The sequence below is a fragment of the Fodinibius sediminis genome, assembly GCF_900182555.1.
Taxonomy (GTDB): domain Bacteria; phylum Bacteroidota; class Rhodothermia; order Balneolales; family Balneolaceae; genus Fodinibius; species Fodinibius sediminis.
Genome location: NZ_FXTH01000019.1, coordinates 1 through 57,671, shown reverse-complemented (window position 1 = coordinate 57,671; position 57,671 = coordinate 1). Strand labels below are relative to the sequence as shown.

Below are 57,671 nucleotides of genomic sequence, written 5' to 3'. Positions count from 1 at the left end.
CTGGTGGGAGGGGCCCTTCTACGGCATCGGACTCAAGATCTATGACAAGCTGGCCGGCGACCTGGGGCTGGGTCCCTCCGAGCACCTGTCCAAGGAGGAGACGCTCAAGCATATTCCCACCCTGGAGCCGGCCGACCTGGACGGGGGCGTGATCTACCATGATGCCCAGTTTGACGATTCGCGGCTGGCGGTCAACCTCCTGCAGACCCTCTTTGACCAGGGCGGGGTGGGCATCAACTACATGGAGGTCACCGGGCTGCTGAAGGCCAACAACCTGGTGTCGGGCGTGAAGGTGGAAGACCGCGAAGGCATCCACAGCTTCGAGTTGCAAGCGCGGGCCGTCATCAATGCCACCGGCGCTTTTACCGACCGCATTCGACAGATGGACGACCCGGATACCAAAGAGATTATCCGTCCCAGCCAGGGGGTACATATCGTGCTGGACGAATCCTTCCAGCCGGGCGAAAGCGCGATCATGGTCCCCAAGACCGACGACGGACGCGTACTGTTTGCGGTCCCCTGGCATAACCGCATCATCGTGGGCACCACCGACACCCCCATCGAATCGCCCACCCTCGAGCCCCGGGCGCAGGAGGAGGAGATCGAATTTCTGCTGACGCATGCAGCGCGCTACCTGACCAAGGATCCGGAACCGGACGATGTGCTCAGCGTTTTTGCCGGCATCCGTCCCCTGGTGGCGCCCGGTGGAGGCGACGACACCTCCTCCATCTCGCGCGATCATACGCTTATCATCGACCCCTCCGGACTGGTCACCATTGCAGGGGGGAAGTGGACCACCTACCGCAAGATGGCTGAGGATACCATTGATGAGGCCGCCGTGGTAGCCGGACTGGATGAGCGCGAGTCGGTCACTGAGAACCTGCGCCTGCACGGCTGGCTCAAAAATGCCGAAGCGGCCGACCCCTTCGAGCTGTACGGCTCCGATGCCCTGTCGCTCAAGAAGATCGCTTCCGAGCGCGACGATGGCAACCCGCCGCTCCATCCCAACCTTCCCTATACCGCGGCCGAGGTGATCTGGGCCGTCCGCAGCGAGATGGCCCGTACCGTCGAAGACGTCCTGGCCCGCCGTACCCGTTCCCTTCTGCTGGATGCCCGGGCCAGCATAGCGATCGCCGAGCCGGTGGCCCGGATCATGGCCGCCGAACTGGGGCGTGATCAGCAGTGGGTCAAACAGCAGGTGGAGGCCTATACCCAACTGGCTAAAGGGTATTATCTTGGGGATTAAGGGTTGTGGGTGGTTGCCTTTTTTTTAAATTATGCCATGTATCTATTACTTCATGGTTTCTTATTTAGAAATAATGCTTTATTCTTGTCCATTTTTTATCGCTAAACCCCGTACAAGCCGGGGCCAGCAAGCTGGGACGAAAAAAGCGTTGGGGAAGAGCAAGATGTTGTGATGGCTAAAACTTTTCGGTCGGGGATAGCTCTTCCACATGAGTACTTAAGCTGCATAGTTTTTCCCGGCTCTTCCCCAAACCCCTGGTTACTCCTTAATGAACGTGACAAGCCCCATCTAGATAAAGATCTGTTTTTAAAGGTTAAAGGTTATGGTTTAGGCTTCCCTAAACATCCGGCCTTGGCTGGTGAGGCGTGAAAAGGGAGCGGGAGCTGCGAAGAAGAAATAAATGGGGAAAGCGGGGATAAAAGCGGCCAGCGGGCCAGAGCAACAGGTGCGTTGGAGCTGCAGAAAAAACAACATCTACATTTATTTCCGCAGCGAGCAATCCCGGACGCCGAAGCAGGTTCGCCGGTGGTTTTTGCACCACTTTTGGCCACCCAAAAGTGGTTAATTAAAAAAGAGTTGGTTTAGATTAGAAATCAGGGCAAAGAAGAATGTTCTTATTCGTTCATTTTTTGTCACCAAACCCCGTACAAGCCGGGACCAGCAAGCTGGGCCGAAAAAGTGTTGGGGAAGAGCAAGATGGTGTGATGGCTAAAACTTTTCGGTCGGGGATTGCTCTTCCACATGAGTACTTAAGCTGCATAGTTTTTCCCGGCTCTTCCCCAAACCCCTGGTTACTCCTTAATGAACGTGACAAGCCCCATCTAGATAAAGATCTGTTTTAAAGGTTAAAGGTTATGGTTTAAGCTTCCCTAAACATCCGGCCTTGGCTGGTGAGGTGTGAAAAGGATGCGGGAGTTTCAATAACGAAACAACAGTTGGATACTCAAGTTATGTAGATTTAGATATAGAAGATCAATCCTCCTGTCCTCCTTCTCCAAGGAGGAACTCTTGGATTACGTTCCCAGCCGGGATGCCTAAAGTCCCTTTTGGAGAAGAGGGATTTAGGGAGATTGATATACCGTACGTATTTAGGCATCCATTCTCCGATGTGGACGTTACAGGCAGGGGATCGATACCAGGTATTAGATGCCAGAATGTGGGTCTGCCAGTGTAAGGGTATAGACATCATTTCAGCACTCTCGTCATTTCGAACGAAACGGAGTGGAGTGAGAAATCTTCTACTGTGAGGGCACATTTTCATGAGAACAAAATGTGGTGAATCCAATTTCCCCAAACAGCCGGCTATGTAGTTAAGGCATTTAGTCTCTTATTTAAAAATAATGCTTTATTCTTGTCCATTTTTTATCGCTAAAAAATAGACGAAAAAAGCGTTGGGGAAGAGCAAGATGTTGTGATGGCTAAAACTTTTCGGTCGGGGATAGCTCTTCCACATGAGTACTTGTGCTACATAGTTTTTCCCGGCTCTTCCCCAAACCCCCGGTACCTCCTTAATGAGAGCGACAAAGCCCACCGGAAGAATTTCTGTTTGACGAGGGGCTGGCGCCAGGTCTTTATCAGCGTTGCTGATAGTAATCAGCACCGAGGAGTTAAATTCTTCTTGAGTTTTTACGAGCCCAGCTTGCTGGTTCCGAGACTTCGGAAGGGTCAAGCCAAAAGGCGGAATCAATTCATAATGGTTTTATATTGTAAAATAGGATTCCGATTTTATACATACCTTTGGCCATCCAAAAGTGGTTAAATAAAAAAGGATGGATTTAAATTAAAGGAGAGGGCAACAGGTAGATTATATTAGTTGATACTTTTAATTTCCTCGCCTAAAGGCGGAATTAATTTATAACGATCTCGTAAGATGAAACAGGGTTCCGATGTTTTCGCATCCCCTTTGGCCATCCAAAAGTGGTTAAATAAAAAAGGATGGTTTTAAATTAAAGGAGAGGGCAACAGGCAAGGGTTACAGGCTACTTTCATTCTATTTGATGATTCAAAAGGGACTACATAAACGATATAACATAAGAAGACAGCAAAATTGAAAGTAGACGTTGTATTATAGCTGTTATTTTATATTTTCCGAGGTCATAAAAATTCACAGATCCCAGTTGCATGTCCGAAATCAACGCCCAGGAACAGCAGACCACCTCAGAAGAAACCAGCGACCGCAAGCCCGATATCATCAGCCGGCACCGCCCGGGGCGCGTCATCAGCCACGAACGGCGCGACCAGCAGTTCATCTTTACCACAGAAAACAAGGTGGAGCTGCAGATCAGCGTCCACACCCCCGACATCATCCAGCTGAAATATTTCATGGTGGGCGATGTCCGCTCCGACTTTTCCTACGCCGTCGATCCCGGCTTCGAAGCAGAGGAAGTAGCCGTCCAGTTTGAAGAGGACGAAGGCTATTTCAAGTTTACCACCCCCTCCCTGAGCGGCATCATCACCAAGAAGAACCTGCGGGTCCACTTCTTTGATTCCGAAGGCAACATGCTGTGCGAAGATCAGCATGGCTTTTACCGGCGCGAGAGCCTGATGAAAGGGATCTCCGAGATCAAGGTGACCAAGCAGGCCCCGGCCGGCGACCACTTTTACGGGCTGGGCGACAAGGCCTTCAAACAGGATCTGCGGGGACGCGCTTTTGAAAACTGGAACACCGATGCCTATGCCTACACCCGGGGCAAGGACCCCCTCTACCGCAGCGTTCCCTTCTATGCCGCCGTGCACAACGGGCGCGCCTACGGCATCTTCTTCGACAACACCTACCGCACCCGCTTCAGTTTCGACCGCAAGGGCAACAACATCAGCAGCTTCTCCTCCGAAGGCGGAGTCATGAACTACTACTTTATCAACGGACCGGCGCTGACCGAGGTCACCGAGCGCTATACCCGGCTTACCGGCACGCCCGAGATGCCCCCGCTGTGGGCGCTGGGCTACCACCAGTGCCGGTGGAGCTACTATCCCGACTCGCGGGTCCGGGAGCTGGCCGCGGCCTTCCGGGAGAAACAGATCCCCTGCGATGCGCTCTACCTGGATATCGACTATATGGACGACTACCGGGTGTTTACCTGGGATGAGGAGCTCTTCCCCGACCCTGAAGGGCTCATCCGGGACTTGAAAGAGCAGGGCTTTGAGACCATCGTGATGATCAACCCCGGCGTCAAAGTGGATAACGACTACGAGCTATACCGGCAGGGGCGGGACAAGGGCTACTTCTGCACGCGTCCCGACGGGGAGATGGTCATCGCCCCCGTGTGGCCGCCGGAGTGTGCCTTTCCCGACTTTACCAACCCCGAGGTGCGCGCATGGTGGGGCGGCCTCTACGAAGACCTGATGGCGCGCAAGAAGGTGAGCGGCATATGGAACGACATGAACGAGCCGGCCGTCTTTGAGGTGGAATCCAAGACCTTTCCCAACCACGTGCGCCACGATTTTGACGGCCATCCCTGCAGCCACAAGAAAGCGCACAACATCTACGGCATGCAGATGGCCCGCGCCTCCCTGGAGGGCATGAAGAAGCAGAATCCCGACAAGCGCCCCTTCCTGCTCACCCGGGCCAACTTCGCAGGGGGACAGCGCTACGCCGCCCTGTGGACCGGCGACAACATCGCCACCTGGGACCACCTGAGGCTGGCCAGCGAGCAGTCCATACGTCTCAGTATCTCAGGCTACTCCTTTGTGGGCTCCGACGTGGGCGGCTTTGTAGAGAAGCCCAGCGCCGAACTTTTTACCCGCTGGCTGCAGCTGGCCATCTTTCATCCCCTCTTCCGCAACCACACCATGGGCTATAACGTGGACGGGGCGGCTGCCGTCAAGAAAGAGGAGGTGGAGCTGCGGCGGGCCCAGTCGGACACCGACCAGGAGCCCTGGGTATTCGGCGACGACCACACCGCCATCAACCGGTCTATGATCGAGCTTCGCTATCGCCTGCTGCATTATCTGTACACCGCCTTTTACCATTATGTGCAGCAGGGCACGCCCATCCTGCGGCCGCTCAGCTATTATGACCAGTCGGACGAGCAGGCCCTCAGTCAGAAGGGCCCCTTTCTCTTCGGCGATGACATCCTGGTAGCGCCGGTGCTGGAGCCCGGGACCACCGCCCTCGAGGTCTATTTCCCTGAAGGCGGGTGGTACGACTTCCGGACCGGCGAGCGGTATGAGGGCCGGCAGACCCACCAGGTGGAGGCCCCGCTGGAAGCAATTCCCTTTTTCGTCCGGGCCGGGGCCGTGCTGCCGCTTCGTGAAGTCATGCAGCATACGCAGGAGCGGGCGCTTCAGCAGCTGGAGCTCAATGTATATTACGGGGAGGGCGAGACCACCAGCCGGTTGTATGAAGATGCCGGTGAAGGCTACGATTACGAGTCCGGAGCCTACCGGCTGACGACCTTCCGGCAGCAGGGCCAGTCAGACCGCCTGTCGTTGTCTGCCGAGCGCGAAGGCGACTATGAGCTCGCCTATGCGGAGGTTGAGGTAACCATCCTCGGCCTGCCCTTCGAGCCCTCCGCCGTCCATGTCGACGGCCGCCGGGTACCCCTGGAGAAAACCGCCGACGGGGATTACACCCTGTACCTGTCCGATCCGGATTTTAAAGAGGTGGATATAAAGTAAGGGAACCCTTTTTGTGTTTTTAGGTAGAAGGTTAAAGGTTGATTGTTGCCTTATTTTGAAATAATGCCATACTCTTGTCCATTTTTTTATCGCTAAAGGGATGTTCCATTTTTTCAGTCATGAATTCCGAATACTCGGAACCAGCAGAGCTGGAGAACCCAAAAAAATGACCGGCTGAGAAAGCTCTCGCGTCAGGTTCCGCAGTGGCTGCGGAAAATAATTTAAACTCGTCACGGCTGTTCCTCAGACAAGAAATTATTTTTAATCCTCCGCCACTGCTCCACCTACCCAAACACTCGACCTTTCGTTAGGCCGGAGGAGGGTTCCTTAATGAAAGCAATAAAGCCCACCCAGGAATTTTTTGCTTAAAGGTTGAACCGTAAGCGTTCATCGAAAAGGAGCTATGATAGGGTGTACATAGAAGATTAGAGAATAACCATTTGATCAAAAGCTTCCCAAACAGCCGGCCTTGGCTGGTGAGGCGTGAAAAGGGAGCGGGAGCTGCGAAGAAGGAATAAATGGGGAAAGCAGGGGCAAAGGCAGCGAGTGATCCGGAGCAATAAGTATGTTAGGACTATAGAAAAATAAACATCTACATTTATTTCCGCAGCGAACGGTCCCGGACGCCGAAGCAGGTTCAGCCGGTGGTTTTTGCTCCACTTTTGGCCATCCAAAAGTGGTTAAATAAAAGATGGATTTTAATTAGATGATAGGGCAACAGGTAATTTATATAGTTGATACTATCTGCTCTTCTCGCCTAAAGGCGGAATCAATTTTCTAACGATGTCATATAGTGAAACAGGTTTCCAATATATTTCTATCCCCTTTGACCATTCAAAAGGTGCTATATAAATAGAATTAATTAAGATTATAGGAGAGGGCAACAGGTAATGCATCAATTGATGCATTCTACATACGGCCACATGCATTTTATATTAAGGTCATTTTCGGGCTTAGGAAAGAAAGCCTTCTACAATTCGAGCACTTAGCCTTGAGAATAGAAGATCTCTCCCTGCCGGTCGAGATGACGATGCGGGGGGCGGGTAAAAAAGCTCGCCCTTGTAAGGCTACCCGCATTAATCCAGCATCTTCGTCATTTCGAACGAAACGTAGTGGAGTGAGAAATCTTCTACTGTGAGGGCACATTTTCTTGAGAACAAAATGTGGTGAATCCAATTTCCCCCAACAGCCGGCCTTAGCTGGTGAGGCGTGGAAAGGGAGCGGGAGCTGCGAAGAAGAAATAAATGGGGAAAGCAGGGGCAAAGGCAGCGAGTGATCCAGAGCAATAAGTATAGTTGGGACTATAGGAAAAATAACATCTTCATTTATTTCCGCAGCGAGCGATTCCGAGCGCCGAAGCAGGTTCAGGCGGTGGTTTTTGCACCACTTTTGGCCATCCAAAAGTGGTATATATATAAAAAAGAGTTGGTTTAGATTAGAAATCAGGGCAAAGAAGAATATTCTTATTCGTTCATTTTTTGTCACCAAACCCCGTACAAGCCGGGGCCAGCAAGCTGGGACGAAAAAAGTGTTGGGGAAGAGCAAGATGTTGTAATGGCTAAAACCTTTCGGGCAGGAATTGCTCTTCCACATGAATACTTATGCTACATAGTATTTCCCGGCTCTTCCCCAAACCCCTGATTACTCATTACTTGAAGTGATATGCCCGATCTGGAGAAAGTACTGTTGCAGGTTAAATGTTAAAGGTTGAAGGTTGGGAATCAATTTGCCCAAACAGCCGGCCTTAGCTGGTGAGGCTTGGAAAGAGTTCTATCACATTAGTTTTCAGAGTTTCCAGATCATTCTTAAGTGAAAGGGAAAAACCAACAGGAAGAATTTCTGTTTGACGAGGGGCTGGCGCCAAATCTTTATCAGCGTTGAGAAAGTTGTCAGCACCGAGGAGTTAAATTCTTCTTGAGTTTTTACGAGCCTTTTGGGTCAAGCCAAAAGGCGGAATCAATTCATAATGGTTTTATATCGTAAAATAGGATTCCAATTTTACACATACCTTTGGACATCCAAAAGTGGTTAAATAAAAAAGGAATTAGTTTTTAATTAGATGAGAGGGCAAAAGAAAATACACATCATCCCTCCCTATAAAACCTCCCCTAAAAACCCCCATAACAGTTAAAGAACAACACAAAATCCGGGTTTGTAATAAAAAAATGAGTCGAAATAAGAATTTATTACAAAAAAATAAAAAAAGTTTGTAAGGATTGCACTGAAAACCACTCTTACTAATACAAAGAGATAAAAAGGCATCCAGTCAGTCATGTACGTTGGCTGAGGTCACTTATCTCTTAGTATAAACCAGCCGCCGGCCTGTTGATATACCCATCAGTCAGGCTGACGGTTCAACTCTAACTAAATATCATTTGTTATGTTTCTTAATTATTACTTGACTCCAAACAGGATAACGCCAGAAGGAGATGACTATATGGCTGTAGGCGTCAATCGACAACGGTACACCATCGATGACGTGTATGACCATATGACGCGACAGGGATCAACGCTCACCAAAGCGGAAGCACTGGCCGCCTTCGAAGAGGTGACCCAGGGGATTATCAACATCGTAAGGCAGGGCAACACGGTGGTGACGCCGCTGGTAAATATCATGCCGTCTATCAGCGGCGTGTTTGACAGCGAAGAAGACACCTTCGACGCAAGTCGTCACGAGGTGACACTGAGCATATCGCCGGGCATACGCCTGCGCGACGTGCCCCCGGACATTGCCACCCAGAAGGTAAAGGCGCGGGAGCGCAAGCCGGACCTCGCTAACTACTACGACAAGGGGTCGGCTACCAAAGATGATGCCGTGACGCCCGGCAAGGGAGCACGCATCAGCGGATCGCTGCTTAAATTTGACGAGACAGATGCCACGCAGGGCATCTTCTTTGTCAATACCGATGGCAGCGCGGAGGCAAGGGTTGACGATGAGTCCATCCTGCGCAACAAGCCGTCCGAGCTGATCTTTGTGAACCCCTCGCTGCCCGCCGGGACCTACCGGCTGGAAGTGCGGAGCCTCCTGAACGGCAACAGCGATATCCGCACCGGTATCCTTTCCGACAGGGTGACCGTTGCATAACAGCTAAGCGCTTAACCCCTAACCGATAACAACAGGCCCTGCTGCTCACGGCGGCAGGGCTTTTTTATGGTTTGTTCCTACCTCCCCGGCATCTCCCTGCTATTTATAGAACATATCCTGTAAGGATCTTCCAAACATCTAGTAAGGATCTTTCGAATATCCTGTAAGGATGTTTGAAACATCTAGTAAGGATATTTTCTGTAACCCTTATTTCTCTTTCTGTTTCTTTATTTTCAATATTCTGTTGCACGTTGCATGTTGAAGGTTGAAGGTTGAAGGTTGAAGGTTGTGGGTCTATTTCCCCAAACAGCCGGCTTTGGCTGGTGAGGCGTGGAAAGAGTTGTTCCTTTTTTGAACGACGCATCCCGCATGCGCGGGACCAGCAAAGCTGGAGAACTCAAAACGTCGCCGGCTGAGAAAGCTCTCGCGTCAGGTTCCGCAGTGTCTGCGGAAAATAATTTAAACTCGTCACGGCTGTTCCTCAAACAAGAAATTATTTTTAATCCTCCGTCACTGCTCCACCTACCCAAACACTCGACCTTTCGTTAGGCCGGAGGATTATTACTCCTTAATGAAAGTGACAAGCCCCATCTAGAGTTAGTTTTGTTGCAGGTTGTATGTTAAAGGTTGAAAGTCGTGAATCAATTTCCCCGACAGCCGGCCTTGGCTGGTGAGGTGTGGAAAGGGAGCGGGAGCTGCGATAACGAAATAAATGGGGAAAGCAGGGGCAAAAGCAGTGAGTGATCCGGAGCAATAAGTATGTTGGGACTATAGAAAAATCAACATCTACATTTATTTCCGCAGCGAGCGATCCCGTGCGCCGAAGCTGCTTCGCCGGTGGTTTTTACGCCCCTTTTGACCACTCAAAAGGGGCTATATAAAAAAGGAATTAGTTTTAATTAGATGAGAGGACGCTCCTTTTTCTGAATGTGACAAAACCCAACCGGGGAAATTTTTGTTTGACGAGGGGCTGGCGCCCAATCTTTATCAGCGTTGATACAGTTATCAGCACCGAGGAGTTAAATATTTATCCCTTTTTTCAACGACGAAAAAAGGAACCAAAAAAGTCGCCGGCTGAGAAAGCTCTCGCGTCAGGTTCCGCAGTGTCTGCGGAAAATAATTTAAACTCGTCACAGTTGTTCCTCAGACAAGAAATTATTTTTAATCCTCCGCCACTGCTCCACCTACCCAAACACTCGACCTTTCGTTAGGCCGGAGGAGGGTTCCTTAATGGATGCAATAAAGCCCACCCAGGAATTTTTTGCTTTGCTTAAAGATTGAACGGTAAGCGTTCATCGAAAAGGAGCTATGATAGGGTGTATATAGCAGATTAGAGAATAAACATTTGATCAAAGTTCCCCCAAATCAGCCGGCCTTGGCTGGTGAGGCGTGAAAAGGGAGCGGGAGCTGCGATAAAGAAATAAATGGGGAAAGCAGGGGTAAAGGCAGCGAGTGATCCGGAGCAATAGGTATGTTGGGACTATAGGAAAAACGACATCTACATTTATTTCCGCAGCGAGCGATCCCGGACGCCGAAGCTGCTTCGCCGGTGGTTTTTACGCACCTTTTGACCATCCAAAAGGTGCCACATAAAAAAGAATTAATTCATATCCCAAGAGTGGGCAACAGGTAGCTTATATAGTGGATACTTTTTTCCTCGGCTAAAGGCGGAATCAATTTTCTAACGATGTCGTATAGTGAAACAGGTTCCCAATGTATTTCTATCCTCTTTGGATACCCAAAAGTGGTTAAATAAAAAAAGGATAGATTTAAATTAAAGGAGAGGGCTTTATATAGTTGATACTTTTGTTTTCCTCGCCTAAAGGCGGAATAAATCAGAATTAATTTATAACGATCTCATAAAATGAAACAGGGTTCCAATGTACTCCATCCCCTTTGACCACTCAAAAGAGGCTATTAAATAAATGATAGCCATAACTTCCGGGCAGCTACGGCTTCCCTTTCACATAGAAAAAATCCCGACAAGGAAACAAAAAACGCCACACGTACTATATAGATACGTGAAAAGCCTAAAGGTGCAATTCAGCTAATAAAGGAAGTAATCTTCCTGAGGGCACATTGGATTATCCCCAATTATTGAAACCTCTTTCTACCATCTGAAATAATCCGTATAATAAGCGCTTAGTCTTGGATTAAGACTAACATTAAGAGGGTTTACCCTGACTTTAATCTTTTAAACTTTGAGTTAATTCGTTGTAATCGTTTTTGATATAGATAACTAAGTACTTAAAAAAAAGACACTGGATTCAAAAGACCAACATATTGATCCCCATCACAACCCGCACCCGCAGGGGTACTACAGCGTTCCTCCGGATCATCGAAACAACTACCCATCGACAGAAGAAGATGAAATTGACTTAGTTGCACTCGTGCAAATCTTTTGGAACGAACGCATCCTTATTGTCAAGATTACCGGGGCTTTTTTGTTAGTGGGATTATTAGTGGCTCTTTTAAGCCCTGAAGAATATTCGACCAGTGCTACACTCATGCCAGAGAGTCAATCTACCCAGGGAAGGGCAGGAAATTTATTACAACAATACGGAGGCATGCTGGGAATTCGTGGTGGAAACATACCTGGAGAAAATATTCCCACTTCTCTTTATCCTGACATAATAGAAAGTATACCTTATCAGGTAGAGTTGATGAATAAATCGGTTTATTTTTCAAAATTTGATACGACTGTGACTCCACATGTTTTTTTTAGTGAAATCTATACTCCGTTTAATCTAATTGGATTTATTAAAAGTTATACGATTGGGTTACCAGGCAAAATCATAGGATTGTTTAGAAGTTCTGAAAATAGCAATACGGAGCCCATTATAACTGAAGTGAACCGTGACTCTGTATTACAAATAAGTGGAAGCCAGATGGGGACTGTCAGCAAACTCAAGAATAGACTGACTGTTACTACAGAATCAGGAGTTATCACAGTAAAATCTGAATTTCCCGATCCTCAGGCAGCAGCTGAAATAGCTCATAATGGCATTATCCTGCTTAAGGAATATGTACGGGAATATCGTACACAGAAAGCTAAAGAAGATTTAGAATATGTAGAAGAGCAGCTGGCAAGTGCTAAAAAACGGTTCGAGAAAGCACAGCAGATGCTGGCTGAGTTCCGAGACAGTAATATAAGTTTGGCCACGGCCAAGGCACGAACACGTGAGCAAGAGCTGCAGTCTCAGTACGACTTGGCTTTTGAAATATATAACTCCATGAATCAGCGTAGGGAACAGGCTCGGCTGCAGGTACAGGAACAGACACCGGTCTTTTCTATTTTACAGCCAGTGAGTGTCCCCCTCAGTAATAGCGCCCCCAACCGGAAACTGATTTTAATTGCTTCGGGAATATTAGGTGGTATCATTGCTTTGGGATGGGTACTGATACAGAGCTGGTGGAAAAATGAAAAAAACAGTTTCAAAGAAATTAAGATGTAACTTGAGACAAAATATTTATTGTACAGCTAAAGAAACCTCTTTTTTAAACGGTCTTACTAAGTCGTACTTTTAATAGTGGATGGATTTTTATTTTAGTTGCCTGATCCTTTGAGGGCCAGTTTTTTGTTGGCTATTGAAATGTAACCTATAGTTGTTAGTTGCTGTTACTGTTAAAATTATTTAGGCCTTCTAGAACTACTTTTTTTAGTATTACTATCGATAAAAGACGACTAAAGAAACATAAGTTGAAAATATCTATATAAATAATCTCTCCACGTTAAGACTGGCAATAACATATCCTTTATATTAACTAAATAAGCTTTGTTGCCCTTTTATATTCTATGATAGAATCACTAAAAAAGATATATACTTTATTTCCAAGCAGTGACCACTATAAATTGTTAATCCTGCTGGGAATGATGTTATTGGCTTCCCTGCTGGAGGTCTTAGGCATTGGAATGATTCCAGTATTTGTGACTACAGTGGCCGATCCGGAAAAGATATTGAGTTATCCGGTGTTGGGAGACATGCTACAGGGAATAGGGGTAACTAATTCTGAGTCCTTGGTTATATATGGAGCATTGTTATTAATCGTTGTGTATATAGTTAAAAATACCTACTTAGGTTTTTTTCTTTATATAAAGAAAAAGTTTATTGAGAATCGTGGAGTATATCTCCAGGATCGTGTTTTTCGTGCCTATATGACTGCTCCTTATAGTTTTTATATAAATAGAAATTCAGCAGAATTACTTCGTAATGTTACAGCAGAGGTAAATAAGGTTGTTAGCGGTACTTTAATGCCCTTTATGGAAGTTTCTCTTAATTTTACCATGTTTCTCTTTATCATAGGAACGTTGCTCATTTTTGAACCGCTTATTACGGTTGTTTCTATTGTATTACTTGGGGGAGGGGGATACCTTTTTTTATACTATACCAAACAAAAGACACAGGAGTACGGCAGGGATAACCGGGAAGCAAGAAAAGAGAAAAATAAAGCGGTTTTGCAAGGGCTTAATGGATTCAAGGATGCCCGGGTCTTGAACCGCGAAGAAAGTTTTTTGGATCACTATCGTTTTAATGCTGAGCGCAGTAAAAAGGCCAATACATACGAATATGTGGTAGGAAAGTTGCCCAAGCCTATTATTGAAACGCTTGCTGTTGGAGGGATTCTCAGTATTGCACTGCTCATGGTATGGCAAGGCCGTGATGTTGGAGCTATAATACCGGTATTATCACTTTTTGGTGCTGCGACCGTAAAGTTGATGCCTGTGTTAAATCAAGTGATTAACCAGTCTACTAAAATACGATATAATGCCTTTTCAGTTTATGCGATATATGATGACCTGAAAATTTTAGAAAATGATTATCGTACGTTTCGAATGAAGGTTTTAGGCAATCAGAATAAGGTGGCCTTAGATCATGAAATTGTATTGAACTCAGTATCCTACAACTATCCTAATACCAACGAATACGCGGTACAAGATGTATCTATTGGTATACGGGAAGGGAGTGCTATTGCCTTTGTAGGTCCCTCTGGCGCCGGTAAAACCACACTCGTTGATATCATACTGGGGCTTTTAGAACCTAAAAAAGGAACTATTACCGCAGACGAGGTAGATATTTTTGAAAATATCCGCGGTTGGCAGAAAAATGTGGGCTATATTCCTCAGTCTATTTATTTGCTGGATGAAACCATAAAGCGAAATATTGCCTTCGGAATACCTGATAATGAGATCAGTGATCAAAAGTTATGGGATGCCATACGAGCTGCGCAATTAGGTGATCTTATTAATAGACTCTCTGAGGGGATCGAAACTGTTGTTGGGGAGCGTGGGGTACGTCTTTCCGGGGGGCAGCAACAGCGCATTGGTATAGCACGGGCCCTTTATGATAATCCGCAGGTATTAGTAATGGATGAGGCTACGTCCTCTCTGGATAATTTGACGGAGAAATATGTGATTGAAGCTATTGAACGTCTTCGTGGAAACCGTACTATCATAATGATAGCCCATAGACTAAGTACGGTGAAAAATTGTGATGCCATCTATATGATGAAAGAAGGACGTATTGTAGATCAGGGAACCTATGATGAACTTCTGGAAAATAGTGCCGACTTTAGAAAAATGAGCCTGACCGAGTAGGTGGACTACTTCAATAATTCTTTTGTAAACCTTAAGTTATAAAAAAAGCATGCTTAATAATAAGTCTATTTTAATCACCGGTGGTACCGGTTCATTTGGAAAGAAATTTACAGAAACTATTTTAGATCGCTATCCGGATGTAAAGCGTTTGGTGATCTATTCCCGTGGGGAAATGAAGCAGTTTCGCATGGCTCAAAAGTTCTCCAAAGACAGGTATCCGTGTATGCGATATTTTATTGGTAATGTTCGGGATCAAGAACGTCTGAAACGTGCCTGTGAAGGAATCGATGTTATCATTCATGCCGCAGCAATAAAACAGGTTCCAGTTGCCGAATATAATCCCATGGAGGCGATTAAGACTAATGTGATTGGGGCAGAAAATGTGATTAATGCCGCTATGGATTGTGGTGTAAACAAGGTAGTTGCCTTATCTACAGATAAGGCCGCAGCACCGATTAATCTTTACGGGGCAACAAAGCTTTGCTCCGATAAGCTCTTTATTGCCGCTAACAATATGAAAGGCAACCGTGATTTAACATTTAATGTAGTTCGATACGGGAATGTCATGGGATCACGGGGCTCCGTTATGCCGTTTTTTATTAATAAACGGGAAGAGGGAAAGCTGCCCATTACGGATAAGCGGATGACACGCTTTAATATTTCTTTGCAGGACGGAGTTGATTTGGTAATGTATGCTATTAAGAACAGTTGGGGAGGAGAACTGTTTGTACCAAAGATACCCTCTTATAAAATCACCGATTTAGCTGAAGCGATAGGACCAAATTGTGATCATCCTGAAGTCGGAATTCGTCCCGGCGAGAAGATACACGAAGAGATGATTACTGCTTCAGACTCATTCAATACCGTTGATTTGGGGAAATACTATGCGATTCTGCCTCAGCAACCTATCTGGAATAAAAAAGAATATATGGCACATTTTAATGCTGAATATGTAGAGCCCGGATTTACCTATAATTCCGGTGAAAATGAGGAATGGGAGACCGTTGAATCCTTACGACATAAAATAAAAAAGTATGTTGATTCTTCTTTTTCCGTGAATGGTCAGAATAGTTAGAAAATATTTTTGCTATGAGTAAGCAATCTATGGGACCTATTCCCTATGGAACGCAGCATATAACCCAAGAAGATATCGAGGCAGTTACCGAAACATTAACCGCTGATTATTTAACGCAGGGGCCCAAAGTTTCGGAGTTTGAAAATGCTTTTGCTGAGTATATTGGGAGTGAGCATGCTATAGCGGTTTCGAACGGTACGGCCGCCCTGCATTTAGCGGTACTTGTCTTGGGAGTGGAACCCGGTCAGAAAGTGATTACGACTCCCATTACGTTTTCAGCTTCGGCCAATTGTATAAAGTATGCCGGTGGCGAAGCGGACTTCGTGGATATCGATCCGGAAACCTTTTTGATGGACTTAGATTTGGTAGAAAAGAAACTGGAGAATGCAGATCCGGGAGAGTATGCCGGTATTATTCCTGTTGATTTTACGGGACTGGCGGTAGATACCGAGCGACTTCGATCTATTGCAGATAAATATGACTTGTGGATACTGGAAGATGCCTGCCATGCCCCGGGTGGTAGTTTTGAAGATAGTAAAGGGGAACAAGTTTTTTGTGGTGATTGTAGTTATGCTGATGCCGCTATTTTTTCTTTTCACCCGGTAAAACATATCGCTGCGGGTGAAGGAGGGATGATTACCACGAATAGTCAAGAGCTCAAGGAAGAGATAGAAATGATGCGAACGCACGGGATCACCAAAGATCCGAAGAAGCTTCAGGACAATCATGGGGGATGGTATTATGAAATGCAGCAACTCGGCTTTAATTATCGATTGACAGACATCCAATCGTCGTTAGGTCTATCTCAATTGCAGCGGGCAGATGAGGGGCTTCAAAGAAGAAGAACAATTGCTGGAAGATATGACAAAGCCTTTGCAACATTTGATACAATTATACAACAAGCCGTAACTCCCACCAAACGAGATAAGCATCACGGTTATCATCTGTATGTAATACAAGTTGAGCAGCGTAAGGAACTTTATGATTACCTCCGAGAGAATAAAATTTACAGCCAGATACATTATATCCCTATTCATTTACTACCATATTATCAGCAATTTGGATGGAATAAAGGCGATTTCCCTAATGCAGAAAATTATTATGAGAAATGTATAAGCCTACCAATGTATCCCACATTAACTGTTGATCAGCAGAAATTTGTTATTCAAAAAGTAATAGAGATTATATAGTGAATATTGATTCGGGAGATAATAATATTATCTCTAAAATTGCATTGGGTTCTGCTCAATTTGGACTTGATTATGGGATTAGTAATACATCAGGAATGGTACAAATAGATGAAGTCAAGAAAATAATAGAATATGCTTCGTTATTTGGAATAAATACTATTGATACTGCTTATGCGTATGGTAAGAGTGAATATATTTTAGGAAAGATCGATATTGATAGTTGGAATGTTATTTCTAAATTGCCGAGTAAAAAACAAAGAAGTATTGGGGTTACAAGTGGCATAAATGAAAGCTTGAAAAGGTTAGGCTTAGAAAATTTGTATGGTTATTTAGTCCATGATATTGAAGATCTATTTCTGGATGAAAGTTTATGGGACAAATTAACAAGTCTTAAAGCTAAAAATATCGTGAAAAAAATAGGTGTATCGGTATATAAGCCTGAGGAAATAAAAAAGCTTATGACCAATGGGATAATACCTGATATTGTCCAGATACCTTTTAATATTTTGGACAATAGATTTGAACCCTTGTGCAAAGAATTAAGAAAAAAAGATTGTGAAATTCATTCCAGGTCAACTTTTCTACAAGGGTTATTCTTTTGTCCAATTAAAAAAATTGATAGCTATTTTGATCCCATTAAGCCTTTTTTAGATCTACTAGTAAGAAAATATCCCGATAAAGAAAAACGTGCTGGGATTCTTTTAAGCTATGTACTGAATAAAAGAAATATTGATAAAGTAGTTATCGGCATTGAATCTAAAAATCAACTTATGACAAATATCAAGTTTGCACAACAAGGTAAAATTGATGAAGAAATAAAAACTTGGGCTGATAAAAATGAGTTTGATCAATCAATTTTAATGCCTAATAATTGGCCGTCTTAATATGAGAAAACATTATGAATTAAGAGTAGATAGTAAAGTGGTTTTGGTTACTGGCGGCTATGGCTATTTAGGCAAGGCTATTGTAAAAAGTTTGTCTGGTCATGGAGCTACGGTCTACGTTTTGGGAAGAAATAAACAAAAATTTCAAAACAGTTTTAATGAAGTGCCAAGTAAGGAGATTTATTTCCAGCAATGTGATGTTTCAGAAACAAGCTCCATTCGTCAGGCTTTAGAAATTGTGAGTACATCTGAGGGGGTAATTGATGTCCTTATTAATAATGCTTTTTATTCTGCCGGACAATCCCCAGAAAGTATGACCGATGAAGAATGGACTATAGGTATTGATGGCACCTTATCGAGTGTGTTTAGATGTATTAGAGAAATCATACCATATTTTAAGAAACAGAAATATGGTAATATTATTAATGTTTCTTCAATGTATGGTATGATAGCACCAAATTTTGATGTGTATGAAGAAACACCCCAATTTTTAAACCCACCCAACTATGGAGCTGCAAAAGCCGGTATTTTACAATTGTCTCGTTACTACGCGAGCTATTTAGGAAAATATAAGGTAACTGTTAATAGCGTTACACCTGGTGCTTTTCCTTCCGATGAAGTACAAAAAAATGATGGATTTATTAATAATTTATCAAAACAAACATTTTTAGGGAGAATTGGTCAACCTGAGGACTTAGCGGGACTATTTACATTCCTTTCCTCAGATGCAGCAAATTATATAACAGGACAAAACTTTGTAGTAGATGGAGGATGGACAACTAAATAAATTTAAGGTAGGTGCTATAATACAAGCAAGGCTAGGTTCTAGTAGACTCCCGGGAAAAGTTTTACTCCCATTGCCTTATAATAACGGTAAGCCATTGCTTCAATGGATTGTTGATGAGGTTAAAAATAGTAAGATAATCAATGATCAAACTATCGCAACATCTATAAACAAAGAAAATTTTAAAATTGAGAAATTTTTCGAAGAATTTATCGACATAAATATATTTAGAGGAAGTGAAAAGAACGTTCTTAGCCGGTTTATTGCTGTAACTAAAGCTCAAAAATATGATGTAGTAGTTAGGCTTACAGCAGACAATCCTTTTATTGATATTAATTTACTTGATCAAGTAATACAATATCATATTAATAAAAGAAGTGATTATACAAGAACTACGGGACTTCCGGCAGGTATGAATTTTGAAATAATCTCATCAGAAGCACTGCTATCATTAGAGAACAAAAATCTGAGTGAATCAGATAAGGAACATGTCACGATGGCTTTTAAAAAGTATGATTCATATCTCAAAAATATTTTTGATATTAAAATACCAAGAAGCTTAAAAAAATTACGGTTGACAATTGACTATCCGTCTGATTTTGCTTTAGCCTCCCTATTGTTAAGTCTTAAGAAAGAAACAGAGAAACCAAATGTTAAGTTTATACGAAGAGTTTATAATAGCATACCTTGGTTATTTGAAATAAATGATTCTAATATCCAAAAAAAATACTTTCAAAGGGTTGAAGAAGAAATTATTTATGCTAAACAGGTTTTAACAAAATTAGGTATGGATAATGCTGTAGAAAGACTTTAAGCCTTACCCAAAAATTTATTCTTTACAATGAAAAAAATTTTATATGCTGTTTCTGGTTTACAGCAATGGATAGATTTAGCTATAAAACTAAGAGATGAACTAAATTGGGAGCCGATATATTGGCTAACCACTCATCAAATTGAGGAAAATGTTAAAGAAGAATTTCCTGAAATTGTTCATCATGATATCTATGACGCCAACAAAGATAGATATCATAAAAAGTATAAGGGGTTAACTTTTCCACTGGATAGAGATATCATTGAGGACTTTTTGTCCTATGAAAAAAATGCTTTAAAAATGATGGATAGGCAAGACCCATATAAAGCATTCACTTATCACCAACGCAAAAGATTTTATTATAGTCAGTTAAGTTATTGGTTGGGAGTTTTGGGTAAGGAAGATATTGATATTTGTATTTTTACTGAATCTCCACATATAGTCGCGCATTATATATGTTATGCTGTATGCAAATATTATAATATTGATACGATAATGTTTGCCCCTATTACTCTACCGGGATTAATATATCTTAAACTAAACATTGAAGATAAACCTAAGTATAAAATAACTAAGGGTAGCTCTGTTAGAGATATTGATAATGAAATTTCTAATATTATACATGCATATATTGAGAATTATAGGCAACAACAAAAGAAATATGATGAGCCTTGGTACATGCAAGAACAACGAAAGAAGGAAGCTAAACTAAGAGAGAAAAATAAATTTATTTATAAGATTTTAAAAAGTTGGTATAAAGTATTCACCAGAAATGGATATCAAAAAATAAAAAAGGTTCTTAAAAATAATTTTTTCTCAAATGGTAAGGTGAGAAGTTACATAAAAAGTGATAAGTCATCACTTGAGAATTCCTACATTACTAAGAAGGAGAAACGAAGTTTAAGAAAAAAGAAATATGAAAAGAATAAAAAGTTAAAGTCTCTTTATCATGAGATGTGTGATGAGTTTAATTATGAAAATTCTTCTTTCATATATTTTCCATTGCATTATCAACCTGAAAGGACTACAAATCCCGAGGGGAATTACTTTGCTGACCAACAATTAGCAATTAATTTGTTGTCTTATTATCTGCCCGAGGATTGGCACTTAGTTATTAAAGAACACCCTTCGCAATTTGTATCTCACATGCAAGGATATTTAGGAAGGACATCTGATTTTTATACAGACATAAAAAAGTTGAAGAACGTTAAGTTAGTTAATGAAAATATTGATTCAATGAATTTAATTTCAGCTTCTAAAGCAGTTTCTACCTTAACAGGTAGTGCAGGTTTGGAGGCTTTGATTAAGGGAAAGCCCGTTATGGTATTTGGTTACGCTTGGTATCGGGATTTACCTGGCACATTTTGTATACAAAGCCAAAAAGATTGTAAAAATGCTATAAAATCAATTAAGAGAGGTTATAAGGTAGAATTTCAGGAAGTAAGTAAAGCCTTATTAAATATCCAGAAATTTTTTGTTAAAGGATATTTAAATCCTTCTACCAAGAGAAGTATAGATATTCACTATGAAAAACATGTAAATGAAATGTATAGAGGTATCCAGTCTCTTATACCTTATCTTAATAAAGAAGAGAAAAATCTTAAAAAGAATAGTAATACGAGTTTTTAGGTTGGAAAAAAGAACTATTTACTTTCGTGCTGATGGAGATTCAGAAATTGGTCTGGGGCATATCTATCGTTCATTAGCTCTTGCCCAAATGATTGAGCCAATATTTAATATTGTATTTGTGTCTCGAAAAATTTCGAATAAAGTAAAGAAGAATCTAAGTGAGCAATATGATTATGTTTTTCAATCTATTTCAGAAGAAAAATCTTTTTATAACGAAGTTAATTCAAGCTTAGAGGAAGTAATAGTGGTATTGGATGGATATCACTTTAATACACAATACCAAAAGAAGCTAAAAAAAACGGGTGTTCCAGTTGTATCTATTGATGATATTCATAGCCATCATTTTATGTCTGATGTAGTGATCAATCATGCTCCCGGAATGAGTAAAGAGGATTATTCTATTGAGGACTATACTAAGGTATGTTTGGGACCAGATTATGCGCTGCTGAGGCCTGAATTTATTGCTTTAACCTCAAGAATTAATACAGTTGATAAGTTAGAAACAGCATTTATTTGTTTCGGAGGATCTGATCCCAATAATTTAACAGCAAAGTGCGTTCAGGTATTAGAAGAATTTGAAAATATTACAGATGCAATTGTAATAACTGGAGCAGGTTATAAAAAAACAGAATCGAATTATTTGGAAAACCTAACCAATAGATTGACTGTTTCGCATTATCATGACGTTGACGACAGTCTTATGACTAAATTAATGAAAGATTCAGATTTTGCTATTGTTCCTTCAAGCACAATTTTATATGAGGTTTTGGCTGCTCGGCTTCCTGTAATAACAGGCTATTTTATCGATAATCAGAGAAATATTTACAAAGGGTTTATGGAAACAGGAGCTGTATTGGGAGTTGGAAATTTATCTACCAAACATATTAGAGAAGGAATTTTAAAATTGACGGTAGATAAATCTTCGGATATGGTATCAATACAAGAGGACTTGATTGATGGAAAGTCGCCACAAAGGATCTTAAAACTTTTTCAACAGTTATAAGTAAATAGACTTGCTTTTTATGTACTTAAGGGAAGTTAAAAAAGAAGATATCCAATCAATATATGAGTGGGCAAATGATCCAGTAACAAGAGAACAGTCGTATTCAAATAGTGAAATATCTTTTGAGGAACATAGAAGTTGGTTTAAGAGAAAATTAGAAGATGAGAAGTGTCATTTTTTAATTTTCATTGAAAATAATACCAAGATTGGTATTATTAGATTTGATTTTAAAAATGGCCATTGGATAGTAAGTATTAATATAGCCCCAAATCATAGAGGAAATGGATATGCAGAAGGAATGTTAAGAAATTCATATCATTATTTGAGAGAATATGATGAAAATCCGGTTTATGCATACATAAAGAAGGATAATGTAGCATCAATAAAAGTTTTTGAACGTGCGGGATATAAGCGTGAGAAAGAATTAGTTATTAAAGGAAGTGAAAGTTACCTGTATATATGGAGATAGAGAATTTTAATATTGATAAAAAAGTGTTTATCATTGCTGAACTGTCTGCTAATCATGGGGGAGATAAATCTGTTGCAATAAATTCTATTAAGGCTGCAAAACAAGCTGGTGCAAATGCCATAAAATTGCAAACATATCGTCCTGATACCATTACTATCGATTGTGATAATAAATATTTTAAAATCGATAATGGCAGTATTTGGGATGGAAAAACCCTGTATGAGCTGTATGAGGATGCTTATACACCGTGGGAGTGGCACAAAGAACTGTTTGAGGTAGCACGAGAGGAGGGTTTGGTTTGTTTTTCATCTCCCTTTGACCATAGTGCTGTTGATTTATTAGAGGATTTAGAAGCTCCGGCATACAAAATTGCCTCTTTCGAGATTCAGGACATTCCTCTTATTGAATACGCCGCATCAAAAGGTAAGCCTATAATCATGAGTACGGGTATTGCCGAAAAAGAAGATATTGAACTGGCAGTACGGACATGCCGTGAAGCTGGCAACGATCAAATTATCCTACTAAAATGTACATCTTCATATCCGGCGCCTATAGAGTTAGCAAACCTTAAGACAATGGTAGATATGAAAGAGCGGTTTGAAGTGGAAATTGGACTATCTGATCATACGCTTGGTACTACTGTCCCAATTGTTGCTAAGAGTTTAGGTGCAAAAGTGATTGAGAAACATTTTATTCTTGATAAATCAATAGGTGGACCGGATGCTGATTTTTCTTTAAATCCGGAGGAATTTAAGCAAATGGTTGATTCTGTAAGAAGTGCTGAAAAGGCAATAGGAGAAGTAACCTATGAATTAGATATGAAAGTAAAACCTAATAAAAGATTTGCACGTTCACTTTTTGTAGTCAAAGACATAAAGAAAGGGGATAAATTAACAAAGGAGAATGTCAGATCTATACGTCCAGGATATGGAATGCACCCTAAAAAATTTAATAATATTTTAGGAAAAAAAGTTATTAAAGATATTAAAAGGGGTACGCCTTTGAGTAAAAAAATCATAGCATGATCAATCAAATATACTAGGATTAAAATTCTATATTGCTCTTGGTAATTAAATGAATAAATATCTTTATCATAAGCAATATCATGAATTTGAATATACCGTTACAGAAAAGATATAAATTATATGTTAGGAGCAGAAAAATTGTAATATTGTATGATGAGCTTATTTCAAATGATTTTAAAATCTAAAATAATAATGCTCCATTCATATTAGGTAGTGATCATGTATCATACGATTCCAGAGAGTTTGATCCCAATTCAATTTATTGAAGTGTCAGAAGAAGCTATTAAGATAAATTCTAAAAGGCATGGAAACGTATAATTTCGGAAAGAATATGCTGAATAATTTTCTATTATTCAATATACCTCTCAGGACTACTAATTTTAAAGAAAATATTATTATGCAAATATAGGTATGTATGGAGTTTGAAATGATCAATAACTATTGATATGAACTTTATTGGCATCATAAAAAAAGCAATTCATCTTAATTTAGATGAATTAAATTATGCAAAAAATAATTTCTTAGGATATAAGCATATTGATGCTGATATTATTCCAGTAATTCTATTTTTAATTAAAGAAACTTTTTATAGAATATGGTTAGATAGTAAAGCTATATTTATTAGTAATTCATCAAAAGGAAAGCATATATGTTTTTACGGTACAAAAAATCAATATAATGCTATTTATCCAATTGTTAGTAATATAAATAATGCCGAATTCTGTAGTATTAAGGATAATAAAAATTTACACTTGCATACTGCTCTTGGGTATGTATTATCGTGGTTTTTTTTCCCATTCCTACTAAATAAATACGTTAAGAAATCTAAGGTAGAGGAAAAAACAAGTATTGCATGTTTTATACGTTCTAATTTTACGGTATATGGACTGTTTATCTGGTATTCAATATATTTTTCATATATAAAGCCAAAATCTATTATTGTAGCTAATGATCATCATTTTCATTTCCGGTTATTAAAAGAAGTTTGTAAATATATTGGGATCCCTATTTGTTATATTCAACATGCTTCAGTAACAAAAAATTTTCCAAAATTAGATTTTGATTTGTCTTTTCTAGAAGGAAGAGATGCGTACGATAAATATTCTAAAAAAGGAATAGATTCTGAAGTACATTTAATAGGAATGCCCAAATTTGATAGATACTCTGGGCAAATAAATAATAATATTCAGTTAAAATCATTGGGTGTCGCATTTAACCTTTTAGATGATATAGAGAGGATAAAGAAGTTTCTTAATTCAATTATAAAAGAAACAAACAATATTGAAATTACTTTAAGGCCTCATCCTAGGGATGATCGGATTAATTTCTTTAAAAAAATATGTGATGAAAATAATATTAGGTTCTCTGATGCAGGAGAAGTTAATTCATTTGAATTCTTAGGTATGGTGGATGCTATTATATCGTCCGAATCAAGCATCCATCTTGAAGCAGCTTTAATGAATGTATATCCTATATACTATAGATTCTCTGATGAAATAACGGATTACTATGGTTATATAGAAAATGAATTAGTTACTGATGTATTTGAAAATCATGATCCGTTAATAAAATTTTTAGATCAATTGAAAATTAAGCGACCAACTAATATCAGAGAACGATGTAAATATTATAACTCGACTATAGGTACAAAGCATGATGGTAAATCTGGCAAATTGATCAAAAAAATTTTTGAAGGAAAAAAATTCAATATTAATTAATTTTTTTTCGCTATTACATATTTATTAATAGAGTGTTTGGTAATAGTTTATAAAATATTCACAAAATAAATTATATCTCTTTATTGTTAAATTTATATATTTTAATTAGTCATTTTTATATAGAATATAAAGCTATTTTAAGAGTTAGGCACTCAATAGTAATGTATTACATATTAAAGAATTATAATGTGTGCTATTTCCAGCTTTGAATTCAAGGTATCTATAGTTATCCCAGTCTTTAATGCTGAGAAATTTATAGAAAGAGCCGTAGAAAGCGCCTTATCCCAAGCTGAAACAGCGGAAGTTATTCTTGTTGAGGATGGTTCTGAGGACGATTCATACGAAGTGTGTCAGTCACTTAATGAAAATTATGAAAGAGTACAACTTTATATCCATAATGGCCATATAAATAAAGGGGCTGGGGCGACACGCAATCTTGGAATCCAAAAAGCTTGTTTTGATTATATAGCTTTTCTTGACGCCGACGACTTCTATCTTGAGAATAGGTTTAAAGAGGCTAAGAAGGTGTTGCAGTCCACTGCCGATGCTGATGGCGTGTATGAAGCCATCGGTGTTCATTTTGAGAGTTCCTCGGAAAAAAAGATCTGGATTAATAAAAAAAATAAAAGGTTAATCACAACAATTGAAGATGGTATTGATCCTGATGAGTTATTTTGGGAACAATCACCAATTGGATCAAAGGGATATACGTCTTTAGATGGCCTGACCATTAAAAAAGAATCCTTAAAAAAGGTTGGTGTGTTTAATCCTTCGTTAAGATTACATCAAGATACAGAGTTATTTATGAAACTGGCAATGGCCTGTAATTTATATCCAGGGCAGGTTAATAAGCCAGTGGCTATGAGAGGGGTTCATTCTGACAATCGAATAACCAAGACGCGGCCAGTCGAAGATTCAATTACAAATTATAAAAAAATGCTGAACTCGGCATATGAATGGGCTTTAGCGAACGGATATACTAAAGAGGCTGAGAGCTTGAAATACTTAATAAAATATAGTCGTATACATAGGACAAGTGCGATAAACTATAATAGGTCGCTCGTAAATTTAAAGCAGTATCTGAAAACCCTTAGAGAAACTCCGACCATTGCTTTGGAGGGTTCTTTTTACATAAATTTGTTAAAATTTTTGCTTAAGTATGTATGGATAAATGTTAGAAAGTAATCCTTTTCACTTGGGAGTGTTTTATATGCATTCTTAAAGCTTAACCTCTTTTATGCAATGGAAGATGCACATAATATTTATCTGATCTTTTATTGTTTTAAACGTCATGACTTTTATACCAATTATGAAGACAATCGTATCCTGTAATGCTTAAGAGAATCAATTACCGAAATTTAGTTGAAACACTGGAAAAGTTTTATTTAAAAAAAACTATTCAGAAGATAGTCGATTCCCTTCATGTCCACCGGCAATCCAACGATTCAAATATATTAATTTATTCTACTCCCCGCAGTGGATCAACACTGCTTATGGACGTAATTGCATTAAATCCAAAAATTAAAGCAATCGATGAACCTCTGCATAGAAGAGGAAAGAAGAAAAATCTCTCAAAACATATTGAAAATGTAAGATGGCGGTATATTAGTCTTATTCCTCAGGAAAAGAAAGGCCTCAAGGACTATTTTAACTATTTATTAGAAGAGAGAATGAGCAATTATCCTGTTACTTCTAAGCAGCATCATTGGTTTACAGAACGTAGTGTGATAAAATGCCTGAGAATGCCTGGGCAAGAACAATGGTTGATGGATAATTTTGATTTTAAAACTATTTACTTGATACGGCATCCTATCCCGGCCTCATTGTCGCGTATTCGTAACGGATGGAATGTAAGCAGGAGGGAAACACTGTTTCAGGATTTTTTTAATTCAAAGTATTATCGGAACAATGTTTTTACTAAAGAAGTAGAGTCTTATGTAAAAGATAAAATTAGGACTGGATCAGATTTGGATCTTCAGGTTATTCAATGGTGTCTGGAAAACATTAGGACTCTTAAAAATTTAGAGCAGTTTGATAACTTGATATTACTTACGTACGAAGAGTTAACATTAAAAAGCGATGAGGTGATTGATTTTTTATCAGATTATTTGAATCTGCCGGAAGTGGACGCAATGAAAAGGTTAATAGATAAACCGTCGAATTCTTCAGCATATAGTTTATCAGATACTAAAGAAGCTATTCAACAGCATGAAAAAAAATACTTGGTAGAAAAATGGAAGAATGAAGTTACTACAGAGCAAGAAGAGTCTGTTACAGAAATATTGAACGTATTCGGTATTGAAATGTATGATGGAGAAAATATCTATCCAGCGTCTCGGTATCAGCGGTTCATTTAGTTAATACTGATTTAGGGATAAAACTTCGTATATAGATAGTTGCAATGAGAATATCAATTTTAAACCCTTCGCAATATTTTCCCTCAGTCACTGTGTGGTATTCCAAAAGAGCCAAATCCCAGCTCAGTCTCTAAAACCTTATGGTGCATTTCTTTTTTGGGGTCACCCAAAAAAGCTCTATGTGGACCTTATAAATAGACGTTATCCTAGAAAGGGTTATTTTAGTGACTCTCAATATTAATCTTTATTATGGCGCATTTATATCATTAACCTTTTTTAAATGAGTTTGGACGTTAAAGAATTATCCTGATGGATTTATCAATTATTGTTATTGGAAGAAATGAAGCTGAGCATCTTTTAAGATGTTTGAGATCAGTTCAAAGTATTCAAACAAAAGAAGAAGTATCATCTTTTGAAGTTATATATATTGACTCAGATTCAGATGATAACAGTATTGAAATTGCCAGGCAGGAAGGGATAGATAAAATCATTAGGATAACAAATTTTTTTAATGCTGCTGTTGCGAGAAATATTGGGGCCCAACATGCGCGATTTGGTTCCCTGATATTTTTAGACGGGGACATGGTTTTAAACAAAATTAATATGCATCAAATACAGCAATATTTAGAAGATGAGAATTCTATTGTAAGAGCTGAGATGAAAGAAAACATTATAAGAGACGGAAGAGTTGTTAAATCTTATAAAAGAGACTATCCCAAACATCTTTCGGGAGGGGCATTCATTATGAAAAAAGCAGCTTATGAGAAAATCGGTGGTATGGATAATCGATTTAAGAAGGGGCAGGATTATGATTTTTTTATTCGGGCCTATGAGTTAGGCTATGAAATGATCGTTTCTAATTCATTTAGTTGTTCACATGATACACGGGGATATAGAGCGAAATCAAACCTGATGAACATACCATTTCGAGCAGGTATATACAGGGGGCTTTTATTTAGAAAAAACTTGTGTTCAAAAATAACATTAAGATTAATGCTTTATGAATATTACCCTGTTTTGGCCTTTTTGACAGGTATATGCCTATTTTTTCTTTTTCAAAATTTGAATCTATTATATGGTACTATTGGTACACTATTTATTTTGACTATCTATAAGATAAGAAAGGAGGGAGGAGTTAGGTTATTTGTTACAGAGATTTTTAATCAGTTCATGATGGTTATTTCCTTTTTTTCATTTGTACCTAAAAAGAAAGAAACTTCGGTAGAAATTATATGAGAATCCAATAATGGCAAGGTTACCATAAATGGTTTATCCATACACTAATATGAGTAGTAAAGTAACTATATGTCATCCAGAATATTAATTTATTCCTATGTCTTTATATTGGTGCTTATCATCAATGAAACGGTGTTATTTGGTGGTGGTACGGTATTAGATGAGGTTTTACTGTTATTCTCTTTTCTTTTGTTAGTATTCTATTCAGTCAGGGATGGCATTGTATTTGGTAAATCTCGCAAGGCCTATATTGTAATACTATTATTCTTTGCCTATTCTGTTTTTTTATTCTTATGGTCGCCCTATTCTGCTTCTTTTTCCTATATGTTTGCACAGACGGCAATAGTATTAAAGCCCTTTATATTAATGGTAATCATCTTAAGGCTGTTTAATCCTATTGATCGTAAATTGATAAGCCTGTCTAAGATCATAAAAGTTCAAATTTATTTTGTCTTATTTTGTGTGATCTTAAACATTATATTTCGTTCAAGTTGGAATGAAATTTTGGGTGTCAGAGAAAATTATCGATATGGATTGCTTCAGCTTATAGGAATATTTAATGGGCCCGGGAATCTTGGTGATTTTCTTATCATGTTGGTTATAGTATTCATTGGAAGTCGTGATTATAGGTCAAACCATGAATGGCTGATAGCAAATGTAAAAAAAATACTCAAATTTTTTTCATTAGCTTTGCTATTGGTTTTAATCTTCGTTGGTGTAAGGAAACCTATTTTTATGACGATTCCATTAATTTATTATCTGTACAAGTATGGGATATTCAGAAACCAAAAAAAATATGTTATTCAATTTGGATTGGCTTTTGTTATTCTCGGAGTTATCATTGGGACAAATACCAATATTATTGGCTTGACAACAAGTAACTTATCGAACTTCTCAAATAGTGAGAGCAGTTATATACGTGGTTTAATGTTTTTCCACGGAGTAAGTTTATTTATAACACATTTCCCTTTTGGTGTTTCTGCAGCGACATTTGGTTCTAATTTATCTGTAATTAATACTATGTCCGTATATGAAGCCACTGATCTTGCATCGACTAAGTACCTTAGTGGTGAAGATGCATTTGGAATATTTGATTCTGGCTTTGCATCATTTCTCGCGGAATTTGGTTTTATAGGGATTTTAATCTACTGTCTTTTTCTTAAGTACTTTTTTAAAATGCTTGATGATGAGTATCAGGTTTCACTTCAGGTTAAGATGTTAACAATCTATATTCTTATTGCATCCATCTTTAGTCCGGGAGTGTTTAACGGTATAACATCAGCTATCTATTGTTTGTTCTTAGTATACCGCAGGAATGAAGAAATCCCTAAGTGGAAAAATAAATAAAAGTATTTAAATACTTCTCATCATTGATGCCTCCTTTGAAAGTTTTAGTTATTACTAATGCCTATCCATCAGAAGAAAAAAAGTATGCTGGGATCTTTGTTAAAAACCAAGTAGAATGGCTTCAACATAATTCGGATTTTATCATTCAGGTTTTTGCTCTTAAAAGATCCTTTACGGGTCTTTTAGGATCTATAAAAAAATACATAATGTGTTACCTACGCTTCTTAAAACAAGTCAGGAAGCATTATGATATTTTACATCTTCATTTCTTGTCCCCACTTATAATACTGCCTTTTGTATACAAAATTTTTCATCCTTCGGCGAAGGTATTTTTAACAATGCACGGAAGTGATATTAATAATTTGGAAAACAAGTTGTTGATACGCCTGTATAGAAAATTAATATCGTGTGTTGATGAAATTATCTGTGTTGGAAGATCTATGGAAGAAAGTGTAAACAATAAATTGCATAGGGAAGTGAATTACTTTTTGTGTGCGGGCATTAATACGGATGCGATTTATTCACTCCACAAACCATATGATGAACGAGATATTGATTTTTTATATGTAGGATCATTTTACAAAGTGAAGGGGACGGATAAACTTATAGAGGCATTTAAAATGGTAAATCATGATAAGATGAAGATTGTGTTTATTGGTAGTGGCCATTTTCAAGACGAGATCGGTGAGTTAAGAAGGGAAAGAAACCTGTCAGTACAAGATGATCTTACCCAGGATGAGATCAATGAATATTATAACCGAAGCAAGTTTTTTATCTTTCCTTCAAGAAGTGAAGGGTTTGGCCTTTCTCTTGCGGAGGCAATGTATTGTGGAACACCAGGCATTATTTCAAACTTAAAGCAACTGAAACATCAGGTAACTGATGGCTATAATGGATATGTTTGCAAGCAAACAACGACTTCTGAATTAGCGAAAATAATTGTAAAAGCACTGGAAATGGAATCAGATGTTTGGAAGCTAATGAGCAGAAATGCTATGAAAGAGGCACAGAAATACAGTATCGACAGTGTAGGAAAAACATTAAAAAAAATGTATGAAAGAGTAGGCAGATGAGTTTTTGGCGGAAACTATACTTTGCAGTATATCTCCTTTTCTTTAAAAATACGGCTGAAGATTATCGCCCATATGCTCTTTTTTTTCCAGCAATACGACGTTTTCTGGTTACCAATTATTTAAAGAAATGTGGGGTAAATCTACGCGTCAAGAGTGGATCAGAAATTTCCCCGAAATCGGAAGTAGGTCACGATTCTGAACTTGGTACGCGATGCATGATTCAGTCGCACTGTTCGATCGGTTCCAATGTAATCATGGGACCCGACATTAAAATTTATTCTCGCAATCATCAATACAGCCAATTAGATACTCCTATCCAATATCAGGGGAAAAAACAGTACCGGACCAAAGTGGGTGATGATGTATGGATAGGGGCCAATGTGATTATTCTTGCCGGAGTTGAAGTGGGTAATCACGTAATTATAGCGGCAGGAGCTGTTGTCACAAAGGATGTACCGGACTATGCCATCGTAGGAGGTAATCCGGCGAAAGTTATTAGCTATCGCAATGAAAAGTAGTAAAATACTTTATATTCTTGGGGCCGGTAGGAGCGGATCTACAATACTTGCAACAGTTTTAAATGATAATGCCAATATACGGCATGTGGGTGAATTGCATCACTTTTTTTCTTATGTGGATAATGATGATTTTTGTTCTTGTGGGTTAAGACTGAGCCAGTGTGAATATTGGAGCCGGGTTCTGAATGCTCTTTCAAACGGAATCAAAGATAAGCCGGGAGAAATTGCAAGCTTATGTGACGGAATGGAATATCACACGGTAATACCGCATCATATCTTGGGTCTGAAAAAAGGAGATACGTTTAAAAAATATCAGGAAGCTCAGGAGTATCTTATTAATTCAATACGGAATGTTGACAACCACCAATATTTGCTGGATTCTGCAAAGTATATTGGTCGATTTCTGGCTCTGCGTAGAATCTATGGAAATGATGTTAAAGGAATCTATTTAGTTCGGGATGTAAGAGGGGTAATTCGGTCATTTCAAAAAAAAGTCCAAACGCAGAGCCCTCCTTTTCGAACCTTGATATACTATATACTTATAAATTTTTGGGCCCAGATCCTTTACTTTGCACTTCCCGGAGAACAAATAATAAAAGTACGGTATGAAGATATTGTAGATAATCCAGTGGCTACATTAGACCGGATAGGAGATTTCCTGGATTTGGATTTATCTGATTCAATTATAAAAATAAGAAATAAACAGCCCTTCGAAATTCCGCATATCGTAGGAGGGAACAGGCTTAAGAAATCCAAAGAGGTCATTTTGCAAAAAGACAGGGACTGGCTTGAAAATATGACAACAGTTCAAAAAGTGTGCTATTATTTCTTCACACTTCCTCTGATGCTCATTAATAAATATGAAATCCTTAAAAAATAGTTCAAATGGAAATAGTTCTTACCCTCGACTATGAACTTTATTTTGGTGAGCAAACGGGAACAGTGTCAGAATCAATAATAGAAGCTACAAACAAATTACTTGCAGTGTTAGACTGCTTCGGGGTAAAAGCCGTGTTTTTTGTTGATGTAGGGTTTGTAAAAAGGCTGGAATATTTTAAAGAGGATCATAGTAAACTGGAAGAAGACTATATGATGGTCAAAAGTCAGATTGAATCGCTATCGCAGGAAGGCCATGATATTCAGCTTCATATCCACCCTCATTGGGAAGACAGTATGTACCGGGAGGGAAAATGGCATATTAATGCCCAGAGATATCGTTTGGATGACTGGCCTCAAAAAAAAGTGAATGAAATTGTTACCGGCTACGCAAATTATCTGAAGAAGTTCGCAATTAAAAATGAGGTATTTGCCTATCGAGCAGGTGGGTGGTGCATCCAGCCATTTGACAAGATTGGGAAAGCCCTCCGGAAGAATAACATATGGTTGGATAGTACGGTCTTTAAAGGGGGATACAATGAAACAAAGACCCATTACTTTGATTTTAGGAATGCCCCTCAAGAAAGCACGTGGAATTTTGAGACGGATCCACTTGCAATAGATTCTGAGGGCTCTTTTTTGGAAATACCTATCTCTTCTTATAAAGTTTCTCCTGCTTTTTTTTGGAAGCTTGCATTTACAAAAATCACAAAAAAAAGGAAGCATAATACATTAGGAGATGGCGTGCCTCTGGCTGCATCAAAGACATGGATAATTAAGAAACTGCTGTTCCCATCCTATTCAGTAGCAAGTATGGATGGCTATAAAGCGTCTCTTTTGCAAAGAATATTCAGGAATAAGCAAAGAGATAATTCGGATGGTTTTTTTGTTGTGATTGGTCATCCCAAAGCATTGTCTGAGTATTCTCTGGCTGAGCTAAGAAAATTCATAGAGCAGGCGAGCTCTGTTCACAAATTCAGAACGTTTTCAAATCTTTTAGAAGAGGGTAAAATTACTGCCGCACAATAAATTAAAGGCATTAAATAACCTTATATAATTTGTTAGATTATAATGACCTTCTATATAATATGTATTATCAGCTGTTAATTTTCTCTCACTTTGTTAGAAACTTTATAAAAAATGAAGTGTTAAATATAGAAGTACGATAAATTTTTTTGGTATATTTAAAGTTTCAATTAATTAGTGATTCAATGAATAGATGAAACTTCAGACAACGTACCTGAATAATTATAAAATTTATCCTTTTGAGAATCGGGATCAGTTTCTTGACTATTTGAATAAAGGAAATTCAAAAAATATCCTCGTTGCCCTTAATGCTGAAAAATTGGTGAAACAGGATCCTCAGCTGAGAAAATTGGTCAATCAGAATATTGGGTATCCTGATGGAATAGGGCCAGTTTTAGCATTAACCCGAAAGAACTATGACACAGAAAAAATACCAGGTTCTGAATTTTGGCTGGATGTTATTAAGCGTTTCTACAAAAAGAAAACATTTTATCTGATAGGATCTAAGCAGCATGTGATAGAAACAACTGTTGCTAATTTGGAAGAAGATTTTCCAGGTATACAGATCATAAACTATCGAAATGGATACATGAATACTGGCCAGGAAAAAAAAGTCATAAAAGATATTGTAGAAAAAAAGCCGGATGTGGTTTTTGTAGCTATGGGAAGTCCTAAACAGGAATTTTTAATGCAACGAATGCAACAAAAGCATAAAGCATTATATATGGGGTTGGGAGGGAGCTTTGACATTTATTCTGGTGAGAAAGAACGTGCACCCAAGCTTATGCGAAAAATGGGTTTAGAGTGGTCCTACCGATTATTCAAGGAACCCAAAAGAATATTTAGGCAGACCAGCCTTATGACATTTGCCTATATGCTTTTAACAAACAAATTGTAGATAATTACGATAAATAATGAAAATCATCAACGTGGCCAGTGCCCGGCCGAATTTTATGAAAGTGGCGCCGTTACTCGAGGAGTATAACAATCACCCGGAGATTGAAGCGCAGCTGCTGCATACCGGCCAGCACTACGACTACGAGATGTCGAAGATCTTCTTTGATGAGCTGGGCATTCCGGCCCCAGACCATCACCTGGGGGTGGGCAGCGGCAGTCATGCAGAGCAGACGGCCAAGGTAATGACCGCTTTTGAACAAGTGCTCGAGGCCGAGCAGCCCGACTGGGTGGTGGTCGTGGGGGATGTGAATCCAACCATGGCTTGCACAATCGTGGCCAACAAGCTGGGCATCAAGGTGGCCCACGTGGAAGCGGGCCTGCGCAGCTACGACCGCGGGATGCCCGAGGAGATCAACCGGGTGCTCACCGACAGCATCGCCGACCTGCTGCTTACGCCCTCCATCGACGGCAATATGAACCTCATGAAAGAGGGGGTTGCCGAGGAGAAGGTCCGGTTTGTGGGCAACATCATGATCGATACGCTTTTCAGCATGCGGGAGCGGTCCCATGAGTCGACTATATTGGCAGATCTGGGCATTGACGAGCAGGACTATATCCTGGTGACTCTCCACCGCCCGTCAAATGTGGACCAGCAGGAGACCCTTCAGCATTTCGTGGAGATTCTGGAGCAGACGGCCGCCAGGGTCCCGATGATCTGGCCGGTGCACCCGCGTTCGAAAAACAGGGCCGAGCAGTTCGGCCTCTGGAAGCGGCTGGAACAGATTGAGCAGCTGCACCTGCTGGAGCCGGTCGGCTACCTCGACAACGTGAAGCTGATGAATAATGCCCGCCTGGTGCTTACCGACTCCGGCGGCATGCAGGAGGAAACCACAGCCCTGGGGGTCTCCTGCCTGACCGCCCGCCCGAACACCGAACGTCCCATTACCATAACTGAAGGGACCAATACCTTGGTGGGTACGGACCCCGAAATGATTTTGGATCATATCAATAAGCATTTACAAAACGGGGTAGCCGGTCATGAAGACTTGCCGAAGCCGTTGTATTGGGATGGAAATACCGCCCGTCGGATCGTACAAGCGATAAAGGAAAAGCATGAAGGTTAACGTGTTACCTTCAACGTCTTAAGTCTGGCAATACGTAATGAGGCTATCCCAAAGGTCATAACAATAGTTAAATATTCAAGCTATTAAGATTTAGATAAGGATAGAAGATCAATCCTCCGAAATGCAGTGGAGCGAGAAATCTTCTACTGTGCGGGCATTTTATCTTGAGAACAAAATGTTGTGAATCTAATTTCCCCCAAACAGCCGGCCTTGGCTGGTGAGGCGTGGAAATAGTTGTTCCTTTTTTGAATGAGCAAAAAAGGAACCAAAAAAACTCACCGGCTGAGAAAGCTTCGGCGCCCCGCCGCGGCTCCCGTCGCTAAAATCATTTAACTATATGTTGTTGATGTGTAGCCCCAAAAGGTTTTATAGTCCATTTTTTGTCACCAAAAAATAGACGAAAAAAGTGTTGGGGAAGAGCAAGATGTTGTGATGGCTAAAACTTTTCGGTCAGGGATTGCTCTTCCACATCAGTATTTAGGCTCAATAGTTTTTCCCGGCTCTTCCCCAAACCCCTGATACTCCTTATTAAAAACGATAAAGCCCACTTGGGAAAATCTTTGTTTTGGTTAAAGATTGAACAGTAAGCGTTCATCGAAGAGGAGCTATTGTAGGCTGTATATAGAAGATGAAAGAATAAACTTTGGATCAGAGCTTCCCCAAACAGCCGGCCTTAGCTGGTGAGGCGTGGAAAGGGAGCGGGAGCTGCGATAACGAAATAAATGGGGAAGCTTACAGATTGAAGTTACAGAAAAAACAACATCTTCATTTATTTCCGCAGCGAACGATCCCGTGCGCCGAAGCAGTTTCGCCGGTGGTTTTTACGCACCTTTTGACCACTCAAAAGGTGCTATATAAAAAGGAATTAATTTAGATTTTAGGAAGAGGCAACAGGTAATGTATCAACTGATGCATTCTACATACGACCACATGCATGTTATATTAAGGTCATTTTCGGGCCTTGGAAAAAAGCCTTTTACAATTCGAGCAGTTAGCCTTGAGAATAGAAGATCTCTCGCCAGGGCTCGAGATGACTGAATGGAGTAAGTAAAGGAACAGTAATCCTTTATAAGGCTACCTGCCTCAATCCAGCATCCTCCTCATTTTGAACAAAACACCCTGGAGTGAGAAATCTTCTACTGTGCGGGCATTCTGTCTTGAGAACAAAATGTGTTGAATCCAACTTCCCCTAAACAGCCGGCCTCAGCTGGTGAGGTGTGAAAAGGGAGCGGGAGCTGCGAAGAAGAAATAAATGGGGAAAGTGGTGGTAAAGGCGGTCAGCGGGCCAGAGCAAGAGGTGGGTTGAAGTTACAGAAAAACAACATCTTCATTTATTTCCGCAGCGAGCGATCCCGTGCGCCGAAGCAGTATCGCCGGTGGTTTTTACGCACCTTTTGACCACTCAAAAGGTGCTATATAAAAAGGAATTAGCTTACATTAGAAGAAAGGGCCCAGGAAATTTATGAGCTATCTGATACCATCTAGTTATTCCCCAAAAAGATAGAAAATAGTGCTATCCCGAAGAAAGAAGAGCAAAAAACCGGAACTTTTTAGCGCACATGGGAGTACAAAAAAAAGGGGCATTGGGACGCACCCATGTTAAAATTGTAACATAAATCTAAATATGTTATCTTGACCCCACCAATGGCGAGATGAGGCGTATTATGGAGTAAATAATCGGGTATTTATGGAATTTTTGTTACAAGACAGGATAGTGGCGGGAGGGATTATCGCATTTGCCTACCTGATTTCATTTTTTTCAATACCCGTGATTATCGGGGCGGCCAAACGCCGAAATCTTTTTGATCATCCCGATTATAATCGCAAGATCCATTCGGAATCCATCCCCACGCTGGGAGGTATTGCTATCTTTTTGGCTTTTTTGCTGAGCTTTTCCGTGAGCCCCTGGTCCGATAACTTTACCGGCTTTTCCTACCTGGTGGCGGCCCTGCTTATCCTCTTTTTTATAGGCCTGAAGGATGATTTGATTACCCTCTCTGCCGAGTTTAAGCTGGCGGGACAAATATCGGCCATTGGGCTGGTCATGTATGGAAGCAATATCCTGATCACCGATTTTCATGGTGTATTTGGTTTGGCTGATATTTCGCTGTGGGTGGGGCTGCCGGTTACGCTCTTCACCGTCATCGTGGTGATCAATGCCGTAAACCTTATTGATGGTATCGACGGTTTGGCTGGCGGCATCGGGACCATTGCCTCCCTGTTTTTCGGCATCGGCTTCTTTTATGCCGGACAGTGGCCGATGGCTATATTTTCGTTCTGCCTGGCCGGGGCCTTGCTGGGATTCCTGAAATACAATTTCAGTCCCGCTTCGATCTTCATGGGCGATACCGGTTCCATGATTCTCGGTTTTCTGCTTTCCGTAGAGGCCATTGCTTTCCTGCGTCAGGGTGGGTCTGCAGCCTTTTCCCAATTATTCGGGAATGCCACCCCGGTGCTGACGGTGGCCATCCTGGCCTTTCCGCTCTTTGATACGCTGCGGGTGGTGGTCAAACGATGCCGCCGCGGCAAGTCCATATTTATGCCCGGGCAGGACCATGTCCATCATGAATTCCTTCGCATGGGGTTCACGCATAAGTCAGCGTCCATAGCCCTTTATCTGACAAGCATCTTCCTGGTAACGCTGACCTTCCTGCTTTCACAGACCGGCATGGATGTCAATGCCCAGCTGGGTACGGTTGTAGCCACCTGTTTGATTATCTATCCCACCAACGGCATCAAGCGGAAGCTGTTCACTAAAATTTTCGGCTACAAGTGGCAGCGCTGGTACAGCTATAAGTGGGGCGTGCAATTCGATCAGGAAAAAATTGATCCCCTGAGCACCCTTACCAATGAACCCGAATCCAAGATCTACAACCTGTCGGATCAGGAGACGGAAGAAAAAGAGAAGGTCGCGGTATAGGGATAGGGTGAGGTTCCTGTTGCCTTATTTTGAAATAATGCTTTATTCTTGTCCATTTTTTATCGCTAAACCCCGTACAAGCCGGGGCCAGCAAGCTGGAGCGAAAAAAGCGTTGGGGAAGAGCAAGATGTTGTGATGGCTAAAACCTTTCCCTCAGGGATTGCTCTTCCACTTTAGTAGTTGAACTAAATAATGTTTCCCGGCTCTTCCCCAAACCCCTGATTATTTCTTACTATCATAGGTTGCACATTAAATGGTTTAAAAATAACCATTGGATCAAAAGCTTCCCCAAACAGCCGGCCTTAGCTGGTGAGGCGTGGAAAGGGAGAGGGAGCTGCGAAGAAGAAATAAATGGGGAAAGTGGTGGTAAAGGCGGTTAGCGGGCCAGAGCAACAAGTGGGTTGAAGCTGCAGAAAAACCAACATCTACATTTATTTCCGCAGCGAGCGATCCCGGACGCCGAAGCTGTTTCGCCGGTGGTTTTTACGCACCTTTTGACCACTCAAAAGGTGCCACTTAGAAAAGAATTAACTTATATCCGAAGAGAAGGCAACAGGTAACTTATTTGCTGTCCATTTTTTGTCACCAAACCCCGTACAAGCCGGGGCCAGCAAGCTGGGCCGAAAAAAGTGTTGTGGAAGAGCAAGATATTGTGATGGTTAAAGTTTTTCGGGCAGGAATAGCTCTTCCACATGAGTACTTGTGCTCAATAGGTTTTCCCGGCTCTTCCCCAAACCCCTGTTTACTCCTTATTAAAAACGATAAAGCCCACTTGGGAAAATCTTTGCTTTGGTTAAAGATTGAACGGTAAGCTTTCATGGAAGGGGAGCTTTTGCAGGATGTACATAGCAGATTAAAGAATAAACATTGGACCAAAGTTCCCCCCAAACAGCCGGCCTTGGCTGGTGAGGTGTGAAAAGGGAGCGGGAGCTGCGAAGAAGAAATAAATGGGGAAAGCGGGGGTAAAGGCAGTGAGTGATCCAGAGCAAGAAGTATGTTGGGACTATAGGAAAAATAACATCTTCATTTATTTCCGCAGCGAGCGATCCCGGACGCCGAGGCTGCTTTGCCGGTGGTTTTTGCTCCACTTTTGGCCATCCAAAAGTGGTATGTAAAAAAATTGGTTAATACTATAGGAGGGGGCAACTGGAAATTTATTAGCGAACTGTAGTCGTTTGTTCTTCTCGCCTAAAGGTGGAATTAATTTTATAAAGATCTCCTGAAATAAAATAGACTTCTGATACATTCCATCGCCTTTGACCACTCAAAAGGTGCTATATAAAAAGAATTAATTTAGATTTTAGGAAGAGGCAACGGGTAATGCATCAATTGATGCATTCTACATATGGCCATATGCATGTTATATTAAGATCATTTTCGGGCCTTGGAAAGAAAGCCTTCTACAATTCGAGCAATTAGCCTTGAGAATAGAAGATCTCTCGCCAGGGCTCGAGATGACTAATTGGAGAGGTATGAAGGAATGATTGCCATATTCCATCCAATATCACTTCTAATGTTAAAGGAGAGAATCTCCTGAAATAAATTAGGATCAATCCTCCTGTCCTCCTTCTCCAAGGAGGAACTCTTGGAGAAGAGGGATTTAGGGAGATTGATATACCGTACGTATTTAGGTGTCCATTCTCCTATTTGGGCTTTACAGGCAGGGGATTAATATGGGATGCTGGATGCCAGATTGTGGGTCCGCCAGCATAAGGTTACAGTACAAATTCCCCCAACAGCCGGCCTTAGCTGGTGAGGCGTGGAATGAGTTGTTCCTTTTTTGAATGAGCAAAAAAGGAACCAAAAAAACTCACCGGCTGAGAAAGCTTCGGCGCCCCGCCGCGGCTCCCGTCGCTAAAATCATTTAACTCCTCCCGCTGGTCGTCATACAGGAAATGATTTTTATCGCTCCCGATCGCCACGACGAAACGGGCCTCTCACCTTTCGTTAGGCCGGAGGATTCTTCTTTCTTAATGAGGGTTACAAAACCCACCGGAAGAATTTCTGTTTGACGAGGGGCTGGCGCCAGGTCTTTATCAGCGTTGATACAGTCATCAGCACCGAGGAGTTAAATTCTTCTTGAGTTTTTCATAGCCTTTTGGGTCAAGCCAAAAGGCGGTCCCACTTCAGCCGGTGGTTTTTGCTCCACTTTTGGCCATCCAAAAGTGGTAAATAAAAAAGGATGGTTTTAATTAAAGGAGAGGGCAACAAGTAGCTTATATAGTTGATACTATTTATTATCCTCGCCTAAAGGCGGAATCAATTCATAATGGTTTTATATGGTAAAATAGGATTCCGATTTTACACATACCTTTGGGCATCCAAAAGGGGTCCGTATAAAAAAAGAATTGGAACTAAAAGAAGGGGCACCCAACAGCTGAGGAAAAAGGGAACCTTATTCCTCCTTCTCACCTATCATACATACACGTATGTGTAGTTAATATAAACTACAGGTACAGGTCCGAATCTATATTCTACCCGTTAAGGTATAGGTATATAGATAGCAGTAAGATATATATAATAGGTCATTACAGTCCTGGGACCATAGATCGAAGCGGAGCTGTAATCGACATTCCATATTCTTACCGCTTTTGCTTATATTTGGCCATTAAATTTTAAAAATACACGAGACACATAAGAGATATGCTTCAGGAGCTTCTGCAAAAGATTGAACAGAAAGAATATACCGTTGGTATTGTCGGCCTGGGTTATGTAGGCCTGCCGCTGATGTGGACCTTCCATCAGGAGGGCCTGCCGGTGCTCGGCTTCGATATTGACGAGGAAAAGATAAGCTGCATTGAGGAAGGGCGTCCCTACATCAAGCACCTGGGCGAGGATATGATGCAGAAGCTGGCCGGCAGTGAGCGGTGCGGGGCCACGACGAAATTCGATCGCCTCCCGGAAGCTGATGCCGTCTTGCTGTGTGTGCCTACCCCGCTGGATGAACACCGCGAGCCGGATATGCAGTATGTGGAGCGGACCTGCTTTACCGTGGGAGAAAACCTCCGCAAAGGCCAGCTGGTGATCCTGGAGTCCACAACCTACCCCGGGACGACGGAAGAGCTTATTATCCCGATCCTGGAGTCGAAGTCCGGGTTGACGGCGGGCGAGGATTTTTATGTAGCCTACAGTCCGGAGCGCGAGGACCCGGGAAATCCCGATTTCAATACCTCAAAGATTCCCAAGGTGGTGGGGGGACATGGCGAAGAAGCGATCAAGCTGGCGTGTGCTCTCTACGACACGGCTATCGTCCAGACGGTGCCGGTGTCGGATACGAAAACCGCCGAGGCGGTGAAGATTACGGAGAATGTGTTCCGGGCGGTGAATATCGCGCTGGTGAATGAGCTGAAGGTGGTCTATCAGCAGATGGGTATTGATGTGCATGAGGTGCTGGAGGCGGCCGATACCAAGCCGTTTGGGTTTATGAAGTTTGTCCCGGGTCCGGGGCTGGGCGGTCATTGCATCCCCATCGACCCTTTCTATCTGACCTGGAAGGCCCGGGAATATGAGCAAAACACTCGGTTTATTGAACTGGCGGGGGAGATCAATACCTCCATGCCCCAGTATGTTATCAACCGCACCCTGAGGGCGCTGAATGCCCATAAGAAGGCCGTGAACGGGAGCCGGGTACTGGTGATTGGATTGGCCTATAAACCGGATGTGGATGACATGCGGGAATCGCCCACCTTTAAGATCCTGGATCTGCTGAAGAACTATGGCGCGGATGTATCGTACTACGATCCGCATATCCCGGAGATCAAGCCCACGCGCGAGCATGCAGAGTGGACGGGCACGAAGTCCATAGCGTGGACGGAGTCGGCGGTGCGTGATTTTGATGCAGTCATCATCTCAACCGACCATTCCGATATCGATTACAGGGAGCTGGCGGAGTGGAGTGAGTGCATTGTAGACACCCGCGATGCGATGAACGGCTATAGCAAGGGCCCGGATCATATCTGGCAGGCGTAGGAGGGAGGCTAAGGGTGCCTTGTATTTTGTTCCTGTTGCCTTATCTTGAGATAATGCTATCTTCTTGTCCATTTTTTATCGCTAAAGTATTTTTCCATTACTTTTTTTAGCGACAAAATCCCGAAGGATCGGGACCAGGCAAGCTGGACCAAAAAAGTCGCCGGCTGAGAAAGCTTCGGCACCCCGCCGTGGCTCTCGTCGCTAAAATTATTTAACTATATGTTGTTGGTGTGTAGCCCCAAAAGGTTTTATAGTCCATTTTTTGTCACCAAACCCCGTACAAGCCGGGGCCAGCAAGCTGGGACGAAAAAAGTGTTGGGGAAGAGCAAGATATTGTAATAGTTAAAGCTTTTCGGTCGGGGATAGGTCTTCCACATGAGTACTTTTGCTACATAGTTTTTCCCGGCTCTTCCCCAAACCCCTGGTAACTCCTCACTATTATAGGGTTGCACGTTAAATGGTTTAAGAATAACCATTTTGATCAAAAGCTTCCCCAGACAGCCGGCCTTAGCTGGTGAGGCGTGGAAAGGGAGCGGGAGCTGCGATGAAGAAATAAATGGGGAAAGAAGAGGTAAAAGCAGTCAGCGGGCCAGAGCAACAAGTGGGTTGGAGTTAAAGAGAAACCAACATCTTCATTTATTTCCGCAGCGAGCGATCCCGGACGCCGAAGCAGGTTCAGGCGGTGGTTTTTGCTCCACTTTTGGCCATCCAAAAGTGGTATTTAAAAAAAGGAATTGATTATAAATTAGAAATCAGGGCAAAAAGAATGTTCTTAGTTGTCCATTTTTTGTCACCAAACCCCGTACAAGCCGGGGCCAGCAAGCTGGGACGAAAAAAGTGTTGGGGAAGAGCAAGATATTGTAATGGCTAAAACTTTTCGCTCAGGGATAGCTCTTCCACATGAGTACTTATACTACATAGTTTTTCCCGGCTCTTCCCCAAACCCCTGACACTCTTTACTATCATCGGTTGCTCAAAATAATAACCATTTGATCAAAGTTACCCTAAACAGCCGGCCTTAGCTGGTGAGGCGTGAAAAGGGAGCGGGAGCTGCGATAAAGAAATAAATGGGGAAAGAAGAGGTAAAAGCAGTCAGCGATCCGGAGCAGCAGATGTAGTGAAGCTATAGAAAAAACAACATCTTCATTTATTTCCGCAGCGAGGGCTCCCGTGCGCCGAAGCAGGTTCAGGCGGTGGTTTTTGCTCCACTTTTGGCCATCCAAAAGTGGTTATATATAAAAAAATATTCCTATTAGAAGAAAGGAGCAAAAATCCTTGATTCCCTTATCCTCAGATCAGAAACAAGCTCAGCAGGAACACCATCATCATGCCCGTTACCCCGGCGATGGCGGAGCCTGCGGTCTGCAGGCGGTAGGCCTGGGAGACATCCATGCCTGAGAACTGGCTGACGACCCAGAAATAACTGTCGTTGGCATGAGATACGGTCATCGCTCCGGCCCCAATGGCGAGGGTGACCAGGGCAGGTGCCAGACCGGAAGCGAGTCCAGCTTCGGGCAGCAGGGGCAGCATGATGGAAGCGGTGGTGATGATGGCTACCGTCGATGATCCCTGGGCCGTTTTAAGGGCAGCAGCGATCAGGAACGGAAGGAAAATACCGATGTTCCATTCGGCCAGGAACTGTCCCAGGAAGCTGCCGATCTCGGTGGCGCGGAGCACGCTGCCGAAAGCACCGCCGGCCCCGGTAATCAGGATGATGGTACCGGCGCTTTTGAGCCCGTTGCCCACCCATTCACCATAGACTTCGGGTCCCCGGCGTGCGGATGAGAGGGTGCGAAAGGCAAGAAAAACCCCAATGATAAGCGCAGTATTGGGATCGCCCAGGAAGTCAATGGTAGCGGACCCCCATCCTTCGCCTAACGGAGCGGAGGGCAGGGTGGCCATGGAGCCGAGGGCAATAAGGAACATGGGGATGAGGATCGGCAGGAGGGCCGTGGTGGCGGTGGGGCGCTTCATGGGGGACGTATCAGAGGGATCAGCCGTCTCCGCGGAAGGGGTGGTTTCAGCTGGATCAATGTAAATGCGCCGGCCGATGTATTTTGCAAAGAGATAGGTGACCAGGATGACGGGAATGGTTACCGCAAGGCCCAGCAGGATGACGGATCCGATGTCGGCCTCCAGGGTACCGGCGGCAGCAATGGGACCGGGGGTGGGCGGCACGAAGACGTGGGTGGCATAAAGTCCCATGCTGAGGGCCACGGCAAAGGTGGCCAGCGACTGCTTGCTCTCGGAGGCCAGGGAGCGGTTCAGGGGCGAGAGAATGACAAAGCCGGAGTCACAGAAGACGGGGATGGAGACGATCGCGCCCGTGATGCTCATGGCCAGGGCCGAGCGCGCTTTGCCGACGGCCCGGATCACCAGCTCGGCAATAACCTTTGTGCTGCCGCTCTTTTCCAGGAGCGCGCCGATAATGGTCCCGGCCGCGATGACAATGCCAATGGATCCGAGCGTACCCCCGAAACCGTCGGTGATGGCAGTGACGGTTTCAGGGCCGGGCAGACCCGAAAGGAGTCCCACGCCGAAGGCGGCCAGCAACAGGGCCAGGAAGGGGTGCAGCTTCCAGCGGGCGGTGCTTACAACGATAAAGAGGACCGCGGCAACCAGCAGTCCCGACAAGAGGTATCCGTACATATAACAATAATAGAGGATGATGGATGATTGTTGACCGTTTTAGTATAACAATTTTTAGCAAAAGGGCAACGGGGGCGGGGTATCGCCGTTTTAAGATGAACGTTGGTAACGAAAAGAATCTCCTGCAATAATTTAGAATCAATCCTCCTGTCCTCCTTCTCCAAGGAGGAACTCTTGGATTACGTTCTCGGCCGGGATTTAGGGAGATTGATATACCGTACGTATTTAGGCGTCCATTCTTCGTTTTTTGGCTTTGCAGTGGATCAACACCGGATGTTGGATATCCGATTATAGGCCTGCCAGCGTAAGGGTACAGACATCATTCCAGTACCCCTCGTCATTTCGAACGGACCATAGTGGAGCTGTAAGGTCTCCCAAACATCCGGCCTTAGCTGGTGAGGCGTGGAAAGGGAGCGGGAGCTGCGAAGAAGAAATAAATGGGGAAAGCATTGGTAAAGGCAGTGAGTGTTCCAGAGCAACAAGTGTGTTGAAGTTACAGAAAAACCAACATCTACATTTATTTCCGCAGCGAGCGATCCCGTGCGCCGAAGCAGGTTCCGCCGGTGGTTTTTACGCACCTTTTGACCACTCAAAAGGTGCTATATAAGAAAGAATTAATTTCGATTCGATGAGAGGACGCCCCTTTTTTTGAATGTGACAAAACCCACCGGAAGAATTTCTGTTTAACGAGGGGCTGGCGCCCAATCTTTATCAGCGTTGCTGATCGTCATCAGCACCGAGGAGTTAAATATTTATCCCTTTTTTCAACGACGAAATCCCGAAGGATCGGGACCAGGCAAGCTGGACCAAAAAAGTGTTGGGGAAGAGCAAGATGTTGTAAGGGCTAAAGCTTTTCGGTCGGGGATCGCTCTTCCACATGAGTACTTATACTACATAGTTTTTCCCGGCTCTTCCCCAAACCCCTGATACTTCCTTATGAAAGTGACACGTCCCATATAGAGTTAGTTTTGTTGCAGGTTGTATGTTAAAGGTTGAAAGTCGTGAATCAATTTTCCCCAACATCCGGCCTTAGCTGGTGAGGCGTGGAAAGAGTTGTTCCATTTTTGAATGAGCATCCCGCAGGCGCGGGACCAGCAAAGCTGGAGGAACCAAAAAAACTCACCGGCTGAGAAAGCTTCGGCACCCCGCTGTGGCTCACGTCGCTAAAATCATTTAGCTCCTCCCGTTGGTCGTCAGACAGGAAATGATTTATGGCCGCTCCTGCTCGCCTCAGCGAAACGGGCCCCTCACCTTTCGTTAGGCCGGAGGATTATTACTCCTTTATGAATGCGACAAAACCCACCGGAAGAATTTCTGTTTGACGAGGGGCTGGCGCCCAATCTTTATCAACGGTGCTGATCGTCATCAGCACCGAGGAGTTAAATTCTTCTTGAGTTTTTACGAGTCCAGCTTGCTGGTTCCGAGCATTCGGAAGGGTCAAGCCAAAAGGCGGAATTAATTTATAACGATCTCGTAAAATGAAACAGGTTTCCAATGTATTTCTATCCCCTTTGGCCATCCAAAAGTGGTTAATTAAAAAAAGAGTTGGTTTAGATTAGAAATCAGGGCAAAGAAGAATGTTCTTATTCGTCCATTTTTTATCACCAAACCCCGTACAAGCCGGGGCCAGCAAGCTGGAACGAAAAAAAGTGCTGGGGAAGAGCAAGATGTTGTAAGGGTTAAAGCTTTTCGTTCAGGGATCGCTCTTCCACATGAGTCCTTATGCTACATAGTATTTCCCGACTCTTCCCCAAACCCCTGGTAACTCCTTAATGAAAGTGACACGTCCCATTTGGAGTTAATTTTGTTGCAGGTTAAAGGTTGAAGGTTACAAATCTATTTCCCCCAAACAGCCGGCCTTAGCTGGTGAGGCGTGAAAAGGGAGCGGGAGCTGCGATGAAGAAATAAATGGGGAAAGCAGTGGTAAAGGCGGTTAGCGGGCTAGAGCAACAAGTGCGTTGAAGTTATAGAAAAACGAATATCTACATTTATTTCCTCAGCGAGCGACCCCGGACGCCGAAGCTGTTTCGCCGGTGGTTTTTACGCACCTTTTGACCACTCAAAAGGTGCTATATAAAAAGAATTAATTTAGATAAGAAGATAGGGCAATAGTAAATTCATCCGCGAGGTAAAGTCGTCTATTTTCCTCGCCTAAAGGCGGAATTAATCAGAATTCATTTATAATGATCTCGTACGATAGAATAGGCTTCTGGTACATTCCATCGCCTTTGACCACTCAAAAGGTGCTATATAAAAAGAATTAATTTAGATAAGAAGATAGGGCAATAGTAAATTTATCCGTGAGGTAAATCGTCTATTCTCCTCCCCTAAAGGTGATTCTCTTCCCCCACCTGACTTTGTCCCCTGAGAAAACTATAATAGATATACGATATACCAAAAGGGATGAACAGAGCGGTTGGCCGTTGAAATGCCAATGCCAGTCACTATTCAATGCATAAAGAAAAAAAGGGAAAGGATGGATACCTACTCACGTCGCCGTTTTATCAAAACAACCGGTGGAGCGTTGGCTTCAGCCATGACGGCCGGGCTCGGTTTGAACAGGCAGTCGCCGGGAAGCCCTGCAGAGCGTTTGTCCGTGGGACTTATCGGCTGCCGGAATATGGGGTTCGGGTTGCTGCAGCATGCGCTCAAGGTACCCGGCGTGGTGTGCCGGGGGCTGTGCGATGTAGACCGGAATGTGCTGGAAGGCCGCCGCCGGGATGTGGAGAAACAGACCGGGGAGACCCCGCCGCTGTATAGCGATTACCGCAAGCTGCTGGAGGACCAGGAGCTGGATGCCGTTTTTATCGGTACGCCCGATCACTGGCACTGTCTGCAGACCATTCATGCCCTCCAGGCGGGAAAGCACGTGTACGTGGAAAAGCCGCTGGCCAGAACCATCACGGAAGGGGAGCTCATCAGGGAGGCCGCCCGGACCTACGGCAAAGTGGTGCAGGTGGGCCAGCATCAGCGCAGCGGGGCCCACTGGCAGAAGGTGGTGGGGATGATCCGGGATGGCCACCTGGGCAGCCTTCGCACGGTACGGCTCTGGGCCAATTTTGATTACGGCAAGGGGCCGGAGAGGCTGCCCGACGAACCGGTGCCGGAAGGGGTGGATTACGATATGTGGCTGGGGCCGGCCCCCAAACGCCCGTTTAACCAGAATCGATTTCACGGGGTCTGGCGCTTTGACTGGGACTATGGCGGCGGACTTATTACCGACTGGGGCGCCCATCTGCTGGATATCCCACTCTGGGCGCTGGAGATCGACGGTCCGCCCCAATCGGTGAGTTCGGTGGGAGGCATTTTTTCGGGCGAAGACCGGGCTATCGATATGGCGGATACCCAATCCGTCGTCTACCAGTTTGAGGACGTGAACATGGTGTGGGAGCATAATGGCGGACTTCAGACGGGACCCTACGAACGAAATTACGGCCTAGCTTTTGTCGGTAACAGGGGGACCCTGGTCGTAAACCGCGAGGGATGGCAGGTCATCCCGGAGCGGGATGGAAACCAGCCCCTGGTCAGGGAAATCCCGTTCCGGGAAAGCGGCGAGGGCGGACATGGTGCGCATGTAGCCAATTTCATTGACAGCATCCGTACCGGCGCTGAGCTGAACTGTCCGGTGGAAGCGGGCCGCCTGTCCGCATTTTATGGACATATCGGTAATATCGCCCATCGAACGGATGAACGGCTCAGGTGGAATGAAGCGGGGGCGCTTATCGGCCGTGACCGCTATGAGCATCTTATCACCCCGCAGTACCGGAGCCCCTGGCAGTTGCCCAGGCTGTAAAAGGGATAGGTATGAGTGCTATTGACGGCAGGAAGCAAACTGCCGGGGCAGCCTTGTCCTATCAATAGTTTGGCCCCCTGCACGGCACGCCAGGAAGGGGGCTTTATAGTTCTCCTCTATGGACCCGATCAATACTATCGACTGAACGGATGGAATGGTCCGTGCCGTCCTGTGGTTGAAAAGGGCAGTAAACTGTTTAACATTAAATTAATTAAGACCACAGGAAGTAATGTCTGATCAAAAATTATTTACATCGGTACAGGTAGGGAAGCAGGAGCTGAAAAACCGTCTGGCGATGGCCCCCATGACGCGCAACCGGGCCCATAACGAGGCCAAGGCGCCCATCGAGCTGCATCGCACCTATTACAGCCAGCGCGCTTCGGCAGGGCTTATTATCTCCGAAGGAGCGCAGGTATCACCGCAGGGAATGGGGTATATTGATACGGCCGGCATCCACAGCCCGGAACAGGTGGAGGGCTGGAAAAAGGTACTCCGGGACGTGCACCAGAAGGAGGGCGTGATGTACTGCCAGCTGTGGCATTGTGGACGGGTGTCGCATACCTGCTTCCAGGACGGAGGGGCCCCGGTTTCATCGTCCTCCAAAAATGCGGGTGGACAGTCCTTCACGCCCAATGGATTTGAGCCGACCTCCGATCCCCGGGCACTGTCCACCGGGGAAGTGCAGGATGTTATTGATGATTTTCGGGCGGCTGCCGGCAATGCCATAGAAGCCGGCTTCGACGGGGTGCAGGTCCACGGCGCCAACGGCTATCTTGTGGAACAGTTCCTGCATGATTCCATCAATGACCGTACGGACCGTTACGGCGGATCCATCGAAAACAGGGCCCGCTTCCTGTTCGAACTGTTGGATGCCGTCATAGAAGAGGTGGGCACGGAGCGTACCTCCCTGCGCCTGTCTCCCAGCAACCTGATGAATACGGAAAACGATTCGCAGTCGAAAGCACTGTACGAGTATATCATCCGTAAGCTCAATGCCGACTACGAACTGAGTTTCCTGGAGCTCGTGGAACCGCTGGCTGATCTGGATGAACATCCGCAGCTGGCCCGGGACGTACTGGAATATTATGGTCCGTTCTACGATGGGGTGCTGATGACCAACGGCGGCTACGATCGCGCATCCGCTCTTTCCGTGGTAGCGGAGGAAAAGGCTGAAATGGTATCTTTTGCCCGCCTGTTCCTGGCCAATCCGGACCTGCCGGAACGCTTTGAGCGGAATGCGCCGCTGAATGAGCCGGATCAGCAGACCTTTTACGGGGGCGGGGCGAAAGGCTATACCGATTATCCGTTTTTAGAAGAGGCAGGTGAGGTTGAAGTGGAAGCAGGCTAGCCCCTTCCTCTTGCCGTATTAGGCAGCATGAGATCTGGGGATCGATCCGTCCTATTATCTCGCTGCGCTGCTCGGCGGCGCAGCGAGTAATGACTGTTTTGTCGTCTGCCCGTCTCCCGATTATCCCGGTACAGAGCGGGTGGACGTTGTTTCCTATAATCCAGTCAAGACCGGTGCGGGTGCCGGTATGCAGCCGGCGCCCTGTTGGTCGTTATGCTGGTTTTGAACATAATCCATACATAGTGCAACAGAATGGAATGGTAAATCTGCTTTTGGATCGGCTCTAAATGCCATACCTTTGGTCAAACCATTTAAATCCGGCCCACAAATATCACCATCCATGAGAAATGATGATATCATACAGAGCATACGCTATATGCTCGATATTGATGACCACGAAATTACCCATATTCTGAATCTTCGCGGCTACACGCCCGAAAGGGGAGAGGTGGCCGCAATTTTTGCCACGCAGGATCTGCCGGAGGGAGAGAAGGGGCCCGACTGTAGCCACCGGCTGATGGCGCATTTCCTGGATGGGTTGATTTACTATAAACGGGGAAAGAGCAAGGATCATCCGCCGCGCCCCATCAGGACCCCGGTAACCAACAATATGGTGCTGAAGAAGCTCAGGGTAGCCTTCAAGCTGCGTGAGAAGGAGATGCATGCCGTTTTGGAACGGGGCGGTTTTTCCATCTCCAAGCCGGAGATGAGTGCCCTCTTCCGCCGCGAGGGACATAAAAACTACCGGGAGTGCGGGGACCAGATCCTGCGCTATTTCTTAAAAGGACTGACCCTGACCCTCAGAGAATAGAAACGGGCATAGCAGGGCTTTTGTGAGTTCATCGAGCAGCCTGCCTGCGGGACCCCCATTCCCCGGAAGCGGCATGCAGGAACTCTCGCTGCGGTGCCCCGGCGGCAAGTTGATGAAATGAAAAAAGCAGCCTGCCCCTGTCAGTCCCGGCTTGGAACAGGGCCGCCATTTTGGGGCATGCCATCCATCCATTAGATACTCAGATGTCAGATGGAATTTCCTTATCTTCTTGATATTTTGGATGTCCGTTCGCTGGGCATCCGCAATTATTAATGTTTAAGCTACTATACAGTGAGTGATCAGAAAGTCATTTTCTCCATGGTTGGAGTCAGTAAAGTGTATAAGCCCGACCATTATGTACTGAAGGATATCTACCTTTCTTTCTTCCACGGCGCCAAGATTGGTGTGCTCGGCAACAACGGCTCGGGGAAAAGTACGCTTTTGCGGATTATTGCCGGTGAAGATGAAGAGTATCTGGGGGAAATTTCCAGGAACAAGGGCGTCACCTTTGAAATGCTCCCGCAGGAACCCCGCCTCGATCCCGACAAGACGGTCAGACAGATTGTGGAGGAGGGGGTGCAGGAGCAGATTGACCTGCTCGCCGAATATGAAGAGGTGAATGCCGCTTTCGGCGAAGCCGATGCCGACTTTGAGCAACTGATTGAGAAACAGGAAAAGCTGCAGGAGCAGATTGACCAGGCGGGGGCATGGGACCTGGACAGCAAGCTTGAACAGGCCATGGACGCTTTGCGCACCCCGCCCGGCGATACCCCGGTGGAGGTACTCTCGGGCGGAGAGGAACGCCGCGTGGCCCTGTGCCGCATCCTGCTGAAGAAACCGGATGTGCTGCTGCTCGATGAGCCCACGAACCACCTGGATGCGGAGTCGGTGGCCTGGCTGGAGCAGCACCTGGCCCGCTATGAGGGCACGGTTATCGCCGTGACCCACGACCGCTATTTCCTGGATAATGTAGCCGGCTGGATCCTGGAGCTCGACCGCGGCGAGGGGATCCCCTTTGAGGGCAATTACAGCTCCTGGCTCGACCAGAAGAAAAAGCGCCTGGAACAGGAAGAGAAGCATGAGTCGCGGCGGCAGAAGACCCTGCAGAAAGAACTGGAGTGGATTCGTCAGAATCCGAAGGGCAAACGGTCGAAGAGTAAGGCGCGGATCAACAAATATAATGAGCTGCTCTCCGAGGAGCGGGAAAAGAAGCGGGAGGAGATGGAGATTTTCATCCCTGCGGGGCCGCGGCTGGGTGACAAGGTGATTGAAGCTGACGATGTTTCCAAGGGCTATGGTGACCGCCTTCTGATCGAGGATATGAATTTCAGCCTTCCGCCCGGCGGCATCGTGGGCGTCATCGGTCCGAACGGCGCCGGGAAGTCTACGCTTTTCAGGATGATAACGGGCGAAGAGGAGCCCGACAGCGGCTCCATAGCGATTGGCCCAAGTGTGGAACTGGGGTATGTGGATCAGAAACGTCCGCTTGATCCCGAAAAAACGATCTGGGAGGAGATTTCCGGCGGAAAAGACACCATCAGGCTGGGTCGCCGTGAGATAAATTCCCGGGCCTACACCGCGCGGTTTAATTTCAGCGGATCGGATCAGCAGAAGCGCTGCAGTGAGATTTCCGGCGGGGAACGTAACCGGGTGCATCTGGCCAAAATGCTCAGGCAGGAAGCCAATGTGCTGCTGCTCGATGAGCCGACCAACGACCTGGACGTGCATACCCTGCGGGCCCTCGAGGAGGCGCTGCTTGATTTCGCGGGCTGTGCCGTGGTTATTTCTCACGACCGCTGGTTCCTGGACCGGATCGCTACGCATATGCTCGCTTTTGAAGGCAACAGCCAGGTGTACTGGTTCCGGGGCAACTATTCGGAGTACGAGGAGAACCGGGAGGAGCGGCTGGGATCCCGGTATCATCCCGAGCGGGTACAGTATAAAAAGTTGATGCGTGATTAGGATGCAGTCACAGCCGGGGCAGCCGGAGGTTGAGCTGAATTATATATAGGGCAAAGAATAGGCCTGCCATATAATGAACTTATTTATATATTGCTGCCGTATGGTTGGGCCGCGGTATTCAGAGAAAGACTTTTCATAAGAGTCTTTCCACGTGGACATCGCGGCCCGTGTCAAAAAAATAAAGAGGAGAGTGAGTATATGGAGAGAGCGTTTAACGTTGATTTTATGGTTGTGGGAGCACAAAAGTGCGGCACCACCTCGCTGGCGCAAATGCTGTCCAGCCATGATGCCATCGTCTGCTGTGACAAAAAGGAACCGATGTTCTTCAGCTCTGTCGACAACTGGAGGGAGGAGCTTTCGGATTATCATGCGTTGTTTAAGTGGCGGGAGGGGGCGCTTCACTACGAGGCTTCAACTTCGTATACCTGCTATCCGTATCACAATCGAAAGATATGGGAAGACCTCTATGCTTATAACCCGGATCTGAAGATTATTTATATCGTACGGAACCCGGTGGACCGGATCGTTTCCAGTTACATGCACACCTACAAACGCGGCTATACGGATCTGGGTATGGAGAGGGCCCTTGTTGAGGAACCCATGCTGCTGGATATGACGCGTTATGCTACGCAAATACGGCCTTTTATCGAGCAGTTCGGCGCAGACCAAGTACAGATCCTCTTTTTCGAGGACCTCGTTCGTGACCGGTCGATAATCATGCAGCAGCTTGCTTCCTTCCTGGGCATCGCGATGGACGGTTTCCCGGATATGCGGTCGTTCCATGCCAACAGGTCTGTGGAAAATTTTAAGATACATCACAAGTATGATCAGCCCGGCATCATCATGAGCGGGATTCGGCGATACTTTCCGCCGCTCTGGAAAATTATCACGGATAATTCCGGGCGGTCGTTTAAGCAGAAACCCAGACTATCCCCCGCAGATCAGGAAATGATATTATACCTGCTTAGAAAAGAGATCGAGGAACTGGAGGAAATGACGGGGCGGGACCTGTCCGGCTGGCGTGCGATAAGGGAGAAGGAAACGGCCGGAAAACAGGAGGATTATCGTCTCACCTGGTATGAAGCGAAAGTGAAACTGTTCAGCAGGATAAAAAGAAAAGTCCGGAAGCTGCGCTGACCCTAGTCCCGGCTTTGGTATTGTGGAGGGCGGAAGCTGGCTGAAATGATGTTTTTACTGAAAGGGATATAAAAAAGCCCCGGCACCGGGAAGGTATAGGGGCTTTTTCAAATTCTCATTGTTTGCCGAAATCGCTATTCTTCGGGCTCTTCCATCTCAGGCTGGGCGCCCCGGAAATGTTCGGCAGCATTGACCCCCAGGATTTCAAACCGTTTGAATTGTGTCTGAAGACGCTCCCAGAAGTGGTCCCAGTCGCGCTTCTCTTTGGGTGACCAGGTAATTTCTCCCAGGGCGGAGGCGCGGGGATAGGCCATATACTCCACCTTTTCGCTGCTCGGCATGTATTCGGTCCACACATTGGCCTGGGCCCCCAGGATATACTGGGCTTCTTCCTCATTGAGCTCTTCCGGGATAGGCTCATAGGAATAAGTTTCCTGCAGCGGAAGGAAACCGCCAATGGCCAGCGGCTCGGTCTCCGGATTGGCCTGGTAATAATCCAGGTAGAGGTAGGTGGTCGGGGTCATGATCACATCGTGATGCTGCTTGGCTGCTTCGATCCCCCCTTCGATGCCCCGCCAGGACATGACGGTGGCGTTGGGAGCAAGACCGCCCTCCAGGATTTCATCCCAGCCTATAATCTGGCGGCCGTGCTTGTTTAAAAACTTCTCGATGCGGGTGATGAAGTAGCTCTGCAGCTCATGTTCATCTTCCAGCCCTTCCCGTTCAATCACTTCCTGGGCCAGCTTGCTCTCTTCCCACTGCGCCTTGGGGGCTTCATCACCGCCGATGTGAATGTACTCGCTGGGGAACAGTTCCATAACCTCGGTGAGCACGTTTTCCAGGAAGGTGAAGGTCTCTTCGCTGGGACAGTAGATATCCTCGAAGATGCCCCAGGTGGTCTTGACCTGGTAGTCCTTGCCTTCCACGCAGCCCAGCTCGGGATAGGCGGTGACGGCCGCTGATGCGTGTCCGGGCAGTTCAATTTCGGGTATCACCGTGATGTGCTTTTCCTGGGCGTAGGCTACGATTTCCCGTACTTCCTCCTGGGTGTAGTAGCCGCCGTATCGCTCACCGTCGTATCGCTCGGATCCGTAATGGCCGACGAGGGTGGAATCTCTCCAGGCGCCTACTTCGGTCAGCCGGGGATATTGCTTGATCTCTATGCGCCAGCCCTGATCTTCGGTCAGGTGCCAGTGAAAGCGGTTCATCTTGTGCATGGCGATCAGGTCGATATAGCGCTTGATGAACTCGACGGGGAAGAAATGGCGCCCCACGTCCAGGTGCATGCCGCGATAGGCAAAGCGTGGATAATCCTCGATTTCCACCGCGGGTATGGTCCACCGGGTATCTTGCGGGACCAGCGTATAGTCTGTCTGGTAGATTTGGGCGGGAAGGAGCTGCAGCAGCGACTGCATGCCATAGAACAGGCCTGTGGAGGTGGAGGCCTCGACAGCGGTTTCCTCTTCGGAGACCGTCAGGTGGTATCCTTCTTCCTGACTGACCGGGCCTTCTTCGTCGATAACGAAGGAAATCACATTGGAGGCGGGCTGCTGGTAGTCGTCATCGATGACGGCAAGGTCGTAGCCCGTGGCCGAATCGATGGCTTTTTTGAGCTGTTCGGCAATGTTCTTGATTTCAGCCCTGGAGAGGTCAGCGGAGATAACCGTATTGCGGTTTATCTCAAAAGCGCCGTCCTGTACGTCCATGGAGACCGGTTCGGGGATGATCGAAATATCGCGGTCGGCCTGTGCATGGGCAGCCATGGCGGATAGCAGGCCAACGAGAAAAAGGGTAAGTGTTTTGGAGATGAATGTCATAAGGCAAATAGTCTTTTGTTAGAGGGTGGAATAAAGATAAATAATCAAAATTTGTAATGTTAGGGTAAACTTATCTTTAATCCTGGCCCGCATGAAATAAGCCGATTTCACTGATGGCCGGGCGACCGGAGAAGTCTTCAATGGTAATGCGAATCTCTTCGGTCGTAATATCTTGATCAAACCGGAGGATTCGCTTGTGTCCCACGGTGGTTTCCTGTGCTATCGTCTGCCAGCTGCCATCGGTGTTGGCAGAAACGGTGAAGGCGGAGATGCGCTGTCCAATGGGAATAAATTCCTGGAGCACGAGCAGGTTAAAGGAGAGGGGGCGGTCAAAACGGAGGGTCAGCGAGGGCGTGGTATCGTCCCGGGAGGCGATCCAGAAACTGTCGACGTTGTTATCGAGGGCCTGCTCGGCGGGATATCGTTCGCCGGCGCTGCTGGCGGAAAGGGTGGCGCCGTTCGCGAGGTTCTGGTCAAAAATGCTTTCCAGGGTATCGGTGAAGGCGTACAGGCGCTCTACATCGTTGGGGTGGAACCGGCCGGTCGTATCGGGTGGGATGTTGAGGAGAAGAGTGCAGTTTCGGCCGACCGATTTCATATAGATTTCTGTCAGCTCGGCCACGGTCTTGACCTCATCGTCTTCCTCAGGGTGATAAAACCATCCCGGGCGGATGGATACATCACATTCGCCCACCACCCAGTCGGGTCCGCCGGCCTGCCCGCTGTTCAGGTATTCCGTTTGTCCGGCCTGCCCGATGGATACCGAGTCGCGGTTGAAGGTGGACCAGTTTGTGCGACCTGCAAAGCCGTGCTCATTGCCGATCCACCGGATGTCGGGTCCTTCGTCGGAGAATATCAGGGCGTCGGGCTGGAGTTCCCGGACCGTAGACCACCAGGCGTCAAAATCGTAGTCCATATCTTTGGCCCCCTCGCCTTTGGCCCCGTCGAACCAGATTTCCGAGATGGTTCCGTAACGGCTGAGCAGCTCCCGGAGCTGGTTGAGGTAAAATTCGTTGTATTCCGGCCTACCGTAGGTTGTTTCATGCATGTCCCAGGGCGAAAGGTAGACCCCGCAATCGAGGTCGTACTTTTTGCAGGCCTCGGCTACCTCTTTGACAATGTCGCCATCGCCATCCTTATAGGGACTGCTGGCAATATCGTGATCGGTATATTCGCTGGGCCACAAACTGAAACCATCGTGATGCTTGGCGGTTAGGATCAGGGTTTCAAAGCCGTTTTCACTGAGAACCTTGGCCCACTGTTCGGCGTCAAAGTCGGTGGGATTGAATAGGGCGGGGTCCTCTTCACCGGTGCCCCATTCACGGTTGGTAAAGGTATTCACGCCAAAATGAACAAAGGCTACTTTTTCTTTTCGCTGGTAGGCCACTTGCTGGGGCGTGGGACGGGTAGAATCCGGCGATACGCCCGGCCACCGGGCAGTACTGGAAGAGGGCTGCTTCTCCTGGCAGGCCGTGATAGCTGCAATTGCAAAAAGTATAAAAATAAAAAGAAAGTGTTTTACTTTCATTTTAGGATTAATTATTTACATTTTTGGTCATTTGGAAGGCGAAGCATAATACCAATGGGTCTTATGAAGTTAAGCTCTCAAAGGGGGTCCTCTCGGAGCTTATCCAGTAAGACGTTATATAAGTTTTTATTTCGATGATTAAAACGGAATT

General features: G+C 44.3%; 39 protein-coding genes and 1 pseudogene (1 of these 40 running past the window's edge). 33 read left to right on the top strand and 7 right to left on the bottom strand.

Annotated elements, in window-relative coordinates:
* Nucleotides 1-1,246: the 3' portion of a glycerol-3-phosphate dehydrogenase/oxidase gene (locus tag FN808_RS16735; RefSeq protein WP_142715767.1), read on the top strand. The gene continues 323 nt to the left of window position 1, outside the view; the window shows 1,246 of its 1,569 coding nt (coding positions 324-1,569); its start codon lies beyond the left edge, outside the window; the stop codon is at nt 1,244-1,246.
* A gap of 1,345 nt (nt 1,247-2,591) precedes the next feature.
* Here FN808_RS16735 and FN808_RS16730 read toward each other — a convergent pair.
* Complete coding sequence (locus tag FN808_RS16730; protein WP_142715766.1) at nt 2,592-2,933, bottom strand: hypothetical protein; 342 nt, start codon at nt 2,931-2,933, stop codon at nt 2,592-2,594.
* A gap of 434 nt (nt 2,934-3,367) precedes the next feature.
* Here FN808_RS16730 and FN808_RS19505 point away from each other — a divergent pair.
* The 26 genes and pseudogenes from FN808_RS19505 to FN808_RS16605 all read left to right on the top strand — a co-directional run.
* Nucleotides 3,368-3,973: pseudogene (locus tag FN808_RS19505) on the top strand (hypothetical protein); the annotation flags it as partial.
* A 114-nt stretch (nt 3,974-4,087) separates the two neighbouring features.
* On the top strand, nt 4,088-5,863 hold the full coding sequence (locus FN808_RS16725; RefSeq protein WP_246068383.1) for a glycoside hydrolase family 31 protein: 1,776 nt from the start codon (nt 4,088-4,090) through the stop codon (nt 5,861-5,863).
* Between the two features lie 2,380 nt (nt 5,864-8,243).
* Entirely contained in the window at nt 8,244-8,948 is a 705-nt protein-coding gene (locus FN808_RS16720) for a DNA-binding domain-containing protein (protein WP_142715764.1), read from the top strand.
* A gap of 2,261 nt (nt 8,949-11,209) precedes the next feature.
* Entirely contained in the window at nt 11,210-12,403 is a 1,194-nt protein-coding gene (locus FN808_RS16715) for a Wzz/FepE/Etk N-terminal domain-containing protein (RefSeq protein ID WP_142715763.1), read from the top strand.
* Nucleotides 12,404-12,744: 341 nt separating this feature from the next.
* Nucleotides 12,745-14,544, top strand: coding sequence for an ABC transporter ATP-binding protein (locus FN808_RS16710; protein WP_142715762.1), 1,800 nt, complete (start codon nt 12,745-12,747; stop codon nt 14,542-14,544).
* Between the two features lie 49 nt (nt 14,545-14,593).
* Nucleotides 14,594-15,619 (top strand): UDP-N-acetylglucosamine 4,6-dehydratase (inverting), encoded by a 1,026-nt coding sequence (pseB, locus tag FN808_RS16705; protein ID WP_142715761.1) that lies wholly within the window; start codon nt 14,594-14,596, stop codon nt 15,617-15,619.
* 14 nt (nt 15,620-15,633) lie between these two features.
* The gene (pseC, locus tag FN808_RS16700) at nt 15,634-16,809 is read left to right on the top strand and encodes a UDP-4-amino-4,6-dideoxy-N-acetyl-beta-L-altrosamine transaminase (protein ID WP_221930092.1); all 1,176 of its coding nucleotides are present in this window, start codon (nt 15,634-15,636) and stop codon (nt 16,807-16,809) included.
* The gene (locus tag FN808_RS16695; RefSeq protein ID WP_185958465.1) at nt 16,809-17,693 is read left to right on the top strand and encodes an aldo/keto reductase; all 885 of its coding nucleotides are present in this window, start codon (nt 16,809-16,811) and stop codon (nt 17,691-17,693) included. Before pseC ends, FN808_RS16695 begins: the two co-directional genes overlap by 1 nt.
* 1 nt (nt 17,694) lies before the next feature.
* Nucleotides 17,695-18,480 carry an SDR family oxidoreductase gene (locus FN808_RS16690; protein ID WP_221930091.1) on the top strand — a complete coding sequence of 262 codons (786 nt, stop codon included), beginning with the start codon at nt 17,695-17,697 and terminating at the stop codon, nt 18,478-18,480.
* On the top strand, nt 18,458-19,291 hold the full coding sequence (locus FN808_RS16685) for a cytidylyltransferase domain-containing protein (protein ID WP_142715759.1): 834 nt from the start codon (nt 18,458-18,460) through the stop codon (nt 19,289-19,291). The genes FN808_RS16690 and FN808_RS16685 overlap by 23 nt, the downstream gene beginning before the upstream one ends.
* A gap of 27 nt (nt 19,292-19,318) precedes the next feature.
* Nucleotides 19,319-20,917, top strand: a complete 1,599-nt coding sequence (locus tag FN808_RS16680; protein WP_142715758.1) for a capsular polysaccharide export protein, LipB/KpsS family — start codon at nt 19,319-19,321, stop codon at nt 20,915-20,917.
* 1 nt (nt 20,918) lies between these two features.
* Nucleotides 20,919-21,920, top strand: a complete 1,002-nt coding sequence (pseG, locus tag FN808_RS16675) for a UDP-2,4-diacetamido-2,4,6-trideoxy-beta-L-altropyranose hydrolase (protein WP_185958464.1) — start codon at nt 20,919-20,921, stop codon at nt 21,918-21,920.
* Between the two features lie 19 nt (nt 21,921-21,939).
* On the top strand, nt 21,940-22,389 hold the full coding sequence (locus tag FN808_RS16670; protein ID WP_142715756.1) for a GNAT family N-acetyltransferase: 450 nt from the start codon (nt 21,940-21,942) through the stop codon (nt 22,387-22,389).
* Nucleotides 22,380-23,414, top strand: a complete 1,035-nt coding sequence (pseI, locus tag FN808_RS16665; protein ID WP_142715755.1) for a pseudaminic acid synthase — start codon at nt 22,380-22,382, stop codon at nt 23,412-23,414. The genes FN808_RS16670 and pseI overlap by 10 nt, the downstream gene beginning before the upstream one ends.
* Before the next feature lie 446 nt (nt 23,415-23,860).
* On the top strand, nt 23,861-25,132 hold the full coding sequence (locus FN808_RS16660; RefSeq protein WP_142715754.1) for a hypothetical protein: 1,272 nt from the start codon (nt 23,861-23,863) through the stop codon (nt 25,130-25,132).
* A gap of 186 nt (nt 25,133-25,318) precedes the next feature.
* On the top strand, nt 25,319-26,317 hold the full coding sequence (locus FN808_RS16655; RefSeq protein ID WP_142715753.1) for a glycosyltransferase family 2 protein: 999 nt from the start codon (nt 25,319-25,321) through the stop codon (nt 26,315-26,317).
* A gap of 146 nt (nt 26,318-26,463) precedes the next feature.
* Entirely contained in the window at nt 26,464-27,489 is a 1,026-nt protein-coding gene (locus FN808_RS16650; RefSeq protein ID WP_142715752.1) for a sulfotransferase domain-containing protein, read from the top strand.
* 309 nt (nt 27,490-27,798) lie between these two features.
* Nucleotides 27,799-28,725, top strand: coding sequence for a glycosyltransferase family 2 protein (locus tag FN808_RS16645; protein WP_142715751.1), 927 nt, complete (start codon nt 27,799-27,801; stop codon nt 28,723-28,725).
* Nucleotides 28,726-28,794: 69 nt separating this feature from the next.
* A complete protein-coding gene (locus tag FN808_RS16640; RefSeq protein ID WP_142715750.1) occupies nt 28,795-30,072 on the top strand; it encodes an O-antigen polymerase in 1,278 nt (425 codons plus the stop codon).
* Nucleotides 30,073-30,098: 26 nt separating this feature from the next.
* Nucleotides 30,099-31,145 (top strand): glycosyltransferase family 4 protein, encoded by a 1,047-nt coding sequence (locus FN808_RS16635; protein WP_142715749.1) that lies wholly within the window; start codon nt 30,099-30,101, stop codon nt 31,143-31,145.
* On the top strand, nt 31,142-31,663 hold the full coding sequence (locus FN808_RS16630; RefSeq protein WP_142715748.1) for an acyltransferase: 522 nt from the start codon (nt 31,142-31,144) through the stop codon (nt 31,661-31,663). Before FN808_RS16635 ends, FN808_RS16630 begins: the two co-directional genes overlap by 4 nt.
* On the top strand, nt 31,653-32,543 hold the full coding sequence (locus FN808_RS16625) for a sulfotransferase family protein (protein ID WP_142715747.1): 891 nt from the start codon (nt 31,653-31,655) through the stop codon (nt 32,541-32,543). The genes FN808_RS16630 and FN808_RS16625 overlap by 11 nt, the downstream gene beginning before the upstream one ends.
* A gap of 5 nt (nt 32,544-32,548) precedes the next feature.
* On the top strand, nt 32,549-33,568 hold the full coding sequence (locus FN808_RS16620) for a polysaccharide deacetylase family protein (protein ID WP_142715746.1): 1,020 nt from the start codon (nt 32,549-32,551) through the stop codon (nt 33,566-33,568).
* 190 nt (nt 33,569-33,758) lie between these two features.
* Complete coding sequence (locus FN808_RS16615; protein ID WP_142715745.1) at nt 33,759-34,463, top strand: WecB/TagA/CpsF family glycosyltransferase; 705 nt, start codon at nt 33,759-33,761, stop codon at nt 34,461-34,463.
* Nucleotides 34,464-34,479: 16 nt separating this feature from the next.
* Nucleotides 34,480-35,586, top strand: a complete 1,107-nt coding sequence (gene wecB / locus FN808_RS16610) for a non-hydrolyzing UDP-N-acetylglucosamine 2-epimerase (protein WP_142715744.1) — start codon at nt 34,480-34,482, stop codon at nt 35,584-35,586.
* Nucleotides 35,587-37,273: 1,687 nt separating this feature from the next.
* Nucleotides 37,274-38,506 carry an MraY family glycosyltransferase gene (locus FN808_RS16605; protein WP_142715743.1) on the top strand — a complete coding sequence of 411 codons (1,233 nt, stop codon included), beginning with the start codon at nt 37,274-37,276 and terminating at the stop codon, nt 38,504-38,506.
* Between the two features lie 1,745 nt (nt 38,507-40,251).
* Here FN808_RS16605 and FN808_RS19010 read toward each other — a convergent pair.
* Complete coding sequence (locus tag FN808_RS19010) at nt 40,252-40,428, bottom strand: hypothetical protein (protein ID WP_185958463.1); 177 nt, start codon at nt 40,426-40,428, stop codon at nt 40,252-40,254.
* Nucleotides 40,429-41,149: 721 nt separating this feature from the next.
* Here FN808_RS19010 and FN808_RS16600 point away from each other — a divergent pair.
* Complete coding sequence (locus tag FN808_RS16600; RefSeq protein ID WP_142715742.1) at nt 41,150-42,475, top strand: nucleotide sugar dehydrogenase; 1,326 nt, start codon at nt 41,150-41,152, stop codon at nt 42,473-42,475.
* A gap of 1,290 nt (nt 42,476-43,765) precedes the next feature.
* Here FN808_RS16600 and FN808_RS16595 read toward each other — a convergent pair.
* Entirely contained in the window at nt 43,766-45,124 is a 1,359-nt protein-coding gene (locus FN808_RS16595; RefSeq protein WP_142715741.1) for a GntP family permease, read from the bottom strand.
* Between the two features lie 1,273 nt (nt 45,125-46,397).
* Nucleotides 46,398-46,643, bottom strand: a complete 246-nt coding sequence (locus FN808_RS16590) for a hypothetical protein (protein ID WP_142715740.1) — start codon at nt 46,641-46,643, stop codon at nt 46,398-46,400.
* Between the two features lie 957 nt (nt 46,644-47,600).
* On the opposite strand from FN808_RS16590, the gene FN808_RS16585 reads away from it, so the two are divergent.
* Nucleotides 47,601-48,917: a Gfo/Idh/MocA family protein gene (locus FN808_RS16585; protein WP_185958462.1), complete on the top strand. Its 1,317-nt coding sequence runs from the start codon at nt 47,601-47,603 to the stop codon at nt 48,915-48,917.
* A gap of 229 nt (nt 48,918-49,146) precedes the next feature.
* A complete protein-coding gene (locus FN808_RS16580; protein WP_142715738.1) occupies nt 49,147-50,265 on the top strand; it encodes an alkene reductase in 1,119 nt (372 codons plus the stop codon).
* Nucleotides 50,266-50,418: 153 nt separating this feature from the next.
* Here FN808_RS16580 and FN808_RS19005 read toward each other — a convergent pair whose 3' ends face one another.
* On the bottom strand, nt 50,419-50,607 hold the full coding sequence (locus FN808_RS19005; protein WP_185958461.1) for a hypothetical protein: 189 nt from the start codon (nt 50,605-50,607) through the stop codon (nt 50,419-50,421).
* Between FN808_RS19005 and FN808_RS16575 the strand changes: the two genes are divergently transcribed.
* The 3 genes from FN808_RS16575 (at nt 50,606) to FN808_RS16565 (ending at nt 54,175) form a co-directional block, all read left to right on the top strand.
* The gene (locus FN808_RS16575; RefSeq protein ID WP_142715737.1) at nt 50,606-51,076 is read left to right on the top strand and encodes a YehS family protein; all 471 of its coding nucleotides are present in this window, start codon (nt 50,606-50,608) and stop codon (nt 51,074-51,076) included. The genes FN808_RS19005 and FN808_RS16575 overlap by 2 nt on opposite strands.
* Before the next feature lie 291 nt (nt 51,077-51,367).
* The gene (ettA, locus tag FN808_RS16570) at nt 51,368-53,038 is read left to right on the top strand and encodes an energy-dependent translational throttle protein EttA (RefSeq protein ID WP_142715736.1); all 1,671 of its coding nucleotides are present in this window, start codon (nt 51,368-51,370) and stop codon (nt 53,036-53,038) included.
* Between the two features lie 198 nt (nt 53,039-53,236).
* Entirely contained in the window at nt 53,237-54,175 is a 939-nt protein-coding gene (locus FN808_RS16565; protein WP_142715735.1) for a sulfotransferase family protein, read from the top strand.
* A gap of 134 nt (nt 54,176-54,309) precedes the next feature.
* Here the strand turns inward: FN808_RS16565 and FN808_RS16560 are convergent, their stop codons facing one another.
* Nucleotides 54,310-55,992: a beta-N-acetylhexosaminidase gene (locus FN808_RS16560; RefSeq protein WP_221930090.1), complete on the bottom strand. Its 1,683-nt coding sequence runs from the start codon at nt 55,990-55,992 to the stop codon at nt 54,310-54,312.
* A 76-nt stretch (nt 55,993-56,068) separates the two neighbouring features.
* Nucleotides 56,069-57,520 carry an alpha-L-fucosidase gene (locus FN808_RS16555; protein ID WP_142715734.1) on the bottom strand — a complete coding sequence of 484 codons (1,452 nt, stop codon included), beginning with the start codon at nt 57,518-57,520 and terminating at the stop codon, nt 56,069-56,071.
* Nucleotides 57,521-57,671 lie beyond the last annotated feature (151 nt).

Coding starts and splice junctions, on each gene's coding strand:
- FN808_RS16725 (WP_246068383.1), top strand. CDS start 4,088: ATGAACTACTACTTTATCAACGGACCGGCGCTGACCGAGGTCACCGAG.
- FN808_RS16720 (WP_142715764.1), top strand. CDS start 8,244: ATGTTTCTTAATTATTACTTGACTCCAAACAGGATAACGCCAGAAGGA.
- FN808_RS16710 (WP_142715762.1), top strand. CDS start 12,745: ATGATAGAATCACTAAAAAAGATATATACTTTATTTCCAAGCAGTGAC.
- pseB (WP_142715761.1), top strand. CDS start 14,594: ATGCTTAATAATAAGTCTATTTTAATCACCGGTGGTACCGGTTCATTT.
- pseC (WP_221930092.1), top strand. CDS start 15,634: ATGAGTAAGCAATCTATGGGACCTATTCCCTATGGAACGCAGCATATA.
- FN808_RS16690 (WP_221930091.1), top strand. CDS start 17,695: ATGAGAAAACATTATGAATTAAGAGTAGATAGTAAAGTGGTTTTGGTT.
- FN808_RS16685 (WP_142715759.1), top strand. CDS start 18,458: ATGGAGGATGGACAACTAAATAAATTTAAGGTAGGTGCTATAATACAA.
- FN808_RS16680 (WP_142715758.1), top strand. CDS start 19,319: ATGAAAAAAATTTTATATGCTGTTTCTGGTTTACAGCAATGGATAGAT.
- FN808_RS16670 (WP_142715756.1), top strand. CDS start 21,940: ATGTACTTAAGGGAAGTTAAAAAAGAAGATATCCAATCAATATATGAG.
- pseI (WP_142715755.1), top strand. CDS start 22,380: ATGGAGATAGAGAATTTTAATATTGATAAAAAAGTGTTTATCATTGCT.
- FN808_RS16660 (WP_142715754.1), top strand. CDS start 23,861: ATGAACTTTATTGGCATCATAAAAAAAGCAATTCATCTTAATTTAGAT.
- FN808_RS16655 (WP_142715753.1), top strand. CDS start 25,319: ATGTGTGCTATTTCCAGCTTTGAATTCAAGGTATCTATAGTTATCCCA.
- FN808_RS16650 (WP_142715752.1), top strand. CDS start 26,464: ATGCTTAAGAGAATCAATTACCGAAATTTAGTTGAAACACTGGAAAAG.
- FN808_RS16645 (WP_142715751.1), top strand. CDS start 27,799: ATGGATTTATCAATTATTGTTATTGGAAGAAATGAAGCTGAGCATCTT.
- FN808_RS16640 (WP_142715750.1), top strand. CDS start 28,795: ATGTCATCCAGAATATTAATTTATTCCTATGTCTTTATATTGGTGCTT.
- FN808_RS16635 (WP_142715749.1), top strand. CDS start 30,099: ATGCCTCCTTTGAAAGTTTTAGTTATTACTAATGCCTATCCATCAGAA.
- FN808_RS16630 (WP_142715748.1), top strand. CDS start 31,142: ATGAGTTTTTGGCGGAAACTATACTTTGCAGTATATCTCCTTTTCTTT.
- FN808_RS16625 (WP_142715747.1), top strand. CDS start 31,653: ATGAAAAGTAGTAAAATACTTTATATTCTTGGGGCCGGTAGGAGCGGA.
- FN808_RS16620 (WP_142715746.1), top strand. CDS start 32,549: ATGGAAATAGTTCTTACCCTCGACTATGAACTTTATTTTGGTGAGCAA.
- FN808_RS16615 (WP_142715745.1), top strand. CDS start 33,759: ATGAAACTTCAGACAACGTACCTGAATAATTATAAAATTTATCCTTTT.
- wecB (WP_142715744.1), top strand. CDS start 34,480: ATGAAAATCATCAACGTGGCCAGTGCCCGGCCGAATTTTATGAAAGTG.
- FN808_RS16605 (WP_142715743.1), top strand. CDS start 37,274: ATGGAATTTTTGTTACAAGACAGGATAGTGGCGGGAGGGATTATCGCA.
- FN808_RS16600 (WP_142715742.1), top strand. CDS start 41,150: ATGCTTCAGGAGCTTCTGCAAAAGATTGAACAGAAAGAATATACCGTT.
- FN808_RS16595 (WP_142715741.1), bottom strand. CDS start 45,124: ATGTACGGATACCTCTTGTCGGGACTGCTGGTTGCCGCGGTCCTCTTT.
- FN808_RS16590 (WP_142715740.1), bottom strand. CDS start 46,643: ATGGCCAAAGGGGATAGAAATACATTGGAAACCTGTTTCATTTTACGA.
- FN808_RS16585 (WP_185958462.1), top strand. CDS start 47,601: ATGGATACCTACTCACGTCGCCGTTTTATCAAAACAACCGGTGGAGCG.
- FN808_RS16580 (WP_142715738.1), top strand. CDS start 49,147: ATGTCTGATCAAAAATTATTTACATCGGTACAGGTAGGGAAGCAGGAG.
- FN808_RS16575 (WP_142715737.1), top strand. CDS start 50,606: ATGAGAAATGATGATATCATACAGAGCATACGCTATATGCTCGATATT.
- FN808_RS19005 (WP_185958461.1), bottom strand. CDS start 50,607: ATGGATGGTGATATTTGTGGGCCGGATTTAAATGGTTTGACCAAAGGT.
- FN808_RS16565 (WP_142715735.1), top strand. CDS start 53,237: ATGGAGAGAGCGTTTAACGTTGATTTTATGGTTGTGGGAGCACAAAAG.
- FN808_RS16560 (WP_221930090.1), bottom strand. CDS start 55,992: ATGACATTCATCTCCAAAACACTTACCCTTTTTCTCGTTGGCCTGCTA.
- FN808_RS16555 (WP_142715734.1), bottom strand. CDS start 57,520: ATGAAAGTAAAACACTTTCTTTTTATTTTTATACTTTTTGCAATTGCA.